At 69.0% G+C, this 56312-nt stretch carries 52 protein-coding genes; 23 read left to right on the top strand and 29 right to left on the bottom strand.

All coding sequences use genetic code 11. From position 1 onward, the window contains the following. The first annotated feature begins 219 nt into the window (after positions 1–219). The 4 genes from BLQ03_RS12755 (at position 220) to BLQ03_RS12740 (ending at position 2807) form a co-directional block, all read left to right on the top strand. On the top strand, positions 220–585 hold the full coding sequence (locus tag BLQ03_RS12755; RefSeq protein ID WP_090756709.1) for a hypothetical protein: 366 nt from the start codon (positions 220–222) through the stop codon (positions 583–585). 177 nt (positions 586–762) lie between these two features. Next, positions 763–1167 (top strand): ribosome silencing factor, encoded by a 405-nt coding sequence (gene rsfS, locus BLQ03_RS12750; RefSeq protein WP_090756707.1) that lies wholly within the window; start codon positions 763–765, stop codon positions 1165–1167. 7 nt (positions 1168–1174) lie between these two features. Next, the gene (gene rlmH / locus BLQ03_RS12745) at positions 1175–1651 is read left to right on the top strand and encodes a 23S rRNA (pseudouridine(1915)-N(3))-methyltransferase RlmH (protein ID WP_090756705.1); all 477 of its coding nucleotides are present in this window, start codon (positions 1175–1177) and stop codon (positions 1649–1651) included. A gap of 58 nt (positions 1652–1709) precedes the next feature. Beyond that, a complete protein-coding gene (locus tag BLQ03_RS12740; protein WP_090756702.1) occupies positions 1710–2807 on the top strand; it encodes a catalase family protein in 1098 nt (365 codons plus the stop codon). Between the two features lie 3 nt (positions 2808–2810). Here BLQ03_RS12740 and BLQ03_RS12735 read toward each other — a convergent pair whose 3' ends face one another. After that, on the bottom strand, positions 2811–3635 hold the full coding sequence (locus tag BLQ03_RS12735; RefSeq protein WP_090756700.1) for an LOG family protein: 825 nt from the start codon (positions 3633–3635) through the stop codon (positions 2811–2813). A 97-nt stretch (positions 3636–3732) separates the two neighbouring features. On the opposite strand from BLQ03_RS12735, the gene dapD reads away from it, so the two are divergent. From dapD to BLQ03_RS12710, 5 genes are all read left to right on the top strand, one after another. Beyond that, a complete protein-coding gene (gene dapD / locus BLQ03_RS12730; RefSeq protein ID WP_090756698.1) occupies positions 3733–4557 on the top strand; it encodes a 2,3,4,5-tetrahydropyridine-2,6-dicarboxylate N-succinyltransferase in 825 nt (274 codons plus the stop codon). A 344-nt stretch (positions 4558–4901) separates the two neighbouring features. Beyond that, entirely contained in the window at positions 4902–5807 is a 906-nt protein-coding gene (gene osmF, locus BLQ03_RS12725) for a glycine betaine ABC transporter substrate-binding protein OsmF (protein ID WP_217629731.1), read from the top strand. Between the two features lie 22 nt (positions 5808–5829). Continuing rightward, complete coding sequence (locus tag BLQ03_RS12720; RefSeq protein WP_090756696.1) at positions 5830–7005, top strand: ABC transporter permease; 1176 nt, start codon at positions 5830–5832, stop codon at positions 7003–7005. Beyond that, on the top strand, positions 7002–7928 hold the full coding sequence (locus BLQ03_RS12715; protein WP_090756694.1) for an ABC transporter ATP-binding protein: 927 nt from the start codon (positions 7002–7004) through the stop codon (positions 7926–7928). The genes BLQ03_RS12720 and BLQ03_RS12715 overlap by 4 nt, the downstream gene beginning before the upstream one ends. After that, positions 7925–8662, top strand: a complete 738-nt coding sequence (locus tag BLQ03_RS12710) for an ABC transporter permease (RefSeq protein ID WP_090756692.1) — start codon at positions 7925–7927, stop codon at positions 8660–8662. The genes BLQ03_RS12715 and BLQ03_RS12710 overlap by 4 nt, the downstream gene beginning before the upstream one ends. Before the next feature lie 52 nt (positions 8663–8714). Here the strand turns inward: BLQ03_RS12710 and BLQ03_RS12705 are convergent, their stop codons facing one another. Beyond that, on the bottom strand, positions 8715–10343 hold the full coding sequence (locus BLQ03_RS12705; RefSeq protein ID WP_090756690.1) for an acyl-CoA synthetase: 1629 nt from the start codon (positions 10341–10343) through the stop codon (positions 8715–8717). 334 nt (positions 10344–10677) lie between these two features. Between BLQ03_RS12705 and BLQ03_RS12700 the strand changes: the two genes are divergently transcribed. The 4 genes from BLQ03_RS12700 to BLQ03_RS12685 all read left to right on the top strand — a co-directional run bounded on the left by BLQ03_RS12700 (position 10678) and on the right by BLQ03_RS12685 (position 15295). Beyond that, the gene (locus tag BLQ03_RS12700; protein WP_090756687.1) at positions 10678–12177 is read left to right on the top strand and encodes a catalase; all 1500 of its coding nucleotides are present in this window, start codon (positions 10678–10680) and stop codon (positions 12175–12177) included. A 254-nt stretch (positions 12178–12431) separates the two neighbouring features. Further along, on the top strand, positions 12432–13031 hold the full coding sequence (locus tag BLQ03_RS12695) for a TRAP transporter small permease (RefSeq protein ID WP_175558864.1): 600 nt from the start codon (positions 12432–12434) through the stop codon (positions 13029–13031). Further along, positions 13028–14299 (top strand): TRAP transporter large permease, encoded by a 1272-nt coding sequence (locus BLQ03_RS12690; RefSeq protein WP_090756683.1) that lies wholly within the window; start codon positions 13028–13030, stop codon positions 14297–14299. The genes BLQ03_RS12695 and BLQ03_RS12690 overlap by 4 nt, the downstream gene beginning before the upstream one ends. A 24-nt stretch (positions 14300–14323) precedes the next feature. Continuing rightward, on the top strand, positions 14324–15295 hold the full coding sequence (locus tag BLQ03_RS12685; RefSeq protein ID WP_090756681.1) for a TRAP transporter substrate-binding protein: 972 nt from the start codon (positions 14324–14326) through the stop codon (positions 15293–15295). 7 nt (positions 15296–15302) lie between these two features. Here the strand turns inward: BLQ03_RS12685 and BLQ03_RS12680 are convergent, their stop codons facing one another. After that, entirely contained in the window at positions 15303–16142 is an 840-nt protein-coding gene (locus BLQ03_RS12680) for a hypothetical protein (RefSeq protein WP_090756680.1), read from the bottom strand. Positions 16143–16288: 146 nt separating this feature from the next. Between BLQ03_RS12680 and BLQ03_RS12675 the strand changes: the two genes are divergently transcribed. The 5 genes from BLQ03_RS12675 to BLQ03_RS12655 all read left to right on the top strand — a co-directional run bounded on the left by BLQ03_RS12675 (position 16289) and on the right by BLQ03_RS12655 (position 21671). Next, a complete protein-coding gene (locus BLQ03_RS12675) occupies positions 16289–17407 on the top strand; it encodes an NADH:flavin oxidoreductase/NADH oxidase (RefSeq protein WP_090756678.1) in 1119 nt (372 codons plus the stop codon). Between the two features lie 282 nt (positions 17408–17689). Beyond that, complete coding sequence (locus BLQ03_RS12670) at positions 17690–18736, top strand: methionine ABC transporter ATP-binding protein (protein WP_090756676.1); 1047 nt, start codon at positions 17690–17692, stop codon at positions 18734–18736. After that, complete coding sequence (locus tag BLQ03_RS12665) at positions 18726–19400, top strand: methionine ABC transporter permease (protein WP_090756674.1); 675 nt, start codon at positions 18726–18728, stop codon at positions 19398–19400. Before BLQ03_RS12670 ends, BLQ03_RS12665 begins: the two co-directional genes overlap by 11 nt. 16 nt (positions 19401–19416) lie before the next feature. Next, on the top strand, positions 19417–20187 hold the full coding sequence (locus BLQ03_RS12660; RefSeq protein ID WP_090756672.1) for a MetQ/NlpA family ABC transporter substrate-binding protein: 771 nt from the start codon (positions 19417–19419) through the stop codon (positions 20185–20187). 206 nt (positions 20188–20393) lie between these two features. Further along, positions 20394–21671: a solute carrier family 23 protein gene (locus tag BLQ03_RS12655; protein WP_090756669.1), complete on the top strand. Its 1278-nt coding sequence runs from the start codon at positions 20394–20396 to the stop codon at positions 21669–21671. A gap of 19 nt (positions 21672–21690) precedes the next feature. Here BLQ03_RS12655 and BLQ03_RS12650 read toward each other — a convergent pair whose 3' ends face one another. The 7 genes from BLQ03_RS12650 to BLQ03_RS12620 all read right to left on the bottom strand — a co-directional run bounded on the left by BLQ03_RS12650 (position 21691) and on the right by BLQ03_RS12620 (position 27370). After that, positions 21691–22170 (bottom strand): pyridoxamine 5'-phosphate oxidase family protein, encoded by a 480-nt coding sequence (locus BLQ03_RS12650; RefSeq protein WP_090756667.1) that lies wholly within the window; start codon positions 22168–22170, stop codon positions 21691–21693. Next, positions 22167–22535 carry a DUF4440 domain-containing protein gene (locus BLQ03_RS12645; protein WP_090756751.1) on the bottom strand — a complete coding sequence of 123 codons (369 nt, stop codon included), beginning with the start codon at positions 22533–22535 and terminating at the stop codon, positions 22167–22169. The genes BLQ03_RS12650 and BLQ03_RS12645 overlap by 4 nt, the downstream gene beginning before the upstream one ends. A 141-nt stretch (positions 22536–22676) precedes the next feature. Then, complete coding sequence (gene adh, locus BLQ03_RS12640; RefSeq protein ID WP_090756665.1) at positions 22677–24203, bottom strand: aldehyde dehydrogenase; 1527 nt, start codon at positions 24201–24203, stop codon at positions 22677–22679. Between the two features lie 76 nt (positions 24204–24279). Continuing rightward, positions 24280–25290 carry a GAF domain-containing protein gene (locus BLQ03_RS12635; protein ID WP_090756663.1) on the bottom strand — a complete coding sequence of 337 codons (1011 nt, stop codon included), beginning with the start codon at positions 25288–25290 and terminating at the stop codon, positions 24280–24282. A 66-nt stretch (positions 25291–25356) separates the two neighbouring features. Further along, the gene (locus BLQ03_RS12630) at positions 25357–26154 is read right to left on the bottom strand and encodes a metal ABC transporter permease (protein WP_090756661.1); all 798 of its coding nucleotides are present in this window, start codon (positions 26152–26154) and stop codon (positions 25357–25359) included. Then, positions 26154–26933: an ATP-binding cassette domain-containing protein gene (locus tag BLQ03_RS12625; protein WP_090756659.1), complete on the bottom strand. Its 780-nt coding sequence runs from the start codon at positions 26931–26933 to the stop codon at positions 26154–26156. The genes BLQ03_RS12630 and BLQ03_RS12625 overlap by 1 nt, the downstream gene beginning before the upstream one ends. Beyond that, positions 26915–27370: a transcriptional repressor gene (locus tag BLQ03_RS12620; RefSeq protein WP_245688891.1), complete on the bottom strand. Its 456-nt coding sequence runs from the start codon at positions 27368–27370 to the stop codon at positions 26915–26917. Before BLQ03_RS12620 ends, BLQ03_RS12625 begins: the two co-directional genes overlap by 19 nt. A 79-nt stretch (positions 27371–27449) precedes the next feature. Between BLQ03_RS12620 and BLQ03_RS12615 the strand changes: the two genes are divergently transcribed. Further along, the gene (locus BLQ03_RS12615; protein ID WP_342672022.1) at positions 27450–28391 is read left to right on the top strand and encodes a zinc ABC transporter substrate-binding protein; all 942 of its coding nucleotides are present in this window, start codon (positions 27450–27452) and stop codon (positions 28389–28391) included. Here BLQ03_RS12615 and ptsP read toward each other — a convergent pair. Next, complete coding sequence (gene ptsP, locus BLQ03_RS12610) at positions 28388–30625, bottom strand: phosphoenolpyruvate--protein phosphotransferase (RefSeq protein ID WP_090756750.1); 2238 nt, start codon at positions 30623–30625, stop codon at positions 28388–28390. The two genes, BLQ03_RS12615 and ptsP, sit on opposite strands and share 4 nt — an antisense overlap. Positions 30626–30679: 54 nt before the next feature. After that, positions 30680–31936, bottom strand: a complete 1257-nt coding sequence (locus BLQ03_RS12605; RefSeq protein WP_090756653.1) for an aspartate kinase — start codon at positions 31934–31936, stop codon at positions 30680–30682. Between the two features lie 465 nt (positions 31937–32401). On the opposite strand from BLQ03_RS12605, the gene BLQ03_RS12600 reads away from it, so the two are divergent. Next, positions 32402–35059 carry a Hint domain-containing protein gene (locus tag BLQ03_RS12600; RefSeq protein WP_281201007.1) on the top strand — a complete coding sequence of 886 codons (2658 nt, stop codon included), beginning with the start codon at positions 32402–32404 and terminating at the stop codon, positions 35057–35059. Positions 35060–35120: 61 nt separating this feature from the next. Here the strand turns inward: BLQ03_RS12600 and BLQ03_RS12595 are convergent, their stop codons facing one another. The 6 genes from BLQ03_RS12595 to BLQ03_RS12570 form a co-directional block, all read right to left on the bottom strand. Beyond that, on the bottom strand, positions 35121–35537 hold the full coding sequence (locus BLQ03_RS12595) for a DUF1178 family protein (RefSeq protein WP_090756649.1): 417 nt from the start codon (positions 35535–35537) through the stop codon (positions 35121–35123). 59 nt (positions 35538–35596) lie between these two features. Next, positions 35597–36802 carry a 3-deoxy-D-manno-octulosonic acid transferase gene (locus BLQ03_RS12590; protein ID WP_090756648.1) on the bottom strand — a complete coding sequence of 402 codons (1206 nt, stop codon included), beginning with the start codon at positions 36800–36802 and terminating at the stop codon, positions 35597–35599. Between the two features lie 31 nt (positions 36803–36833). Next, positions 36834–37598, bottom strand: coding sequence for an ABC transporter ATP-binding protein (locus tag BLQ03_RS12585; protein WP_090756646.1), 765 nt, complete (start codon positions 37596–37598; stop codon positions 36834–36836). Next, positions 37595–38632, bottom strand: coding sequence for a FecCD family ABC transporter permease (locus BLQ03_RS12580; protein WP_090756749.1), 1038 nt, complete (start codon positions 38630–38632; stop codon positions 37595–37597). Before BLQ03_RS12580 ends, BLQ03_RS12585 begins: the two co-directional genes overlap by 4 nt. After that, positions 38632–39726: an ABC transporter substrate-binding protein gene (locus tag BLQ03_RS12575; protein WP_090756643.1), complete on the bottom strand. Its 1095-nt coding sequence runs from the start codon at positions 39724–39726 to the stop codon at positions 38632–38634. The genes BLQ03_RS12580 and BLQ03_RS12575 overlap by 1 nt, the downstream gene beginning before the upstream one ends. Before the next feature lie 101 nt (positions 39727–39827). Beyond that, positions 39828–41273, bottom strand: a complete 1446-nt coding sequence (locus BLQ03_RS12570) for a YncE family protein (RefSeq protein ID WP_090756642.1) — start codon at positions 41271–41273, stop codon at positions 39828–39830. Positions 41274–41387: 114 nt separating this feature from the next. Here BLQ03_RS12570 and BLQ03_RS12565 point away from each other — a divergent pair, with 114 nt between their 5' ends. Next, positions 41388–42242, top strand: coding sequence for an alpha/beta hydrolase (locus tag BLQ03_RS12565; RefSeq protein WP_245688890.1), 855 nt, complete (start codon positions 41388–41390; stop codon positions 42240–42242). A gap of 51 nt (positions 42243–42293) precedes the next feature. Further along, positions 42294–42542: a hypothetical protein gene (locus tag BLQ03_RS12560; RefSeq protein WP_090756638.1), complete on the top strand. Its 249-nt coding sequence runs from the start codon at positions 42294–42296 to the stop codon at positions 42540–42542. On the opposite strand, the gene BLQ03_RS12555 is transcribed toward BLQ03_RS12560, so the two are convergent. Genes BLQ03_RS12555 through BLQ03_RS12545 form a run of 3 tightly spaced genes read right to left on the bottom strand, consistent with a single transcriptional unit; the run spans position 42484 to position 48324 of the window. Then, positions 42484–46458, bottom strand: a complete 3975-nt coding sequence (locus tag BLQ03_RS12555) for an amino acid adenylation domain-containing protein (RefSeq protein ID WP_245688888.1) — start codon at positions 46456–46458, stop codon at positions 42484–42486. The two genes, BLQ03_RS12560 and BLQ03_RS12555, sit on opposite strands and share 59 nt — an antisense overlap. Before the next feature lies 1 nt (position 46459). Further along, positions 46460–46705, bottom strand: a complete 246-nt coding sequence (locus tag BLQ03_RS12550; RefSeq protein WP_217629729.1) for a phosphopantetheine-binding protein — start codon at positions 46703–46705, stop codon at positions 46460–46462. Next, on the bottom strand, positions 46702–48324 hold the full coding sequence (locus BLQ03_RS12545; protein ID WP_090756636.1) for a (2,3-dihydroxybenzoyl)adenylate synthase: 1623 nt from the start codon (positions 48322–48324) through the stop codon (positions 46702–46704). Before BLQ03_RS12545 ends, BLQ03_RS12550 begins: the two co-directional genes overlap by 4 nt. A 141-nt stretch (positions 48325–48465) precedes the next feature. Here BLQ03_RS12545 and BLQ03_RS12540 point away from each other — a divergent pair, with 141 nt between their 5' ends. Further along, positions 48466–49077, top strand: coding sequence for a cytochrome b (locus tag BLQ03_RS12540; protein WP_090756635.1), 612 nt, complete (start codon positions 48466–48468; stop codon positions 49075–49077). A gap of 12 nt (positions 49078–49089) precedes the next feature. Here BLQ03_RS12540 and BLQ03_RS12535 read toward each other — a convergent pair whose 3' ends face one another. The 8 genes from BLQ03_RS12535 to BLQ03_RS12500 form a co-directional block, all read right to left on the bottom strand. Beyond that, on the bottom strand, positions 49090–50622 hold the full coding sequence (locus BLQ03_RS12535) for a UxaA family hydrolase (protein WP_090756633.1): 1533 nt from the start codon (positions 50620–50622) through the stop codon (positions 49090–49092). Positions 50623–50694: 72 nt separating this feature from the next. Continuing rightward, a complete protein-coding gene (locus BLQ03_RS12530; protein WP_281201006.1) occupies positions 50695–51504 on the bottom strand; it encodes an amino acid ABC transporter ATP-binding protein in 810 nt (269 codons plus the stop codon). Between the two features lie 4 nt (positions 51505–51508). Beyond that, positions 51509–52174: an amino acid ABC transporter permease gene (locus BLQ03_RS12525; RefSeq protein ID WP_090756631.1), complete on the bottom strand. Its 666-nt coding sequence runs from the start codon at positions 52172–52174 to the stop codon at positions 51509–51511. Next, positions 52174–52821, bottom strand: coding sequence for an amino acid ABC transporter permease (locus BLQ03_RS12520; protein ID WP_090756630.1), 648 nt, complete (start codon positions 52819–52821; stop codon positions 52174–52176). Before BLQ03_RS12520 ends, BLQ03_RS12525 begins: the two co-directional genes overlap by 1 nt. A gap of 53 nt (positions 52822–52874) precedes the next feature. After that, on the bottom strand, positions 52875–53687 hold the full coding sequence (locus BLQ03_RS12515; RefSeq protein WP_090756628.1) for a transporter substrate-binding domain-containing protein: 813 nt from the start codon (positions 53685–53687) through the stop codon (positions 52875–52877). 136 nt (positions 53688–53823) lie between these two features. After that, complete coding sequence (locus BLQ03_RS12510; protein WP_090756626.1) at positions 53824–54390, bottom strand: HutD/Ves family protein; 567 nt, start codon at positions 54388–54390, stop codon at positions 53824–53826. After that, on the bottom strand, positions 54387–56069 hold the full coding sequence (hutU, locus tag BLQ03_RS12505) for a urocanate hydratase (RefSeq protein ID WP_090756624.1): 1683 nt from the start codon (positions 56067–56069) through the stop codon (positions 54387–54389). Before hutU ends, BLQ03_RS12510 begins: the two co-directional genes overlap by 4 nt. 11 nt (positions 56070–56080) lie before the next feature. Then, on the bottom strand, positions 56081–56312 hold a 232-nt coding region (locus BLQ03_RS12500; protein WP_281201005.1), incomplete at its 5' end, for an acyl-CoA dehydrogenase family protein.

The raw sequence follows: 56312 nt of genomic DNA, 5'->3' as shown, positions 1-56312 counted from the left end.
AGCCCGCTTCACAGTCGCGCGGTCACCGTCCGGGTCAGGCCGTAGAACCGGCCGGGCAGACGGGCACGGTCATGGATGTCGAAAAAACGCATCATGTGCGGGAAGATATTCGTTCCTCCACCCCGGATCAAGCGACTTGGGACCCTTAACCGGACCTTAGGACCCTTGTGCAACCGTAAGCACACAGGTTCAGAGAGGTGGAACGGAATGATGTCGCGGATGCGGGTGTTTCTTCTGGCAGCGGCGGGCGTGGCGGCGCTGGCAGGCTGCTTTCCGACCGAGATCACGGGAACACGGCAGGACGGCAGCCGGATCGCGCTGATGTTCTATCCCGGCGGCAACCGGCTGAAGGACCTGGTGATCATCGACGGGCGCAACCACTTCGGGCAGGGACAATACCAGATGGACGACCCTCTGGCCGACGTGGGCTTCCGCTTCGAGGACGGGACCCGCGTGCAGGCCGAATGCACGCTGCAGGGGCAGGACATCATGGGCGATCCGGAGTGCCAGGAATACACCGTCTACCGCTCGGACTTCCCGCAGATTCCGGAAGGCACGCGCTTCCCGCGGCCCGAGATGTTCTAGCGCCCTGCGCGGCGGCCTGGGCGGGCTGGCGCGTCCCTGCGTCCTTCGCCATAAATCTGCACCCCCGAACATTGAGCGGAACGGATTCCGTGCTACATTAAGGACATCCCGGCGCCGGGGAAGATCGGCGCGCTGACCGGAGGAAGTCCCCTGTCCACCACCGTCCCGTCGGCCGAAGTGCCGGCCGCGACCACCGCGGAAAGCAGCGACCAGTTGCTTGCCCGCATCCTCGCCTCGCTCGATGACGACAAGGCCGAGGACATCGTCACCATCGACCTGCGCGGACGTTCCGCCATGGCCGACCACATGGTCATCGCCTCGGGCCGCAGCTCGCGCCAGGTGGCGTCCATCGCCCAGAAGCTGGTTGACCGCCTCAAGACCGAATGCGGCCGCTCCGCCCGGATCGAGGGCAAGGACACCGGCGACTGGGTGCTGATCGACACCGACGACGTCATCGTCCATGTCTTCCGCCCCGAGGTGCGCGAGTTCTACCAACTCGAGAAGATGTGGATGCCCGCCGACGCGCTGGCCAGCCTGCGGGGCGGCGCTGCCCCTGACGCCACCCAGTCGCTGACGCAGTAAGTCCGCAATGCTTCGGGTCCGCATCGCCGCGGTCGGGCGGCTGGCCGCGCGTGCGCCCGAAGCGGCGCTGATCCAGGACTATCTCGGCCGGTTCGCCCAGACCGGCCGCGCGCTTGGACTCGGTCCCGCCGAAGTGATCGAGGTCGAGGATCGCAAGGGCGGCGGCAAATCCGCCGAGGCAGCCCTTCTCTCCCGCCAGATCCCCGAGGGTGCCGCGATCATCGCCCTGGACGAACGCGGGCGGCTTCTGTCGTCGCCCGACTTCGCATCTGCCCTCGCCCGTTTCCGCGACGATGGACGCTCGGACGCCGTGTTCCTGATCGGGGGCGCGGACGGGCTGGACCCCGCCTTGCGCGACCGCGCCGACCTGACGCTGTCCTTCGGCGCGATGGTCTGGCCGCATATGCTGGCCCGCGTCATGCTGTCCGAACAGCTTTATCGCGCCGCGACGATCCTTGCGGGCTCGCCCTATCACCGGGTCTGACGGAACCTGCCCGCCCTGCCGGCGCTTCCCCCCGGCACACCAGGTCAGGAGCAAGCCCATGTCGCGCCTCGACGCGCCCGTCGCCTATTCGCCCGATGTCGAGACCGTCCAGCCCGACGAGGCCGAGACGACCCGCAGGATCGCCGAGCAGATGACCTACATCATCGACCGCACGCATGAGGCGGGCGGCCATGCCGTGCGGTCGGTCCATGCGAAAAGCCACGCGATCCTGACCGGCACCCTGTCCGTCCACGAAGGCCTGCCGCCCGAGCTGGCGCAGGGCGTCTTCGCCGCGCCGCGCGAATTTGACGCCCTGCTGCGGATCTCGACCATTCCCGGCGACGTGCTGCGCGACAGCGTGTCCCTGCCCCGCGGCATGGCCCTCAAGCTTTTCGGGGTCGAGGGTGAGCGCCTGCCCGGCAGCGAGGAGGACACCACCCAGGACCTCCTGATGGCGAGCAGCCCGAACTTCCAGGCCCCCGACACCAGGGCCTTCCTGCGCAGCCTCAAGCCGGTCGCGCTGACAACCGAGCGCGCCGAATGGGCCAAGGTCGCGCTGTCCACCATCCTGCGCCCGGTCGAACGCGCCATCGAGGCGGTCGGTCTGCACAGCGCCATGCTGAGCGCGCTGGGCGGCTACAAGCCCACGAACCCCCTGGGCGAAAGCTACTACACCCAGGTCCCGCTGCGATACGGCGACCATATCGCCAAGCTGCGGCTCGTCCCCGCCTCGGACAGCTTCACGGCGCTGGAGGGCGATCGGATCGACCTGGACGACCCCGACGCGATCCGCGCGGCGGTAATCGAGACGCTGGCCCGACAGGGCGGCAGCTGGACGCTCGAGGTGCAGCTTTGCCGCGATCTCGACCGGATGCCCATCGAGGATGCCTCGGTCGAGTGGAGCGAGGAGGAGTCCCCCTTCCAGCCCGTCGCCACCCTGAGCGTTCCCGCGCAGGAATCCTGGAGCGACGCGCGATCGGCCATCGTGGACGAAAGCATCGCCTTCCGTCCCTGGCGGGGGATCGAGGCGCACCGCCCCCTGGGCAACATCATGCGCGCCCGGCGGCAGGTTTATCCGATCTCGGCCGGCCACCGCAGCGAACTGACCGGCTGCCCGATCCACGAGCCGCGGACGGTGCCAAGGCTCGGCGGCTGAAGCTCAGCCCAGATCGAAGGCGTCGATGGCGGCAATCGCCTCCTCGGCGGTTTCGACAAAGGTGAAGAGGCCGAGGTCCTCGGGGCTGATAGTGCCCGCCTCGGCCAGCGCCTGCCAGTCGATGATGCGGTTCCAGAACTCGGTCCCGAACAGAAGGAAGGGGATGGGCTTCATCCGGCCGGTCTGGATCAGGGTCAGCGCCTCGAACATCTCGTCCAAGGTGCCGAAGCCGCCGGGAAAGATCGTGATCGCCCGCGCGCGCATCAGGAAATGCATCTTGCGGATGGCGAAATAGTGGAAGTTGAAGGCCAGGTCCGGCGTTACGTAGAGGTTCGGCGCCTGCTCGTGCGGCAGCACGATCCCCAGCCCGATGGACTGGCCGCCCGCCTCATGGGCACCCTTGTTCCCTGCCTCCATCACCCCCGGCCCGCCGCCGGTGCAGATCACCCATTCGCGCCCCTTGGTGGCGATCGAGCGCCTGGTGATCAGCGCAGCAAAGCGCTCGGCCTCGGCATAATAGGCCGACAGCCGCGCCAGCGTGGGCGTGCGCGCGCGGCTCGCGTGTTCCGGCGCAGGGATGCGGGCGCCGCCGAACATCACCACGGTCGAGGTCACGCCGCGCTCGTCCATGATCATCTCGGGCTTCAGCAGCTCCAGCTGCAGGCGGACCGGACGCAACTCCTCGCGCAGCAGGAATTCCGTGTCAGTGAAGGCCAGCCGGTAGGACGGCGAGCGCGTCTGGGGCGTCGAAGGGTCGTGCGCCGCGACGACCGCGTCCTGTTGGCTGTGGCGCAGGGTGTGGCTGCGTTCGTCGTCGGGGGGCGTCATCCAAACCTCAAAGCTGGCCACCGGCGTTGCACGGTGCTGACCCCCCGCTTATAGCCCCACGGCAAGGATTTCCACCCGACCGCCAGAAAGGGCCACCATGTCGAACGCCGCGCTTGAAACCGCCATCGAGGCTGCCTGGGACGCCCGCGACAGCATCACCCCCGCGACGAAGGGCGAAACCCGCGACGCCATCGAGGCGACGCTGGAGGCCCTGGACCGGGGCGAACTGCGCGTGGCCGAGAAGCGGGGGGCCGACTGGCACGTCAACCAGTGGGCCAAGAAGGCCGTGCTGCTGGGCTTCCGCCTGAAGGACATGGAACTGCATCCGGGCGGGCCGCAGGGCGGCACCTGGTGGGACAAGGTGGACGGCAAATTCAAGGACTGGGACGCGGCCCGCTGGCGTGAGGCGGGCTTCCGCGCGGTGCCGAACTGCGTCGTCCGCCGCTCGGCCTTCATCGCCAAGGGCGTGGTGCTGATGCCGTCCTTCGTGAACCTTGGCGCCTATGTGGACGAGGGCACGATGGTCGATACCTGGGCCACGGTCGGCTCCTGCGCACAGATCGGCAAGCGCGTCCACCTGTCGGGCGGCGTCGGCATCGGCGGCGTGCTCGAACCCATGCAGGCGGGCCCCACCATCATCGAGGACGACTGCTTCATCGGCGCCCGCAGTGAGGTCGTCGAGGGCGTGATCGTGCGCGAGGGCTCGGTCCTCGGCATGGGCGTCTTCATCGGCCAGTCCACCAAGATCGTGGACCGCGAGACGGGCGAGGTCATGTATGGCGAGGTTCCCGCGGGTTCGGTCGTCGTCGCGGGCTCGATGCCGTCCAGGAACGGCGTCCATCTCTACTGCGCGGTGATCGTCAAGCGGGTCGATGCCAAGACCCGGTCCAAGACCTCGATCAACGAGCTTCTGCGCGACTGATGGCTTGCCGGGGCCGATGGCGACGTCCAGCGGCCCCGGCCCCTCGTCCCGCGCATGTCGCCGGGCTGCAGGGCATCGGCATCTTGGGGGTGCGAAGGCGCCCTGTGGTCCACCGGGAGGCTCATCTCGGCAGCAAGACGGCATGCTTGCCACCCAGGCAGAAGACGCAGCGGACGGGCAAGGTCGCCGCCAAGCGCGATCTGAGGTCTCCCAGAGAACCCCACTTTCCCCGGAACGGCCCCGCCGGGACGCGCGTTCAACCGCGTCCCGGCACGCGGGCCTTTGCAGGCCAGGTCTTTGCCGCATAGGCTGCCCCAAGGGAGCCCCGACGAGGAGAACCGGAATTGCGCAAGATCACGACCATCGCCCTTGTCGTTCTGGCGGGCCTCGCCTCGCCCGCCGCGGCGCGCGACATCGTGGTGTCGTCCAAGATCGACACCGAGGGCGGGCTGCTGGGCAACGTCATCCTGCTGGCGCTGGAACATGCCGGGATGCCGGTGGAAAACCGCCTGCAGCTGGGCGGCACGCCCATCGTGCGGGACGCGATCGCCTCGGGGCAGATCGACATCTATCCCGAATACACCGGCAACGCCGCCTTCTTCCACAACGAGGCCGACAGCCCCGTCTGGAAGGACGCCGCGCAATCCTATGCACGCGCGGCGGAACTGGACCATGCGGGCAACCTGATCTGGCTGGACCCCGCGCCCGCCAACAACACCTGGGCCATTGCGGTCCGCCGCGACCTGGCCGAGCAGAACAACCTGCGGACCATGTCCGATTTCGGCGCCTGGGTCGCCGGGGGCGGGCAGGTGAAGCTCGCGGCCTCGACCGAGTTCGTGACCTCGCCCGCGGCGCTTCCGGCCTTCCAGACGACCTACGGTTTCCAGCTTTCGCCCGCGCAACTGGTGCAGTTGTCGGGCGGCGACACGGCCGCGACGATTGCGGCGGCGGCGCAGCAGACCTCGGGCGTGAACGCGGCCATGGTCTATGGCACCGACGGCGGCATCGAGCCTGCCGGGCTGGTGGTGATGGAAGACGACAAGGCCGTGCAGCCCTTCTACCAGCCTGCGCCGGTGGTCCGGGCCGAGGTGCTGGAGGAATATCCGAAGATCCCCGAGGTGCTGAACCCGATCTTCGCGGGCTTCGACCTGACCACGCTGCAGGAGCTGAACGCCCGCATCCAGGTGGGCGGCGAGCCCGCGGCGGCGGTGGCCGAGGACTACCTGACCCGCAAGGGCCTGATCGAGTGACCCCCTGCCCGCCCGGCAGCGGATGAACCCGGCCGTCGTCGGAACGCGGCCCGGCGTCAGCCGTCCGGGGCTTCTGTTCGCAGCCCTCGGGCTGGCGGGCCTTGCCCAGCCCTTTGTCCAGTTCCGCGCGAACCGCATCGTCGCCGGAGAGGGATTGAGTCTGCCCGACGCGCTCGGCCCTTGGGGCTGGGCCGTCGCGGCTGCACTGACCGGAGCGCTTGCCATGGCGATCCCAGTCCGCCGTCCGGCGCCCGCAGGGCTTGTGCTGGCCTTGGCTGGGCTTCTGGGCGTGATCCTGTTCGCCGGAGCAGCTGCGGGCGCGCTGGTGCCCGAGGGCGACCGCATTGCACGCGTCTCGCTGGGCGCGGGCTTCTGGCTGCTGCTTGCGGCCTTCGCGCTGGCTTTGGCTGATGCGCTGTCTCGGCTGGCGCTGCGGCCCGCTTGGCGCTGGGCGCTGCTGGCGGGGGCGGTTGTGGCAGGCGCGCTGATCCTTGGAACGGGGCTCATGGATGACCTCTCGGTGATGCGGGAATACGCCGCGCGGCGCGACACCTTCTGGCGCGAGGCGCAGCGCCACCTGATGCTGGCCTTCGGCTCGCTGGGCGCGGCGCTGGCGGTGGGGCTGCCGCTGGGCATCCTGGTCCACGAGGCACCGCGCCTGCGGGGGGCGGTGCTGGGCGTCCTGAATGTTGTCCAGACAATCCCGTCGCTGGCGCTGTTCGGGATCATGATCCCCCTGTTCGGCTGGATCGCGGCAAGTGTGCCGGGGGCGGCGGCGGCGGGGATCGCCGGGATCGGCGCCTTTCCGGCATTGGTGGCGCTGTTCCTGTATTCGCTGCTGCCGGTCGTCTCGAACCTGCTCGCCGGGCTGGCGGGCGTTCCGCCGGGGGTCCGCGAGGCCGCGGCGGGCCTTGGAATGACGCGTGCGCAGACCTTGGCGCAGGTGATGATCCCGCTGACCCTGCCGGTCCTGCTGGCTGCGGTGCGCATCGTGCTGGTCCAGAACATCGGCCTTGCCGTGATCGCGGGGCTGATCGGCGGCGGCGGCTTCGGCAGCTTCGTCTTTCAGGGGCTGAACCAGACCGCCATGGACCTCGTGCTGCTGGGCGCGCTGCCGACCATCGCGCTGGCGCTGGTGTCGGGCATCGCGCTGGACCTGGCTCTGGAGGGGATCGACCCGCGAAAGGTCCGCGCATGATCGAGATCGAGCACCTGACGAAACGCTACGGTGCCCTTGCCGCCGTGGATGACGTCAGCCTGACGGTCGAGCGGGGGCAGATCGCGGCGCTGGTCGGCACCTCGGGGTCGGGCAAGACGACGCTGTTGCGGATGATCAACCGGCTGGTGGAACCCACCTCGGGCCGCGTCCGGATCGACGGGACCGACACCGCGGCCCTGCCCCCGCATCTTCTGCGCCGCCGGATCGGCTATGCCATCCAGGGCCACGGGCTGTTCCCACATCGAACCGTCGCGCAGAACATCGCCACGGTGCCGCGCCTTCTGGGCTGGGACCGCGCCCGCATCGCCGCCCGCGTGGACGAACTGCTGGAGCTGTTCCAGCTTCCCCCCGCCGAGTTCCGCGACCGGATGCCCCACCAGCTTTCGGGCGGCCAGCAGCAGCGCGTGGGCGTGGCGCGCGCCCTGGCCGCGCGGCCGGATCTTCTGCTGATGGACGAGCCCTTCGGCGCGCTCGACCCCGTGATCCGCGCCCAGGCCCAGACCGACCTGCGCCGCATCCAGCGCGAGCTTGGCACCACGCTGGTCATCGTCACCCATGACATGGCCGAGGCCATCACGCTGGGCGACCGCATCGCCGTGATGGAACAGGGCCGCCTGCTGCAATACGCCCCCCCGCGCGAGATCCTGACCGCCCCCGCGACCCCCTTCGTGGCCCGCCTGATCGGCAGGGACGAACGGCCCTTCCACCTGCTCTCGCTGACCTGCGTGGCCGACCTGATCCAGCCGGGGGAAGCCGAGGGCCCGCCGCTCGCCCCTGGCGCCTCGCTGCGGGACGCATTGTCGCTGTGCCTGTGGACGGGCCGCGCCGCCCTGCCGGTGGAGGGCGGCGGCGTGGTGACGCTGGAGGCCCTGCGCCGGGCGGCCGAGGGGCGGTCGCCGTGACCGGGCGCCTTGCGCTGGGCCTTGCGGCGATCCTGCTGCTGGCCTTTCTCCTGTCGCCCGAAAGCTTCGCGCCCCTGCTGCGGCCTCTAACACGGAACGGCGCGCCGCCCGTCTATACGCAGACGAGCCTTCTGTCGCTGACGTTCTCGCACCTGGGGATGGTGGCAGGGGCGGTGCTGGCGGCGTCAGTGCTGGCGGTGGGCTTCGGGGTGCTGGTCACGCGGCCCTTCGGACGGGACTTCCTGCCCCTGGCGCGCACGGTGGCCTCGGTCGGGCAGACCTTTCCGCCCGTGGCGGTGCTGGCGCTGGCCGTGCCGGTGATGGGCTTCGGCACCGGTCCCACGCTGCTTGCACTGTTCCTTTACGGCCTTCTGCCGATCTTCGAGAATACGCTGGCAGGCCTGACCAACCTGCCCCCGCAGGTGATCGAGGCCGCGCGCGGCATGGGCATGACCCCCGCCCAGCGCCTGTGGCGGGTGGAACTGCCCTTGGCCCTGCCGGTGATCCTGTCGGGCGTGCGGCTGTCGGCCGTCATTGCGCTGTCCACCGCCACCATCGGATCCACCGTCGCCGCACGCACACTGGGCGAGGTCATCATCGCGGGCCTTTTGTCCTCGAACACCGCCTTTGTCGTCCAGGGCGGGATCGTCGTGGGCATCCTCGCCCTGCTGATCCACGCGGGCTTCCGCTGGATCGAGGGCCGGGCGGCGGGCTGGACCCGCGCCCGGTCCTGAGCGCCGGGTGGCTGAAAGCTAGCCACAGGCGCCCCGGCTCGGCTCTCCGCCCTCACATCTCCTTGGCGCGGGCGCGCAGCATGAACTTCTGGATCTTGCCGGTGGGCGTCTTGGGCAACTCGCCGAACACCACCTTCCGGGGGCATTTGTAATGCGCGAGGTTGTCGCGGCAGAAGGCGATGATCTCGGCCTCCTCGGCCGTGGTGCCGTCGCGCAGCTCGATAAAGGCGCAGGGCGTCTCGCCCCATTTCTCGTCGGGCTTCGCCACCACCGCCGCGACCATCACCGCCGGATGGCGATACAGCACGTCCTCGACCTCGATGGACGAGATGTTCTCGCCGCCCGAGATGATGATGTCCTTGGACCGGTCCTTCAGCTCCACATAGCCGTCCGGGTGCATCACGCCGAGGTCGCCCGAGGCGAACCAGCCGCCGCGGAAGGCCTTTTCGGTGGAACTGGGGTTCTTCAGGTAGCCCTTCATGACGTTGTTGCCGCGCATGAAGACCTCGCCCATGGTGGTGCCGTCCGCGGGGACCGGCTCCAGCGTCTCGGGGTCGGCCACCATCATCTCGGACAGCGCGATGTTGGGGACGCCCTGGCGCACCTTCAGCCGGGCGCGCTCGCCCTGGTTGCGGCTGTCCCACTCGCCCTTCCAGGCGCAGACCACCGAGGGGCCGTAGGTCTCGGTCAGGCCGTAGACATGCGTCACCTCGACGCCCATGTCCTCCATCGCCTCGATCACCTTTGCGGGGGGCGGGGCGCCGGCTGTCATCACCTTCACCTCGTGGTCGAAGTCCTTGAGGTGGTCCGGAGCGCTGGCCAGCATGTTCAGCACGATGGGGGCGCCGCAGAAATGCGTGACCTTCTCGTCCCGGATCAACTGGAAGATCGGCTCGGCCCGGACGGCGCGCAGGCAGACCGCAACGCCCGCATTGGCCGCGATGGTCCAGGGAAAGCACCAGCCGTTGCAGTGGAACATGGGCAGCGTCCACAGATAGCGCGCGTGATGCCCCATCCCCCAGGTGACGATGTTGGACAGCGCGTTCAGCGCCGCCCCCCGGTGGTGATAGACGACGCCCTTGGGATCGCCCGTCGTTCCCGAGGTATAGTTCAACGCGATCGCGTCCCATTCGTCATCGGGCATCACCCAGCCGAATCCCGGATCGCCCTCCGCCAGAAGCCCGTCATAAGTCAGCCGGCCGATGCGCTGGCCGCCTTCGAAGCTGGAATCGAGGACGTCCACGACCAGCAGGTCCGGCGCATGGGCGATGCGGACGGCGCGTTCCACGACATCCGAGAACTCGGGGTCCACGATCAGGACCTTGGCCTCGCCATGCTTGAGGATGAAGGCGATGCCCTCGGCATCCAGCCGCGTGTTGATCGCGTTCAGCACCGCGCCTGCCATGGGGACGCCGAAATGCGCCTCGAACATCTCGGGGATGTTGGCCGCGACCACCGCCACCGTGTCGCCCTTGCCGATGCCGCGGCCCGCCAGGGCGCTCGCCAGGCGGCGGGTGCGGTCATAGGTCTCGGCCCAGGTCCGGCGGACGCCGTTGTAGGACACGGCGGGGTAATCGGGGTAGATCGCCGCCGTCCGCTGGATGAACGACAGGGGCGACAGCGGGACATGGTTGGCCGGGCTCCGGTCCAGCGCGTAATCGAAGATCGTGTGTTCCACCATGTCATGCCCCCTTGCGCGGCCTTCGGCCTGCCTGCCCCGAGGCGCGTTGTCTGCCGCGCCCATTTCCGCGCGGGATTGAGCAGCCTGAACGCGGCGTAGGCAAGGGGCCACTTTGGCGTGAGTACCTGACAAATCCGGTCAGGGGTCTTGATCCTGCCCGCAAAAACGGCAAAAGAGTGCGATCCCCAGCGAGGCGTGGCCTGCTTCCGGAAGACGGCTGTCCATGCACTGCGGCCGCCGCCGCGGGTCCCGTCACGTTACGGGCGCGCAATCATTTTCAAGGCAGAGCGTACCCTGTAAGGGTGCGCGCCAACCAAGGAAGGAAAGGATAATCATGTCGGATCATTCCGATAAGCCGAAGTTCCCCTCGACCATGTCCACGGGCGCGCCCGCCGTCAGCGACCGCTTCAGCCTGAGCGTCGGCGCCGATGGCCCCATCGTGCTGAGCGACGTGCATTTCCTCGAGCAGATGGCCCATTTCAACCGGGAAAAGACCATCGAGCGCCAGCCCCACGCCAAGGGCTCGGGCGCCTTCGGCACCTTCGAGACGACCGAGGACGTGTCGCGCTTCACCAAGGCCGCGCTGTTCCAGAAGGGCGCGCAGACCGAGATGCTGGCCCGCTTTTCCACCGTCGCCGGCGAGCAGGGCAGCCCCGACACCTGGCGCGACGTCCGCGGCTTCTCGCTGAAGTTCTACACCTCCGAGGGCAACTATGACCTCGTCGGGAACAACACGCCGATCTTCTTCGTGCGCGACCCGATGAAGTTCCCGCATTTCATTCGCAGCCAGAAGCGCCTGCCCGACAGCGGTCTGCGCGACAACCACATGCAGTGGGACTTCTGGACGCTGAACCCGGAAAGCGCGCACCAGGTCACCTACCTGCTGGGCCCGCGCGGCCTGCCCCGCACCTGGCGGCACATGAACGGCTATGGCTCGCACACCTACATGTGGGTGAACGAGGACGGCGACCGCTTCTGGGTGAAGTACCACTTCCACACCAACCAGGGCATGAAGTTCTTCACGGACGAGGAAGCCTCGCTCATGTCCGGCCGTGATGCCGACTTCCACCGCCGCGACCTGTTCGACGCCATCGCCAAGGGCGACTTCCCGTCGTGGGAGATGTCGGTCCAGGTCATGCCCTATGAGGACGCCAAGACCTACCGCATCAACCCCTTCGACCTGACCAAGGTCTGGCCGCATGCGGATTACCCGCTGATCAAGGTCGGCCGGATGACGCTGAACCGGAACCCGGAAAACTTCCATGCCCAGATCGAGCAGGCCGCCTTCTCGCCGGGCAACACCGTTCCGGGCATCGGCCTGTCGCCCGACAAGATGCTGCAGGGCCGCGCCTTCGCCTATAACGACGCGCAGCGGAACCGCATCGGCGCGAACTTCCACCAGCTGCCGGTGAACCGGCCGAAGGTGCCGGTGAACACCTACATGTTCGGCGGCCCGATGGAGTACCTGCACACCGGCTCGGCCCCGGTCTATGCCCCGAACAGCGCGAACCGCCCCTGGTCGGACGAGCAGGGCCGCGTGGACAACGGCTGGCAGGCCGACGGCGACATGGTCCGCAGCGCCTACACGCTGCGCCCGGGCGACGACGACTTCAGCCAGCCCGGCACCATGGTGCGCGAGGTCTTCAGCGAGGCCGAGCGTGAGGCCCTGGTCAACACCGTCGCGGGCAGCCTGTCGGGCGGCGTGCGCGAGCCGGTCCTCAGCCGCGCCTTCGACTACTGGAAGTCGATCGACGCCGGCATCGGCGCGCGGATCGAGGAAAAGGTCCGCGCCGGCGCCGCGCCCCAGCCCGCCGAGGGCATGGGCGAAGGCTGAGCCTCCTTCATGACGCGGGCCCCCGGGTCCGCGTCCGATCACCGGCAGGCGCGAGGCATCCTCGCGCCTGTTCCCTTGAGCGGCTACTGCCTCCTGCCCTCCCGGCCGCCCGATCCCGAGGGCTGCGGCTTGAAGGCGCTGGAGACATCCGCCAAGACGCAACATGAGCGTCCTGCCGTTGCGCGCGGCAGAACTCGTACCCAGGCGATGCCCAGGCAAACCGATCCCCAGGCTTCCTGCTTAAGAGAGCACCTGTGAACGAGACGAACAGCCTTGCCGCCCCCGGCCTTCGGGCCGGCCCCGTACCCGCGACGACGCTCGCGCGGCTGGACCGGCGGCTTGCCCTGGTCGAGGAACAGGCGACGGCCTTCCTGATCGCCGCCATCTTCGCCATCCTGGCCGTGAACGTGGCCCTGCGGGCGCTGGGCGCGCCGCTGATCTGGGCCGACGAGGCTGCCGTCCTGCTGATGGCCTGCGCGGCCTTCCTGGGGGCGGCGGCGGCGCTGGCGCGGGGTCAGCACATGGCGGTGACGCTGCTGCCGGGCGCCCTGCCCGCCCCCCTGCGGGCGCCGCTTGCGATCTGCGTGGACTTGGTCGTTCTGGGCTTCTTCGTCACTCTCGCCTGGCTCTGCTGGCGCTGGTTCGACCCGGTGCGGGCCTTCGGAGCGCAATCGCTGCAGGCCTATTCGCTGGAAAGCTACAACTTCATCTACCAGGAGCGTACGCTGACGCTGGGCCTGTCCAAGCTGTGGTTCTGGATGGTCATGCCGGTCTTCGCGCTGCTGTCATGCGTCCATGCGCTGGCGGCGCTGAAACGTGACATCCGCCGCCTGCGAGAAGGGGACGCGCGATGACGGTGGGGCTGTCCTTCCTGGGCCTGCTGCTGGCGGGGCTGCCGATCTCGCTGGCGCTGGCGGCGGTGGCGCTGATCTACATCGCCGTCTCGGGCAACCTGGTGCTGCTGCAGTCCTATCCCCAGCAGATGTTCGGGGGGCTGGAAAACTACGGGATGCTCGCGCTGCCGCTGTTCATCCTGCTGGGCGAGTTCATGAACGCAGGCGGCATCGGGCGGCGGCTGATGGCGCTTGCGCTGGCGGCCTTGCCGCAGCTGCGCGGGGGGCTGGCCTATGTGAACCTGGGCGCGAACATGATGATGGCCTCGATCCTGGGGTCGACCGTGGCGCAGATCACCATCATGGCGCGGCTCGCAGTGCCCGAGATGGAGAAGGCAGGCTATCCTCGCGACGTCTCGGCCGCGATCACGGCCGCGGGCGGGCTGCTGGCGCCGATCATCCCGCCCTCGATGCTGTTCATCATCTACGGCGTGATCGCCCAGGTGCCGATCGGAGAGATGTTCGTGGCCGGCATCCTGCCCGGCGTCCTGATCTTCCTGGGCTTCTGCGGGCTGATCGGCTGGATGGCCCAGCGCCGGGATTTTCCGCGCACGCCCCGCATGACCCGGGCCGAACGCCTGCGCGCCGTCGTCGAGGCCCTGCCCGCCGCGCTGATCCCGCTGTCGATCATCGTCTCGATCCTGGGCGGCTTCGCGACGCCGACGGAATCGGCCGTCGTTGCCAGCCTGCTCGCGATCCTGATCGGGCTGTTTGTCTATCGCGAGATGACGGTCGCCGACATCTGGCCCGCGCTGGTCAGCGCCGGGCGGGGCGCGGCGGTGGTGCTGTTCCTGATCGCCTCCGCCCAGGTCTTCGCCTGGGTCATCACCTTCGCCAATGTCCCCGCCGCCGTCGCCGCCTGGCTCAGCGGGCTGACGGATTCTCCCGTCCTGTTCCTGCTGCTGCTGAACCTGCTGCTGCTGGGCGTCGGCATGGTCATGGACCCGATCCCCGCGATCATCCTGATCGTGCCGGTGTTCCTGCCGGTGGCGACGGGGGTCTATGGGCTCGACCCGATCCACTTCGGGATCGTGCTGTGCCTGAACCTCACGCTGGGGCTGGTGACGCCGCCGGTGGGCACGGGGCTGTTCACCGCATCCCTGCTGACTAGGGTCCGGGCCGAGCGCCTTGCCGCCCTGCTGGTCCCCTTCCTGGCCGTGGCCTTCCTTGTCATCCTTCTGATCATCGTCTGGCCCGAGATCACGCTGGCGCTGGCGCGCTGGCTGTGAGGGGCGCATCACCCGGAGCATTGCATGAAGATTTCCGTCCTTTTCGGGGCCGCCCTCGCGCTGCTGACCGGGGCTGCGCAGGCCGCCGATTACCGCATGTCGATGATCGTGCCTCCGTCCCACCAATGGGCGAAAAGCGCGACCGAGATGGCCGGGCGCATCAAGGACCGCACGGAAGGCCGGGTGAACATCCTGCTGTTCCCATCAGGCCAGCTGGGGCCAGAGGCGCAGATCCTGCAGCAGATGCAGACGGGGGCACTGGATTTCGCCTTTCTGACGATGGGCGAGTTGGCCAACCGCGACAACGATTTCGGCATCCTGGCCGCGCCCTACCTGGTGCCCGACATCCCCACGGCCGGGCGCCTTCTGGAAGGACAGACGACCGCCGCGCTGGACGAAAAGCTGCCCGCCTTCGGGCTGAAGGGCCTGGGCTGGGCGCTGTCAGGGATGCGGCAGGTCGTGCTGCGCGACAAGGTCGGGACGGCGGCGGAGCTTTCGGGCAAGAAGATCCGCACCCTGCCCTATGCGCCGGAACTGGCCCTCTGGACCGGGCTCAAGGCCGTACCGACGCCGATGCCGCTGCCTGCGGTTTATGACGCATTCGCCACCGGGCAGATCGACGGGATGCAGATCGACCTCGAAGGCACCTGGAACAGCAACTATTATGCCAACGCGGGCATGATCCTGAACTCGGACCACGGGATGTTCCCGATGCTGGCGGCGGCCTCGGGACGGAAATGGGCGCAGATTGCGCCCGGGGACCAGGCCATCATCGCCGAGGAATTCGCCGCCGAGACCGCCCATATCGTCGAGGCCTACGCGGGGCTGGAGCAGGAGTTCCTGGCCCATCTGCAGGGCACCGGCGTTCCCGTGGTCAAGGTGAACCGCGCCTGGTTCGGTCCCGCCATCGAGGCCTATCACGATCAGTGGAAGGCCAAGTCCCCCCTGTTCGAGGGGCTGCTGCAGGAGGCTGCCTCGCTGACCCCGCAGGATTGAGGCGGGTTCAGGCCTGCCGGCCCGGCCAGCCGCAGGGCCAGCGGCCGCGGTGCGGGTCGCCCCAGTCGGGCATGTCGAGCCAAGGATACCAGCAGATCCCCGCGACCGGCACACCCGAGCGTTCCACCTCGGCCCGGACATGGGCCAGCCAGCCCCAGCGATCGTGGATATGGGGAAAGCGCCGGTGCGCCGCGTGCAGCCCGTCGTGCCAGCCGGTTTCGGTGATCATCACGGGCAGTCGCCAGCGGTCGGCCACGACGCGCAGGACATGGTGCAGCGGCTCGATGGCGTGGTGGGGGTAGTAGTTGATGCCCACCATCTCGATCAGGCCGCTGGCGACCAGCTGATCGGTGGCGCGGAAGACCTCGGGATGCAGGTGATGGAAGGGGTCGCAGGTCGCGAAGCGCGGCCGGTCCGGCAGCATCGCCACCGTGGTCATCATCCGCAGCGCCGCCTTGACCGCGCGGGACCGGATGACGCCCGACACCCGGCGACCGACCGAGGGCTCGTTGACGGCGATGGCCCAGGAATTCGGCGGCAGCGCCATGGCGCAGGCCAGCGCGTGCTGCGCCGGACGCGGCGGCAGGTCGAAATGCGCGAAGTCCCAGATTACCGGAAAGCCGTCCGGCACGGCACGGACACGTTCCACGACGTCGTGGCGCCAGGACAGGCCGTCGCGCGCGCCCGCCGCGCCCTCGGCCACGGCGGTGGCATAATGGTGCTGCATCCGGCCGTCGGGCAGGTGGCCGGTCGAGTGAAGCAGGTCGTGGCCGTTCCAGTGCAGGCGGCCGCATTCGAAGCCGGCCAGCAGCGGCGACCCCGAGGCCTCCTGCGCGGCCCAGGTCATATGTGCGGGGGATCCATCCATGACGCGGGAACATAGTGCGAACTGATCGTGGAACAACTGCACCAGCCGCAGCCCTGCCATGCAGGCTTGCAGAAGGAACGATCCGGGCCCAACGCTGTTGCCAAAGCAAAGAAGGAAACCGCCGCATGACATCCCGCCTGTTCAGCCCCCTGACCGTGGGCAAGCTCAAGCTGTCCAACCGCATCGTGATCGCGCCGATGTGCACCTACTCGGCGCAGGACGGCTGCATGACCGACTGGCACCTGATCCATCTGGGCCACCTTGCCCTGTCCGGCGCGGGGCTGCTGACGATCGAGGCCACGGCGGTCGAGCCCGAGGGCCGCATCACCTATGGCGACGTGGGACTGTGGTCCGACGAGACCGAGCAGGCCATGGCGCGAACGCTGGAAAGCGTGCGGCGCTGGTCCGACATGCCCATCGCGATCCAGCTGGCCCATGCCGGGCGCAAGGCCTCGACCGACCTGCCGTGGAAAGGCGGCCGCCAGATCGCGCCCGATCACGCGAACGGCTGGCAGACCGTGTCGGCCAGCGCGGCGCCTTTTGCCGATGGCGAGAACCCGCCCACGGTGCTGGACCGCGCGGGGATCGAGCGGGTCCGCACCGCCTTCGCCGACGCCGCGCGCCGGGCAGGACGGCTGGACATCGAGGCTGTGCAGATCCACGCGGCCCATGGCTATCTGCTGCACCAGTTCCTGTCGCCCTTGTCGAACCGGCGCACGGACGAATACGGCGGCAGCCTCGAAAACCGGATGCGCCTGACGCTGGAAGTCTTCGACGCCGTCCGCGAGGCTTTCCCGGCGGACCGCCCCGTGTCGGTCCGCGTCTCGGGCACGGATTGGGTCGAGGGCGGCTGGGACATCGAGCAGACCGTCGCGCTGGCGCAGGCCTTGGAAGCGCGGGGCTGTGACGCGATCCATGTCTCCAGCGGCGGGCTGGACCCGCGCCAGCAGATCCCCGTCGGTCCGAACTACCAGGTGCCGCTGGCCCGCGCGGTCAAGCAGGCGGTGAAGATGCCGGTCGTCGCCGTTGGTCTCATCACCGACTACGAACAGGCCGAGGCCATCATCGGCACGGGCGACGCAGACATGATCGGTCTGGCCCGCACGATCCTTTACGATCCCCGCTGGCCCTGGCACGCGGCGGCCCATCTGGGGGCAAGGGTCCGTGCGCCCGAGCAGTACCTGCGTTCGCAGCCGCGCCAGTACCGCTCGCTGTTCGATCTGGAAGGCAGCGCGGAAAGTTGAGCATGTTCCCCCTGCCCCGGAACTCCGGGGCAGGATGACTTGTGGCAATGGCAGCCGGCCGGAGGTGTTGCGGAAAATCGTCCGCAGGAATGACAGGGCGGCTGATCCGGGCGGAAGGAACTTCTGCGCCTTGTGGCGATTGCGGAAAGTTCAGGGAATTTGCCGGCACGGCAGGCACGGCGTTCCGTCCTGCCTTCAGGGCATGGCGAACGGCGTCCTTTTCGCCCCTCGCCGCGCCTGCGGCCATTGAAGCCTGCGGTCAGTCCCGATACCTCACCGCCCATGGATACCACTCCGTCCCACGCCGCCATCACCTTCCGCGAGGTCAGCAAGACCTGGCCCCAGCGCGGGGGCGCGGTCGCCGCGCTGGACCGCGTCAGCCTGGACGTGCAGGCGGGCGGGATCACGGGCGTCATCGGCCGGTCCGGCGCGGGCAAGTCCACGCTGCTGCGGCTGGTCAACGGGCTGGAGCGCGCCTCGGCTGGCCGGGTCGAGGTGCTGGGCCGCGACGTGACCACCGCGCGCGGGCGCGAGTTGCGGAGCCTGCGCCGCGACGTCGGCATGATCTTCCAGCACTTCAACCTGCTCGCGAACCGCACCGTGCGCGGCAACGTGGCCCTGCCGCTGGAGATCGCGGGCGTCGCACGCCCCGAGATCGACCGCCGTGTTGCCCGCCTGATCGACCTCGTGGGCCTCGGCGCGCTGGCCGACCGCTATCCGGCCCAGTTGTCGGGCGGGCAGAAGCAGCGCGTGGGCATCGCGCGCGCGCTTGCCACCGAGCCCAAGGTCCTGCTGTCGGACGAGGCGACCAGCGCGCTCGACCCCGAGACGACGCAGGCGGTCCTTGCGCTGCTGCGCGACATCAACCGCGAGCTTGGCCTGACGATCCTGCTGATCACGCACGAGATGGCGGTGGTCCGCGACATCTGCCACCATGTCGCGGTGATGGAAGCGGGCCGCATCGTCGAGACCGGCGAAACCTACGACATCTTCGCCAATCCGCAGGACCCCGTCACCCGCAGCTTCCTGTCGGGCGTGACCGGGACGGTGCTGCCCGGCTTCATTGCCCGCCGGATCGTGCCCGGCGGCGATGGGCCTGCCATCCTGCGGATCACCTTCGCCGGCGACAGCGCCACCCATCCGGTGCTGTCGCGCCTTGGTGCGGAACTCGGCATCGACGCCAGCATCCTTGGCGGTTCCATCGAGGAGATCGACGGTCGCCCCTTCGGCAACCTGACCGTGCAGGTGCCCGCCGACGCGCTGCCCCGCGCGCAGGAATACCTGCACGCCCACGACCTGCGGACGGAGGTGCTGGGCCATGTCGGCTAACCTGATCCCCATCCTCTGGGAAGCGACGCTGCAGACGATCTACATGGTCGTCGTCTCGGGCCTGATCGGCACGGTTCTGGGCCTGCCGCTGGGCGTGTTCCTGGCGACCTCGAAGCGGGGCGAGCTTCTGTCCGCGCCCGCCGTCAACGCCGCGCTGGGGCTGGTGGTGAACGCGCTGCGGTCGATCCCCTTCATCATCCTCGTGGTGGCGATCATCCCTTTCACCCGCATGATCGCGGGCACGTCCATCGGCACCACGGCGGCCATCGTGCCCCTGACCCTGGCTGCCGCCCCCTTCATCGCCCGGATCGTGGAAACCGCGATCCGCGAGGTCGAGGGCGGGCTGATCGAGGCCGCCCGCGCCATGGGCGCCACCCCCGGCCAGATCATCACCAAGGTACTGCTGCCCGAGGCGCTGCCAGGGATCGTGCTGGGCCTGACGCTCGCCATCGTCAGCCTGATCGGCTATTCGGCCATGGTCGGCGCGGTCGGCGGCGAGGGGCTGGGCGATCTCGGCATCCGCTACGGCTACCAGCGCTTCATGCCGGACGTGATGCTGGCGGTGGTCGTCATCCTGATCGTTCTGGTGCAGGCGGTGCAGTCCTTCGGCGAATGGATCGCCCGCAGGCTGGACCACCGCGCCGCCAAGGACCGTGGACTTTAATCTCAAGGAGCAACCCATGCTGCGACTGATCGCTGCCGCGCTGGCGCTGAGCGCCGGAATGGCCGGTGCCGAGGACATCAAGGTCGGCGTCACCCCCGGCGAACACGCCGAGATCATGGAACAGATCGTTCCGCTGGCCGCCGCGAAAGGCCTGAACATCGACGTGGTCGAGTTCTCGGACTATGTCGTGCCGAACACGGCGCTGGCCGACGGCGACCTGAACGCCAACAGCTTCCAGCACGTGCCCTTCCTGGAAAACCAGATCAAGGACCGGGGCTTCGACCTGGTGGTCGTCGCCAAGACCATCACCACCCCGATGGGCGTCTATTCCAGCAAGCTAAAGTCTCTGGACGAACTGCCCGAGGGCGCCAATGTCGCCATCCCGAACGACCCGACCAACGGCGGCCGCGCGCTGCTGGTGCTGGCCGACGAGGGCGTCATCAAGGTGAACCCCGACGCCGGGCTGGTGCCCACGGTGCTGGACATCACCGAGAATCCCAAGAACCTGAAGTTCCGCGAGCTTGACGCGGCCCAGCTGCCCCGCGCGCTGGAAGACGCCGATGCCGCCGTCATCAACACGAACTTCGCACTGGCCGCCGGGATCAGCCCGCGCGAGGACTCTATCGCTATGGAAAAGGCCGACAGCCCCTATGCGAACGTGATCGCCGTCCGCAAGGGCGACGAGGAGCAGCCTTGGGTCAAGACGCTGGTCGAGGTCTATCACTCGCCCGAGATCAAGAACTACATCGAGACGAAATACGAAGGCGCGGTCATCCCCGCCTGGTGATTGCCCCACGGCCCGCCACCCCGGCGGGCCGTCTGCCTTCAAGGAGGGCATCCCTGCGATAGCCCCCTTCTCCTTTGGTCCGGTGGCCTTGCGCGGGCGCAGGTGCCGGTGCATGACGCCGCAGGCTCCCTGACCGTCCCGGTGCGCTGTAAACAGGCGCGAGGACGCAGGCGGGGACGGCGCCGCACCCAGGATGGACCAGAAGAATGAGCTATTTTCCCCGTTGGCCGGTGACGCGCAATGCGGTCGTCCTGCCGGATGAGCGACTGCCCTGGGGGACCGCGATCCCCATGGGGGTGCAGCACCTGGTGGCGATGTCCGGCTCGACCATACTCGCGCCGCTGCTGATGGGCTTCGACCCGAACCTCGCGATCCTGTTCTCCGGCATCGGGACGCTGATCTTCTTTCTCTGCACCGGGGGGCGGGTGCCGAGCTACCTCGGCTCGTCCTTCGCCTTCATCGCGGTGGTGATCGCGGCCAGCGGATATGCGGGCAGCGGGCCCAACCTCAACATCGGCCCGGCGTTGGGCGGGATCATCGCGGCAGGCGCGCTTTATACGCTGATCGGTCTCATGGTCATGGCGACCGGCACGGGCTGGATCGAGCGCCTGATGCCCCCGGCCGTGACCGGCGCCATCGGGGCGGCCATCGGCCTGAACCTCGCATCGGTGGGCGTGCAGGGCATCCAGGGGACGGGCGCGCATACGGGCGTCGCGCTGCTGACGCTGCTGTCGGTCGCGCTGTTTTCCACCTATGGGCGGCTTGCGCTGCGGCGCGTCTCGATCCTGCTGGGGATCGCGGTCGGCTATGGGGCGGTGCTGGTGCTGGGCAACGGCCTCGGGCTTCTGCCCGCCATCAACTTCACGGAACTGGCGTCCGCACCGTGGTTCGGAACCCCCGCCTTCCACAGCCCGACCTTCGAGGCCTCGGCCATGCTGCTGATCGCCCCGGTCGCGCTGATCCTGGTGGCCGAGAACCTGGGCCACATCAAGGCCATCGGCGGGATGACCGGGCAGAACATGGACCCCTATATCGGGCGCGGCTTCATCGGCGACGGCATCGCCACGATGGTGTCGGGCGCGGGCGGCGGCACGGGCGTCACGACCTATGTGGAAAACATGGGCGTCATGGCCGTGACCAAGGTGTTTTCCACGCTGGTCTTCGTCATCGCGGCCTTCATCGCCATTGCACTCGGCTTCTCGCCCAAGTTCGGGGCGCTGCTGCGCACGATCCCGGCACCGGTGCTGGGCGGCCTCGGGGTGGCGGTCTTCGGCCTGATCGCGGCGGCGATGATCCGGCTGTGGGTGGACAACAAGGTCGATTTCTCGGACCCGCGGAACCTGTTCACGGTCGGCGTGACGCTGATCTTCGGGTCGGGCGACTTCTCGTTCTCGGTCGGCGGCTTCGCCATCGGAGGGATCGGCACGGCCACGCTGGCGGCGCTGATCCTGTACCAGATCCTGGGGATCGGGCGGCGGGCCTGAGCGGCCCGCCCCCTGTGCATCAAAGCGACACGGTGGCCTTGTCGTCCTTGTAGTCCTGCTTGGGGTCCACCCCCAGCAGCGACTTGATCCCGGCGACAAGGCTCGACCCGTCCAGCCAGATCTCGGCCCGTTCCGCGTCAAAGCGCAGCAGCCGCAGCTTGGGATCGTCCTTGCCCTCCTCGTACCAGGCGGCGACCTGGGGATTCCAAAGCTTGTCGATCATGGCGCGGTCCTGCGACAGGCTGAGGCTGCCTTGGATCGAGGCGTAAAGCTCGCCCTTGTCGGCGAAGGTCGCGATGGCGCGGCGCCCTTGGGACAGCGCCTCGACGATATGGTTCTCGCTCGAGGTGAAGAACCACAGGGGCGAGCGCTCCTCGTCGATCTGGACAATCATCGGACGGGCGAAGCCGTCCTCGACCCCGTCTACGCCCAGCATCATCACGCGTTCTGCGGCGAGGGACTTCCAGAAGCGGGCCTCGATCTTGGCGTCGTCGGTCATCTTGCGTTCTCCTGCTGGGGATCAAGGGCGATCTGGGTGTGCTGGACGACGGTCCAGTCATCATGCGCCCGGCGGCGATAGACCGAGGTGCAGGCGGCCGAAAACCGCGTGTCGCCCTTGGCCACGGCCACGTGATAGGCGATGGCGATCAGCCCTTCCTGCGGTCGGCGCACGTCCTGCCGCGAAAAGGAAACCTGTTCCCAGGCGGGGGTGTGGCTGACCGCCTCGACGGCGTCATTGCCGGTGAACAGCCAGGGCTCCCGGCTCAGCGCCATCACGCAGTCGGGATCGACCCGCTCATGATAGCGTTCCTCGCTGGCGCGCCACAGGCTTTCCTCGAACTTCCATACGCGTTCGTCGTCCATCGCCATTTCTCCGGATGCACTGCTTCCAGACAACTGCGCCGGAGGCCGGGCGTTCCGTGACGATCGCGTCCTGCCGCACGCCAGGCGAAAGGGCCCGCCGCATCGCTGCGACGGGCCCGTGGTTTCACGAACTCAGGGTTCTCAGAAGAAGCCCAGCTTCGAGGGCGAGTAGCTGACCAGCATGTTCTTGGTCTGCTGGTAGTGGTCCAGCATCATCTTGTGCGTCTCGCGCCCGATGCCCGATTGCTTGTAGCCGCCGAAGGCCGCGTGGGCCGGATAGGCATGGTAGTTGTTCACCCACACGCGCCCCGCCTTGATGCCGCGGCCCATGCGATAGCAGGTGTTCGCGTCGCGGCTCCACACGCCCGCGCCGAGGCCGTAGAGCGTGTCGTTGGCGATCTCCAGCGCCTCGGCCTCGTCCTTGAAGGTCGTGACCGACACCACGGGTCCGAAGATCTCCTCCTGGAAGATCCGCATCTTGTTGTTGCCGGAGAAGATCGTCGGCTTGATGTAGTAGCCCGAGGAGAGTTCCCCCCCGAGGTCGGCCACGTCGCCCCCGGTCAGCACCTCGGCGCCCTCGCCCCGGCCGATGTCGAAGTACGAGCGGATCTTGTCGTGCTGCTCCTTCGACGCCTGCGCGCCGATCATGGTGTCGTTTGCGCGCGGGTCGCCCTGCTTGATCGCCTCGACGCGCTTCACGGCCTTTTCCATGAACCGCTCGTAGATCGATTCCTGGACCAGCGCGCGAGACGGGCAGGTGCAGACCTCGCCCTGGTTCAGCGCGAACATGGCGAAGCCTTCCAGCGCCTTGTCGAGGAAGTCGTCATCCTCGCGCGCGACATCGGCGAAGAAGACGTTGGGCGACTTGCCGCCCAGCTCCAGCGTCACCGGGATCAGGTTCTCGGCGGCGTATTGCATGATCAGCCGGCCGGTCGAGGTCTCGCCGGTGAAGGCGATCTTGGCGATCCGCTTGGACGAGGCCAGCGGCTTGCCGGCTTCCAGCCCGAAGCCGTTGACGACGTTCAGCACGCCCGGCGGCAGCAGGTCCGCGATCAGGTCCATCAGCACCATGATGCTGCCCGGGGTCTGTTCCGCGGGCTTCAGCACCACGCAGTTCCCGGCCGCCAGCGCGGGCGCCAGCTTCCACGAGGCCATCGTGATCGGGAAGTTCCACGGGATGATCTGGCCCACGACACCCAGCGGCTCGTGGAAGTGGTAGGCGACCGTGTTGTCGTCGATCTGGGACAGCGAGCCTTCCTGCGCGCGCAGCACGCCCGCGAAATAGCGGAAGTGGTCGATCGACAGCGGGATGTCGGCGGCCATCGTCTCGCGGATGGGCTTGCCGTTGTCCCAGGTCTCGGCGGTGGCGAGCAGTTCGAGGTTCGCCTCCATCCGGTCGGCGATGTTCAGCAGGACCCGCGAGCGTTCCTGCGGGCTGGTGCGGCCCCAGGCATCGGCGGCGGCATGGGCCGCGTCCAGCGCGAGGTTGATGTCGGTTTCGTCCGACCGCGCGATCTCGCTCATCTTCGCGCCGGTGATCGGCGTCGTGTTGTCGAAGTAGCGGCCCGCGTTCGGCGCAACCCACTTGCCGCCGATGAAGTTGTCATAGCGCGCCGCGAAGGGCATGGCGCTGACGCCCTTGAATTCATGCGTCTGGTCGTTGGGCATGGTGTCTCCTCCCCAGGAATTCCGCCCGGCTCCTCGTTTCCGGACGGCAACATCGTGCGAAGTCGGGCGAAGCCGGTCAACTCACGCGGCCGACATCGCCCCGCCCGACTGTCTCACTTCCGGGACGCGGCCCCTGAACTGGCGCGATCCCCAGCCGGCTCATCCGCCGGTAAAGCGTGGCCCGGCCCACGCCCAGGGCGCGGGCGGCAGCGGTCACGTTGCCGTCCGTGCGGGCCAGCGCCCGGATCACGGCGGCACGCTCGGCGCGGTCGAACCCGCCGGTCCCGGCCTCGCGGTCCAGCGACTCGGCCAGAAGGTCGGACAGCGGGCGCGGCTTCAAGGCGCCGGTCTTCGGCAGCCCCAGCGCGCGGCGCGCGGCGCGGGTCGCGCCGATCGCGAGGTCGTCGCGATCCACGGCGACCAGCGCCTCGACCCCCTCGCCTGCCACCACGATGCGGGCGCCGGGGAAGGCCGCGCGGAACCAGGCGGCCTCGATGGCGCGGGCGGACTGGCCCACCATGGCGGCGATTAGCGCGTTCATCCCTTCCGTTGCGTCGGCCCGCGCGCTGGACACGTCCAGTGCCGCGATGATCTGGCCCTCGGGACCATGGATCGGGGCGTCGATGCAGCTCATCCCCGTGTTGGCGGACAGGAAATGCTGATCGCGGTGGATGATGACCCCGCGCCCTTCCGCCAGGCAGGTGCCGACGCCGTTCGTGCCCTGCGCGGCCTCGGACCAGTCGGCGCCGGGCGCCAGCGCCCAGGCGTCGAAGACCGGCGCATCGGCGGCCGAGGCGCGGCGGTCCAGCAGGATGCCGTCCGCGTCCGTCAGCAGCACCGCGCAGCCCGATCCGCTGACGACGCGGTAAAGCTCGTCCACCGGCTGCGCCGCGACCGACAGGAACGGACCCATCGCCTCGCGCCGGGCAGCGAGTTCCGCCGCCGTCAGCCTGCGCGCGCGGATGGGTTGCGCCGGGTCCAGCCCATGCCGCAGCGCCGAGCGCCGCCAGCTTGCCGTCAGCGGCGTCAGGTCATTGGACGCGTGGGTCCGCTCGATCACGCGGTCGGCGTGATGGCGTGTCTCCATGATTCGACCTCTCCCTGCGTGCAGTATAGGCGCGCAAGAGAACGTAGCGTCACGGAAAAATCGGAATCAGGCGGGACGCCGCCGGACGGTCAGGCCCAGCGTCGTCACGGCGGCGAAGATCGCCACGGCCGCGCAGACGATGGTGGGGCCGGTGGGCGTGTCCAGCCGGAAGGCCGCGCCAAGGCCCAGCACCCCGGCGGCCGAGCCGATCAGGGCGGTCGCGGCGACCATCGCCTCGGGCGAGCGTGCCAGCGGCCGGGCGGCGGCGGCGGGGATGATCAGCATGGCGCTGACCAGCAGCGCGCCGACGATGCGGATGCCGGCCGCGACGACCAGGGCCAGCGCGATGTTCAGCACCCATTGCTCGGTCCGGGGACGGATGCCGTCGGCGACGGCCATCTCGGGCGACAGGGTGGACAGCAGCAGCGCGGACCAGCGCCAGGCGATCAGCGCCGCGACCAGCCCCGCCCCGCCCCAGATCAGGCCGAGGTCCAGTGCCGACACCGACAGGATGTCCCCGAACAGATAGGCGGAAAGGTCCGTCCGCACACCCTGCACGAAGCTGACCGCGACCATCCCGGCCGCCAGCGCCCCGTGCGACAGCACCCCCAGCATCGTGTCCACGGACTGCCGCCCCGCGAGCCCTGCCACGACTGCGGCCATCGCCAGTGCCACGACAATCACTGCCGGGAACAGTGGCAGGGCCAGGGCCAGCGACAGCGCCACCCCCAGCAGCGCCGCATGGGCCGTCGCATCGCCGTAATAGGCCATGCGCCGCCAGACGACGAAGCAGCCCAAGGGCGCGCAGGCCAGCGCAAGGCCGATCGCGCCCAAGGCCGCGCGCAGCATGAAGTCGTCCAGCATCAGGCGGCGTCCTCGTGGGTGTGGCCCGCGCAGGGCTGGCCGTCGTCATGGCTGTGGGTGTGGTGGTGGCGATAAAGCGCAAGCGCCCCGCCCGCGCCGCCGAACAACCCGAGGTAGGCCGGGGAGAGCGAGACGGTTTCGGGCGTGCCTTCGCAGCAGATATGGCCGTTCAGGCAGATGACGTGGTCCGAGGCGCGCATCACCACCTGCAGATCGTGGCTGACCATCAGCACGGCGCAGCCGGTGTCGCGGTTCACCTGCTCGATCCGCTCGTAGAACGAGGCGATGCCCGGCTGGTCGAGCCCGGCCGTGCCCTCGTCGAGGATCAGCAGGTCCGGGTCGTTCAGCAGCGCGCGGGCCAGAAGCGCCCGCTGCATCTGCCCGCCGGACAGCGCCGCAAGCGGCCGGGCTTGCAACCCCGCCAGCCCCGCCCGCTCCAGCGCGGCGGCGACCACGGCCGCATCGCGGCGGCGCGGCAGGTTCATGAAGCGCGCAAGGGTCATGGGCATGGTCGGGTCGATCGCCAGCCGCTGCGGCACGTAGCTGAGCCGCAGCCCCGGCGCCCGCGTGATCCGGCCCGCCGTGGGGGCGACCGCGCCAATGATCGTGCGCATCAGCGTGGTCTTGCCAGAACCGTTCGGCCCCACGACCGTCACGATCTCGCCCCGCCGGATCGACAGGTCGATACCCGACAGGATGGACTGACCGCCCAACGCGACCGACACGCCCGCAAGCGTCACCAGCGGTGCGCCCCCGCCCGTCACGCGGCAGCCCGGCATTCGGCGCAAAGCCCCTCGGCCTCGCGGACGGCGCTTTCGATCGAGAAGCCCGCGCCCTCGGCCGCGCGTCTGAGCTGCCCGCCCGCGGGCTCGGCCGGCGTCTCGATCACGCGCCGGCACTGGCGGCAGATCAGGAAGGCCGGCGCATGGCCGGGCGTGTCCTCGGTGCAGGCGACAAAGGCGTTCAATGTCTCGATCCGATGGGCGAAGCCCGCGCGGATCAGGAAGTCCAGCGCCCGATAGACGACCGGAGGCTGGCTGCCCAGGCCCTCGGCGCGCAGCCGGTCCAGAATCTCGTAGGCGCCAAGGGCGCGGTGGCCTTCCAGCAGGATCTGCAGGACGCGGCGGCGCACCGGTGTCATCTGCAGGCCATCCTCGGCGCAGGTCGCATCGACATGGGCCAGGGCCCTGGCGATGCAGTGGGCGTGGTCATGCATGGCCGCCCCTCTCATCGTTGACGCTTGATACGTTATATTATAACGATCCGGCTTGATCCAGAGCGGAGCCGAAGAATTGTTGCGATCCCTTCTTGCCGTGGCCTTGGCTTCCGTCGCCCTGCCCGCCTGGGCCGAGCCGCCCCGCGTCGTGACCGATATCGCCGCCGTCCATTCGCTGGTCTCGCGCGTGATGAAAGGCGTGGGCGAACCCGAGCTGCTGATCCCGGCGGGCGCCTCGCCGCATTTCTACGCGCTGAAGCCGTCGGATGCCGGCAAGCTGCGGGACGCGCAGATCGTCATCAAGATCGGGCCGCAGCTGTCGCCCTGGATGGACCGCCCGCTGACCTCGCTGGCGCAGGGGGCCAAGCGCCTGCACCTGCTGGAACAGCCGGGCACGATCACCCTGGCTGCACGCACCGGCGCGACCTTCGAGCCGCACCGGGACCACGGCGATCACCATCCCGGCACCGGCGAGGACGACCACGATCACGATCATGATCACGGCCATGCGGCGATCGATCCCCATGCCTGGCTTGATCCCGAGAACGGCAAGATCTGGCTGCCCCTGATCGCCAGGGCCCTGTCCGACCTCGACCCCGAACACGCGGCCGACTACAGCGCCAATGCCACGGCCGGGACGGCCGAGATCGACCGGGCGATGGCCGACACGCGCGCCGCGCTGGCCTCGGTGCAGGACCTGCACTTCATCGTCTTCCACGACGCCTACCAGTATTTCGAACACCGCTTCGGCCTGAACGCCGCGGGGGCCATCGCGCTCAGCCACGCCTCGCCGCCCGGGCCCGCCCGCATTTCCGAGCTGCGCGAGCGGGTCGAGGCGCTGGACGTCACCTGCGCGCTGACCGAGCCGCAGTTCGACCTCGACCTGGTGCGCACGGTCTTCGACGGCCATGACCTCAAGACGGCCGTCGTCGATCCGGCGGGCTCGGCGATTCCGCTGGGGCCGGACATGTATCCCGAACTGATCCGGTCCGTCGGCGCCGCGCTGACTTCCTGCAACTAGCCTTCGGCCAGGAAGCGGGTCACCGCGGGGCGCATGTTTGTCGTGCCGCCTGCGCGCTCGTTCTCGATCAGCGCGCGCAGGGCCCGCAGGTCGGTGCGGCGCAGCAACGCCTTGACCGGTCCGATCGAGGCCGGCCGCATCGACAGGGTCTTCAGCCCCAGCGCGGCCATCACGGCCGCCTCGACTGGCCGGCCCGCGTCCTCGCCGCAGAAGCTGAGCGGCACGTCCAGCGCGGCGCAGCGGTTCACGATCATCTCGACCAGGTTCAGGAAGGGCACCGACAGCGTGTCATAGCGCTTGCGGACCCGTTCGTTTTCCCGATCGGCGGCGAAGAAGAACTGCTTGAGATCGTTGCCGCCGATGGAAATGAAGTCGCATTGGCGGAAGAAGGCATCGGGCGCGAAGGCCAGCGACGGCGTTTCCAGCATGGCGCCGATGCGCAGGCTGGTCGGCGGGACATGGCCCATCGCGGCTTCGCGCTCCAGCTGCGCCAGCAGCATGGCGCGGCCTTCGTAATATTCGTCGCAATCGGCGATGAAGGGGAACATGACATGCAGGTCGCGCCCCTCGGCCGCGCGGATCAGGGCCTGGAGCTGCATCTGCAACACGCCGCGCTTTTCCAGCCCCACGCGGATCGCGCGCCAGCCCATCGCCGGGTTCGGCTCGTCGATGCGCTTCATGTAGGGCAGGACCTTGTCGGAACCGATGTCCAGCGTGCGGAAGGTCACGGGCTTGCCGCGCGCGTTGTCCATGACGCGGCGATACAGCGCGGCCAGTTCGCTGCGCTTGGGCACGCGGGTGCGGATCAGGAACTGCAGCTCGGTGCGGAAGAGCCCCACCCCCTCGGCGCCCGAGCCTTCGAGGCTGGGCAGGTCGGCCATCAGCCCCGCGTTCATCAGCAGCCGGACGGTGGTGCCGCAGGTCGCGGTGGCGGGCAGGTCGCGCAGGCCCGCGTAACGCTTCTGTGCCTCGGCCTGCATGGCGATCTTGTCGCGGAAGGCGGCGGCGACGGTATCCTCGGGGCGCAGGTGGACGACGCCCGTGTCGCCATCAACAAGGATCGGGTCGCCGTTCAGCGCCTCGTCCGTGATGCGCGCGGCATGGATCACCAGCGGGATCGACAGCGAGCGCGCGACGATCGCCGCATGGCTGCCGACCGAGCCTTCCTCCAGCACGACGCCGCGCAGGCCCCGCCCGTATTCCAGCAGTTCGGCCGGGCCGATGTTGCGGGCGACCAGGATCGGATTCGGGGGCATGGCAAGGCCGGTGTCCTGCCCCTGTCCCGTCAGGATGCGCAAAAGGCGGTTCGACAGATCGTCCAGATCGTGCAGTCGGTCGCGCAGATAGGGGTCGGCCGTGGCCTCCAGCTTGGCGCGGGCATGGGACTGTTCCTTTTCCACCGCGGCCTCAGCGGACAGCCCGAGATCGATGTCCTCCTCCATCCGGCGCAGCCAGCTGCGCGAGCGGGTGAACATCCGGTAGGTTTCCAGCACGCCTTCGCCGTCGCCCCCCGTGAGGTCGGCGGCCGTGACCATCTCGTCCACGGTCTGGCGCAGCATGGCGACCGCCTCGCCCAGGCGCGCGCGTTCCTTTTCGGGGTCGTCGGCCACGGGGTTGGTGATGACGACGCGCGGCTCGTGCAGCCAGACCTGTCCTTCGGCCGCGCCCTCCTGTCCCGTCACGCCGCGAAAGACGGCCGGCAGGCGATGCGCCGAAAGCTGGGCGTCGTTGCCCAGGAAGGCCCCAAGCTCGGCCATTTCGGCCAGCACCATCGCCACGACCTCAAGTCCGTAGATCTCGTCCTCGGAATACTGGCGCGCGTCGCGGGACTGCACGACCAGCACCCCCAGCTTTTCCCCGACCCTCTGGATCGGCACGCCCAGGAACGAAGGGAAGATCTCCTCGCCAGTTTCGGGCATGTAGCGGAAGCCGGGCTCGGACGGCGCGTTCGCCGTGTTGATCGCGCGCCCGGTGCGGGCCACGCGGCCGACCAGCCCCTCGCCCAGCCGCAGCCGGGTCTGGTGCACGGCCTGCCGGCGCAGCCCCTCGGTCGCGCAGAGCTCCAACGTGTCGGGATCGCGGAACAGGTAGATCGAGCAGACCTGCGTCCCCATCGAATCCGCGATGTGATGGGTGATGCTGTCCAGCCGCGCCTGTCCGTCGCCGGGGGCAGCCAGCGTGTCACGCAGCCGCTTCAGCAGCTTCCGCGATTCGCTGTCCGTCCGCTCGGGCATGGTCGGCGCGTTCCTTTCCGCGATCACGAGCGTGCCGTGACCGACGCGCGTCAATCAGGCCTTTTCCAGCTCGAAGGCATCATGCAGTGCCTGCACGGCCAGTTCCATATACTTGCGGTCGATCAGCACCGAAATCTTGATCTCGCTGGTTGAGATGACCTTGATGTTGACGTTCTCGTCGGCAAGTGCCCGGAACATGCGCGCGGCGACGCCTGCGTGCGACCGCATCCCGATCCCCACGACCGAAACCTTGGCCACGTCCGTGTCCACCGCCAGATCGTCATAGGCGATCTTGCCGTTGGCGCGGGCCTGTTCCATCGCCTTGCGGGCGCGTTCCACCTGGTTGACCGGAACCGAGAAGGTCATGTCGGTCACGGCGCCGGGGTGATCCTCGTAGTCGCGTTCCGAGATGTTCTGGACGATCATGTCCACGTTGACGCCCGCCTCGGCCAGCGGCTCGAAGATGGCGGCCGAGATGCCGGGACGGTCCTCGACCGTGACCAGCGTGATCTTGGCCTCGTCGCGCGAGTAGGCGACGCCGGAAACAACCTTGGATTCCATGATTTCATCCTCAGCACAGACCAGCGTGCCGCTGGTTTCGTCGGTATCCTCGAAGGACGACAGCACCCGCAGGCGCACGTTGAAGCGCATCGCCAGCTCGACCGAGCGCGTCTGCAGCACCTTGGCGCCCAGCGAGGCCAGTTCCAGCATCTCCTCGAAGGCGATGCGGTCGAGCTTGCGCGCCTTGTCGCTGATGCGCGGGTCGGTCGTGTAGACGCCGTCCACGTCGGTATAGATGTCGCAGCGCTCCGCCCCGAAGGCGGCGGCGAAGGCGACGGCGGTCGTGTCCGAGCCACCCCGGCCCAGCGTGGTGATCCGGCCGTCCGGCCCGATCCCCTGGAAGCCCGCGACGACCGCGACCTTCATGCCTTCGGCGAATTTCTGGTCGATGTTGGCGCGCGGGATCGACACGAACCGCGCCGCGCCGTGCTGGTCGGTGGTGTTGATCGGCACCTGCCAGCCCTGCCAGCTGCGCGCGGGCACGCCCATTTCCTGCAGCCGCAGCGCCATGAGCCCGGCGGTCACGTTCTCGCCCGAGGCGACGACCGCGTCGTATTCCCGCGCGTCATACAGGCGCGAGGTACCCTCGACCCAGCCCACGAGTTCGTTGGTCTTGCCCGACATGGCGCTGACGATGACGATGACGTCATAGCCCCGCTCGACCTCGCGCTGCACCTTTCGGGCAGCATTCGCGATGCGGTCGAGGTCGGCCACCGAGGTGCCGCCGAATTTCATCACCAGAAGCGGCATCCAGACAGCCCCCCAGTCAGCAGGATCGAACGGCAGGCTCTTAGGGCGGCACCCGCGCAAGGGCAAGGGCGGCAGTGGCACAACCCGCCGCGAGGTCACTCGCCATGGCAGGCCATACAACTTTGCAGGGAACCTTTTTCTTGCTAAGACACTTTAACGGGTTTGCAGCCCGACGATTCAGCCGCCTCGGCGGTTAGCAGTCTGTATGTTGTTGGTGTCCCGCGGATCGCCTGACGTTCCGCATCGGTTCGCGTTCCTGTTCGTCGCCTGCAGCCAAGATGCGGACGGAATGCGGCGACATGCGCCTTGCTCTGGAAATGCTGCCCCTGTCTCTCACCGGTGCCTCGCTCCGGCGGGAGAGGGTTTGCCCGATGTGGAGCATTCACCTCCGTCAGCCTTACCCCTCAGGAACAGAGCGAGACTGATATGGCAAGTGGAACTTATCCTTTCCTTTTCATCGGGAACATGAGGGATTTCGACAATCCTGACGGTCAACCGGTCGAGAACGCAGTTAGCACCCTGTCCGGAACCTCCTATGGCTCGGCAGGCTCTCCGCTTTATGCTCGAAGCACGCGCGTTACCCTGAACGACACCAACAACAACAACGTGCTGCCGCTTGATGGAACAACCGGGCGCGAACCGATCACCTATCGGCTGGGCGATCAGCAGATCACCAGCTTACCGGATTCCCTTACCGTAATTTCGAACTGCACCATAGTTCAGAGACTTCCGTCCGGCGAGCCGCAGACGACAAGCGGCGTCACCTTGCGGATCATGCAGGATAACACCGGAAACGTCTTCCTTCTGCCTGCGCTCAATGACACCGGCACGGAAGCAGCCCTGAACGACTATCCGGTCATCAGCATCTCCCTGTCCAGCAACAGCGCAAGCTACGACACGACAAGCACGGGCATTTCGTCGGTTCGCTCGACCTTGACCGCCTTTCAGGACGGTTATGTCGACGGCACAGACGGTGATGATACCATCAATGCCAGCTATGCTGGCGATACCGACGGTGACAGGGTCGACGGCAGCGATGCCATCTTGCCGGGTGCGGCACCCAACGACGACTTCATTCGCGCCGGTCTCGGCAATGACCTTGTCTGGGCAGGTGCCGGGGCCGACTCCGTCCGTGGCAACGACGGCAACGACACGTTGTATGGCTACACAAGCGCCACGGTCGACGATGGCGCGAACGACTCGCTGGATGGCGGCACGGGCAACGACCAGCTCTTCGGGGGCGGCGGTGATGATCTTCTGATCGGCGGCACCGGGCTGGACAGGCTGAATGGCGGCACGGGCGCCGACACCATCTATGGCGACGACACCCTTGGCACCGACACGCTGGGCGGGGCGGATTCGATCGACGCGGGCATTGGGAACGACTCGGTCGTCGCGGGCTTCGGCAACGATACCGTGATCGGGGGACTGGGGGCCGACACCATCCAGGGCGGCGCGGGCGATGACCGGATCTTCGGCGACGATGCCGCCGGCACCGACACGCAGGGCGGTGCGGACCTGATCGACGCGGGCATCGGCAACGACTCGGTCGTCGCAGGCGCGGGCAACGACACCGTGACCGGAGGTCTGGGGGCCGACACCGTCCAGGGCGGCGCAGGCGCGGACGTGATCTATGGCGACGATGCCACCGGGACCGACACGCAGGGCGGCGCGGACCTGATCGATGCAGGCACCGGCAACGACTCGGTCATTGGGGGTGCCGGCAACGACACCGTGACCGGGGGCCTCGGGGCCGATACCATCTTGGGCGGCGCGGGCGTGGACGTGATCTACGGCGACGATGCCGCCGGCACCGACACGCAGGGCGGCGCAGACCTGATCGATGCAGGCACCGACAACGACTCGGTCGTGGCGGGCGCGGGCAACGACACCGTGACCGGAGGTCTGGGGGCCGACACCGTCCAGGGCGGTGCAGGCGCGGACGTGATCTACGGCGACGACAGCCTCGGCACCGACACGCAGGGCGGTGCGGACCTGCTGTCAGGCGGCGAGGGCAATGACACGATCCTCGGCGGCTTCGGCAACGACACGCTGCAGGGCGACGCGGGCGACGACTCGCTGGTCGGCGGCGAGGGCAGCGACTCGCTCCTCGGGGGACTCGGCGCGGATACGCTGGTCGGGGGCAACGGCGACGACTTCCTGAACGGCGGCGAGGGCAACGACCTGCTGTTCGGCGGCGCGGGTCGCGACACCTTCGTCGCGGGTGCGGGCGACTCGATCGAGGACTTCAACACCGGCAGCGACCTGCTGAACCGCGATTTCGTCGATCTCTCGACCTATTACAACGCCGCCAACCTGACGCTGTGGAACCAGGCCAACCCCAGCCAGCAGTTCAACAACCCGCTGGCCTGGCTGCGCGCCGACCAGGCCGACGGGCGGCTGACCATGCTGGGCGGCCAGAACGGCCTGCCCACGCTGGACCTGGCGATCCGGAACAGCGGCACGGCAGTCGCGGGCGTGGCGCTGGATGCAACGAACACGGGCGTGCTGTGCTTCGGCGCCGACGCGCTGATCGAGACGGAAGCCGGCCCCGTTCCCGCGGGCGAGCTGTCCGTGGGCGACTTGGTGTGCACCCGCGACGCGGGCCTGCAGCCCCTCCGCTGGGTGGGCCGCCGCGTCCTGACCCGGGCCGAGTTCGAGGTCGCGCCTCATCTGCGCCCCATCCGCATCCGCGCGGGCGCGCTGGGGGCGGGCACCCCTTCGGCCGACCTGATCGTGTCGCCCCAGCACCGGGTCCTGGTCCGTTCCAAGATCGCGCAGAAGATGTTCGGCTCGAACGAGGTGCTGGTCGCCGCCAAGCAGCTTCTGCTGGTGGACGGCATCGACATCGCGCAGGACCTGGAAGGCGTGACCTATGTCCACTTCCTGTTCGACGACCACCAGGTGGTCTGGTCAAACGGCGCGGAAACCGAGTCGCTGCATCCCGGCCGGACCGCGCTGGACATGGCGGGCGAGGCCGCGCGCGAGGAAATCCTGGCGCTCTTCCCCGAACTACGGAACGGCAGCCTCACGCGCCCGTCGGTTCGCGTGCTGGCCTCGGGGCGGATGGGCCGCAAGCTGGCGATGCGCCACGCGCAGAACCGCAGGCCTCTGGTCGCCTGAGCCTGCCCTGCCGATGACAACGAAAAGACCGGCACCGCCGGTCTTTTTCCTGTGTCGGGCGTCAGCTCAGCTTGCGGGTGGCGCGGAACGGCAGGGGGGCCACGGGAATGCCGTCCTCGAGCAGCTGGCGGGCCTCGTCGGGGCGCGCCTCGCCGTGGATCAGGCGCTCGGGGATCTTGCCCTCGTGCATCGCCCGGGCCGTCGTCACGAAGCTTTCGCCGACGTAATCCGAGTTCTCCTCGACATGGCGGCGCAACTCGCGCAGCGCCTGTTCCAGCGCCGAGCCGGGATTGTCGAGCGGGCGCGCACTGTCGTCCCGCGGGATCGCGGGGGCCATGGGGGCCTTGGCGACCTCGTTGCTGCCGCAGATGGAACAGCTCACCTGCCCCTCGGCACTCAGCGTGTCGAAACCCGCGGCCGAGCGGAACCAGCCATCGAAGTCATGTCCCTTGTTGCAGCGCAGCGCGTAACGGATCATTCCGGTCATCCCTCCAGCGGGCTGGATATAAGCATTCCCCGGGCCGGGCGAAAGCCGGGTCACGCGGGCGTGGCCAGGGCCAGCAGGCGCGCCACCAGCGGGGCGGGATCGGGCGCGGCCCGGTCCAGCGCGGCGCGCGCCGCCTGTCCCATCTCCCGGCGCGCGGGCGGGTCGGCAAGGATCGCGCCGAGGGTTTCGGCCAGCGTTCCGGCCTCCACCCGCCGCGCCGCGCCCCCGGCATCAAGCGCCGCGTAGTCGGCCTGGAAGTTCGCGACATGGGACCCGTGCAGCAGGGCGCAGCGCCAGGCGGCGGGCTCCCACGGCGTATGGCCGCCCCTGTCCACCAGAGAGCCGCCGGTGAGGCAGGTGCCTGCCGCCGCATAGGCGTCGCCCAGGACGCCCAGGCGGTCGATCAGCAGGACAGGCGGTGCGCCTGCCTCGGCAAGGGCGCGGTTGCCCAGACGCTCCACAGAAAAGCCCTGCGCCGCGATCAGGCGCGCGACCTCGTCGGCGCGCCGGGGATGGCGGGGCGCGAGGATCAGCCTCAGGTCCGGAAAGCGCGCGCGCAGCGCGGCATGGGCGGCGAGGATCGGCGCCTCCTCGCCGTCGTGGGTCGAGGCAGCCAGCCAGATGCCATCGCGCGCCGGCGACTCCTCCGGCGGCCGGATCGCGGCGGGGCCGAGCAGCTTGAGGTTCAGCCTTGGCGCCAGTGCCCGTTCCGGCAGGCCCAGGGCGCGCAGATGCGCCTCGGTCCCCTCGTCCTGCGCCGAGAGCAGGTCGAGGCCGGCAAGGACCGGCGCGATCAGCCCCCGCGCCCTGCTCCAGCGAGCCGCCGAGCGCGCCGACATCCGTGCGCCGATCACCGCCTGCGCGATCCCACGGCGGCGCGCCTGCGCGGCGCGGTTGGGCCAGATCTCGTTCTCGACTGTCAGCATCAACGCGGGCCGTGCTGCGTCGAGGAAACGCCCCAAGGCCCCCGGAACGTCCAGCGGTGCAAGGCGGGCAGGCAGGCCCCAGCCCTGCGCCACGGCGCGGCCGGTTTCCGTGTTGGCCGTCACCAGCACCGGGCGCTCGGCGGCCAGCGCCGCGATCACCGAACGCGCCGAGTTCAGCTCGCCCACGCTCGCCCCGTGGACCCAGATGCCGCCCGGAATGGCCGGGGGTGGGTCGTCCAGCACCATCCGCTGCCGCAGCGCCGCGCCCGCCAACGGCGAGGCCGCGCGCAGGGCCGCGTCGGCAAGCGTGGTGGCGGCGCGGTAGATCATCGGGACTCCCTCGGGGCGCGGGCGATGCCTTTCACACCGTCTCGCCGTCGATCAGCACCATGAGACGACCGCGAGAGCAACGCTCGACGCGCGCCTCGACGCCATAAACCTCGGCCAGCATGGCGGGGGTGACGACCTCGGCGGGGGTGCCGAAGCTGTGCAGGCGCCCCTTGTGCAGGACGGCAATCCGGTCGGCCCATTGCGCGGCGAGCGCCAGGTCATGCAGCACCGCCAGCACCACCCGCCCCTCGGCGGCGACGCGGCGGACCTCGGACAGCAGGCGGACCTGCCGGGCCATGTCGAGCGCGCTGGTCGGTTCGTCCAGCAGCAGCAGCGCCGGGTCGCGGACCAGCGCCTGCGCCAGCCCCACCATCTGCCGCTGCCCGCCTGACAGGCGGTCCAGCGGCTCCAGAGCCAGCGCGCCGATGCCCAGCCGCTCCAGCACCGCCATCGCGGCATGGTCCGCGCCTGCGCCCTCTCCGCTGGCGGACCGCGCAGCGATCACGCTTTCCAGCACCGACAGCGCCGCACCGGAAGGTAGCGTCTGCGGCATGAAGCCCAAGGTCTGCGCCCGATCGCCTGACGACAGCGCCGCAAGGTCGCGGTCCCCGAAGATCACCCGGCCCCGCGTCGGCAGAAGCCCGGCGATCCCCTTCAGCAGCGTCGATTTCCCAGCCGCGTTGGGACCGGCCAGCACGGCGATCTCGCCTGGCATCAGCGGCGGCAGGTCCAGCCCCTCGACGACCCTGCGGCGGCCGTAGGAAACGATAAGTCCCTCGATCCGCAGCCCCTTCACCGCCCGCGCCTCCGCAGGATCAGCGAGAAGAAGATCGGCAGTCCGATCAGCGAGGTGACAAGCCCGACCGGCAGCAGGACCCCCGGCACGACGGTCTTGGACACCAGCGAGGCGAGCGACATGACCACCGCCCCCGTCAGCAGGCTGCCGGGCAGGAAGAAGCGGTGATCCTCGCCTAAAAGCATCCGGGCGATATGCGGCCCGGCGAGGCCCACGAAGCCGATCACGCCCACCATCGACACGGCGGATGCCGCGAGCAGGCTGACCCGCAGCAGCGACCAGCGCCGCAGCCGGACAACATCCACACCGAAGCTGCGCGCCTGTTCCTCGCCCAGCCGCAGGGCGGTCAGCTGCCAGGCGGCCTTCAGCGAAAACGGCGCGGTGACGGCCAGCACCACGGCCAGCACGGTGACGCCGGGCCAGCTTGCCGCCGCCAGGCTGCCCATCGTCCAGAAGACCAGCTGCTGCAGCGCGTCCGCCGAGGCCACGAACTGCAGCAGCGACAGAAAGGCCCCCGCCGTGAAGTTCAGCGCGATGCCGCAGAGGATCAGCACCTCGGGGCCTCCACCCCTCAGCCGCCCCATCAGTTGCAGCAGCGCCAGCGCGCCAAGGGCGAAAAGGAAGGCGTTGGCCGACACGCTCCAGACTGCGGGCAGGCCGGGCAGGCTGAGGCCCAGCACGATCGCCGTCGCAGCCCCCAGCGCCGCCGAGGCCGACACGCCCAAGGTGAAGGGTTCGGCCAGCGGGTTTTCCAGAACCGTCTGCATCTCGGCCCCGGCAAGGGCCAGAGCGGCGCCGACCAGCAGCGCCATGAGGGCGACCGGCAGGCGGACCTGCCAGACGATCACATCGGCGGAACGCGCGACCTCGCCCCAGCCGGTCAGCGCCCCCAGCGTCTCGGCCAGCGGCAGCCCGGCCGGGCCGGTCATCAGGTCGGCCACCACCGCCAGCAGGGCGACGGCCAGCATCGCCGCGACCAAGAGGACGCGGCGGCGGTTGAGCGCGTGATAGCGGTGAAGGCTTGCGGTCTGCATCAGGGCTGCGGCGCGACCCACCAGGTGCCGGGCACCGTCACGGGCGAGAAGCGCGCGTCTATTTCGGCCAGCGTGGCGGCAGGGTCCACGTCCGTGAAAAGCTCGGGGTGGAAGGATTGGGCAAGGTACTCGATCAGCGCGATGTGGCTGGGCGTGTCGTTGAACAGGTGCCAGACGCCCGCCGCGCGGCCCTCCTCGACCGCGCGCAGCGAGGAGAAGCCGGGCGCCGCGATCAGCCTGGCGAAGCTGTCCCCCGCGGCGTCCTCTGCCACGCCGGTTCCCAGCACGAGCCCGCCGCGCGCGGCCATGTGGGCGCCGCCGGTGGCAATGTAGTAATCCGGGTCCGCGCCGATCAGGAATTCGAGGCTGACGTTGCCCAGAACGCCCTGTACCGCCTCGGCCCCGATATTGCGGCCGCCCGCCGTCTCGATGAACTGGGCGAAGACGCCCTGCCCCACGGTCGAGCAGCAGCCCTGCGGCGCGGCATGGACGTGGAAGAAGACGCGCGGGCGCTGGATCGAGGGATCCTCCAGCCGCTCGCGGATGCGCGACAGGCGGGTTTCATAGAACTGGGCGAATTCCTCGGCCTTCGCTTCGCCGCCCGTCAGTGCCCCGAGAATGCGCAGCGAGGGAATCGAGTTCTCCAGCGGCTTCGAGAAGAAATCGACATAGGCCACCGGGATGCCCGCGGCCTCGACCTGCTCGCGCGCGCGTTCCATGCCGGGGTCGCCCGCGTCCATCAGCGACAGGACCAGCAGGTCCGGGTCCAGCGCGATGATGCTTTCGACGGAAATGTCGCGGTTGCCCGAGCCCACGGGCCGGATCGCGTCGATCATGGGGAAGCGCTCGCGATAGGCGGCCAGCGTCGGCTCGTCCAGCGCCTTGTCCTGCCGCCAGCCGACGACCTTCGAAACCGGATCGTCATGCAGCAGGCCCAGCACCGCCATGTGCCGCCCCTCGCCCAGGACGATGCGCCCGGCGGGCGCGTCCAGCGTCACCTCGCGGCCGAGGATGTCGGTCGCCGTCACCTCGGCCCAGGCGGGCGCGGTGATCAGGCTGGCCAGCAGGGCCAGTAAGCGGAACAGGGCAGGCATCGCGACCTCCTTCGGTGCCCCATGGATGCAGGGCGTCCTGAATGGGTGCGGGCGGAGGCCCCTATCGGCCCCCGCCCGGTTTCCTGTCAAGCCACCCGGCCTCAGTCGCCCTTGGGCGAGATCTTCCAGATGCGGTCGCCCGCGTCGTCATCCTCGCCGCGCGACTTGTTCACCGCCCAGACATTGCCCTTGCCGTCGGCGCGCAGCTGGTTCGGATAGGTGCCCGCGTCGATGTTGGCGACGACCTCGCCATCGGTGCCCACGACCGTGATCGTGCCCGCGCCCCGGTTGGCGACGAAAGCGTGGCGGCTCACCGGCTCGAAGGCCACGTTCAGCGCGCCCGCGCCGGTGTCCACGTCGTGCAGGACCTCGCCGGTCTCGGCCTTCACGATCAGCAGGTTGTCGGTGTCCTGCGAGGCGACGAAGGCCAGCCCCTCCTGCGGGTCATAGGCCACGCCCGAGGCGCGCACAGCACCCGGCAGCGGATGCACCTTCACCTCGCCCGAGGCGAGATCGACCACCGCCAGCTCGTCCGTGGTCATGGACACCGTCACCAGCGTCCCGCTTTCGGGATCGACGTCCAGCGCCATGACCGAGAAATCCTCGCCGCGCTGGGCCGACTGGATCACGATGGGCTCCAGCTTCTCCAGCGTCTTGCTGTCGAAGACCTCGATGTTGCCGGTCATCGTGGCCGAGGCATAGACGCGGTCCCGCGCCTCGTCCACGACCACGTCGCGGGCATGGTTCACGGTGCCGGGGTCGAACTGCTTCACCAGCGACAGGTCGTCCTGCCTGTAGACGGCGAGGGTGTCCTGGCGGGTGTTCGTCACCCAGACATTGCCGTTCTCGTCATCGACGGCCACGCCATAGGTGGCGAACAGCGCCGGGCGCGTATCGTTGGGATCCTGCCCTGCGGCGGGGGACGCGGCGCGCTTGGGCATCGGCGCCTCGGGCGGGGTCGCCTGCGCCTCGATCTCCAGCGTTTCCGGATCGATCCGCACCAGGGCCGAGTCCCGCACGGGCGGGCGGCCCACGGCCGAGGTCACGTAGACTGCATCCGAGCCGGGCGACCAGATCACCTGGTAAAGACCGCGCGTGACCTTGGCGTCCTTGATTTCGAACTTCTCGGCGCCCGAAACCGGCACCTCGGGCGAGACCTTGAGCGTCACGACCTCGGCCGCCGCCGGGTTCTCGGCGATGACGACGACGGGATGCAACCCGGTCGCCGCGTCCGCGTCCACCGTCAGGTCGAAGCTGAACTTGCCCTCGGCATCGACGGTGATCGGCGCGCCCTCGTTCAGGACACTTGTGCCGCGCATCAGGGTGATGGTCTGGCCGGGAACCAGCCCCTGCCCCTCGATCCGCGCCGCCCCGCCCTTCAGCAGCGGCATCCCCTGCTCGGCCCCGCTCGCGCGGATAGTGCCGGTGAATTCGTCGGCGGCGGGGGTAAAGATGCTTTCCGCCAGCACGGGCCCGGCGGCCACCGCCAGCGCAAGCACCGAGATGCCGCAGAAGGTACGAAGGGAAGGCAGGGGAAGGCTTGCCATGAAGATCTCCGTGGTTGATCCGAAATGGCTGAACCGGCAGACCGATCTGGCTGGATGCGGCGCATGAGTATAATCCTGAGCGGTGCTGTCAACTAACTCTGCTGCGGGGCGACGATGGAGAAGATCACAGGCATGGGCGCGACCGGACGCGTGGGCCCGGACCATGCGCGGGCCGAGGCGCGACTGGCCATCTTCGAGACCGAGCATCCCACGCACGTCCTGTCGCAGAAGACGGTGGCGACCGGTCCGGGGCACCGGCTGTTCATCGCGGCGCCGCGCGGGACGCCCCCGGCGCAAGGCTGGCCGGTGCTGTACCTGCTGGACGGCAACGCGGCCTTCGACTTTCTGACACCCGCGCATCTGGCGGCCGCCGAAGGGCTTGCGCTGGTAGGCGTCGGCTATGACACCGACCGCCAGTTTGCGCGCGAACAGCGGACCTTCGACTTCACCGCCCCCGACGGCCCCGGCGACGGCATCCGTCCCGATCCTGTCCACGAGGGCCGCATGGCGGGTGGCGCGGCGCAGTTCCTCGACCGCCTGACCGGCGCACTGCGCAAGGCAGCCGAGGACGGGCTGCGCGTCGATCCGTCGCGCCGGACTCTCTGGGGGCACAGCTTCGGTGGGCTCTTCACGCTTTATGCGGCTCTGACCCGCCCGGACAGCTTCGCCCGCTTCGCCGCGATCAGCCCCTCGATCTGGTGGGACGAGGCGTTGATCCACCGTATTGCGGCCAGAGCCGACCCGGCGGTCACGCCGCCCCTGCTGGTGGCGCTGGGGGACCGCGAGAAGCGCTCGGGCTCGGACGGGCCGCCGCCGAACGGGCCTGCGCCCGCGACGATGGCCTTCGTCGAAAGCCTGCGCTGGCATCCGGGGCTCGATCCGCAGGTCCATGTCCTGCCCAGCCTGAAGCATATCGAGACGATCGCGGGTTCCCTGCCGCTGGCGATCCGCTTCGCGGCCGGAGCTTAACCCGATCTCAACGTTTTGCTGCGATCACGGCCGAAGCAGGAGGTCGTGAACATGACAAGATACGCTTTCGTGATCGCCGGAATGCTCTTCGCGCTGATCGGCGCGGTGCAGGTCTGGGAAGGGATACCGGGATATTACAGCTCGCGCGGGATTGGCGATCTGCAGGCCGATGCGAACGAGATCCTGCTGGGCATTGCCTGGCTGATCGGCGGGCTGGCCTGCGGGGTCTTCGCGCTGGCCTTCACTCCGCCGCCGCCTGCGGCAAGGCCCGCTGTTCCGCCCGATCCATGGCAGCCTTGAGCATCGGCGCGATCAGGACCACCGCCTCGGGCGAGATCATCCGGGGGTGCAGGAAAGGCACCTCCAGCGCCTCGACCTCGCCATGGGGGCGCCAGAGCTCGGCCGTCAGGTGGCGGTCGCCGTGTCCCAGCCCCGCGCGGACATGGGTCAGCCTGCCGGGATGGGGGCGGTGATGATGGCGGCGGACAAGGCCCGAGGTATCGGTCACGACCCGCACCACGCTGTCCAGCACCTGTTCTGGCAGCGCGCCCAGCGGGGTGTCCCCGGCCTTGAGGAAACCGACAACCTTCTCGCGCGTGTCCAGTTCGGTGTGCGCTTCGGGATCGTGCCCTGCGATTGCCAGCAGGGCGCGCAGGGCGGATACCGGATCGGGGTCCGGCTCGGCCCGCCAGACATCGGCCGGGTAGCTGTCCAGCGCGGCGACCATGCCGACATCGAGGCCAATGTCGGCCAGGGCGGACGCCAGTTCCTGCGCAATCACGCCGCCGACGGACCAGCCCGCGAGATGCACCGGTCCTTCCGGCACCAGTCCGGCGATGCGGCGCGCGTAATCGGCGGCCAGCGCGGAAAGGCTTTCCGGCAGCGGCTGGTCCGGGTCCAGCCCCGGATGCTGGATCGCCCAGACGCGGCGCGCGGGCGCGAGGGCATGGGCAAGGCGGCGATAGCCCCAGCCAAGGCCGCCCGCCGGGTGGACCAGGAATAGGGGAGACTGCGCGGGATCGCCCTCGGCCAGCAGGAGCAGGGGCGAAAGGCCGCCGGTCGTGGCCCCGCCCTCGATCACGCGGGCCAGCGCCGCGATCACCGGATGCTCGAAGATCGCGCCGAGGCCGGGGTCGCGGCCGGTTTCCTCTTCGATCCGCAGGGACAGGCGGACGGCCGACAGCGAGTCGCCGCCCAGCGCGAAAAAATCGGCCTCGGCCGGCGGCGGCTCGGGCAGCGTGAGGATCTCGGCGTAAAGGCTGGCGAGCAGCGTTTCGGCCGCAGTTTCCGCCGCCCGGCCCGCCGCCGCGAAGACAGGCGCAGGCAGCGACTTGCGGTCAAGCTTGCCGTTCGACGTCACCGGCAGCGCGTCCAGCACCACCCATGCCTGCGGCACCATGTAGGCCGGCAAGCGGGCCTCCAGATGCGCGGCGACCGCTTGTTCCGACCATCTCCCCTGCGGCACCACATAGGCCACGAGGCGCTTGTCGCCCCCCTCCTCGCGCGCCAGCACCACCGCTTCGCGCGCCAGGCCCGAGCCCATGATCGCGGCCTCGATCTCTCCCAGTTCGATCCGCAACCCGCGGATCTTCACCTGGTGGTCCGAGCGGCCGAGATAGATCACCGCCCCGTCGTGGCGCAGCCGCGCAAGGTCACCCGTGGCATAAAGCCTCTGCCCGTCCGGGCCAGTGACGAAGCGTTCCGCCGTCAAGTCGTCGCGGCCAAGATAGCCGCGCGCCAGTTGCACGCCGCCCAGATACAGGTTCCCCGGCAGCCCCGGCGGCACCGGCCGCCCCCGGACGTCCAGCACCGCCAGCCGGGTGTTCCAGACCGGCCAGCCGATCGGAAGCGGGTTCGAGGCATCGTCAGGCGCGGCGGGCCAGTAGCTGACATCCACCGCAGCCTCGGTCGGGCCGTAGAGATTGTGCAGCTCGGCCGAGACGCGGGCATGGAAGCGGTCGCGCAGTTCCGCCGTCAGCTCCTCGCCCGAGCAGAAGACGCGGGCCATGCGGATGCCCCCTGAGGCGGGCGCGGCGAGGAAGGCCGACAGCATGGATGGGACGAAATGCGCCGTGGTGATCCCGTGGCTGCGGATTTCCCCTGCCAGCAGCGTGGGGTCGCGGTGGGCGCCGGGCGGGGCCATGACCAGCGTGGCGCCGGAGATGCAGGGCAGGAAGAACTCCCACACCGAGACGTCGAAGGTGGCCGGGGTCTTCTGCAGGATGCGGTCCCGCGGGGTGAAGCCGTAATGGTCGCGCATCCAGAGCAGGCGGTTGACGATGGCCCGATGCTCGATGACGACGCCCTTCGGCTCGCCGGTCGAGCCCGAGGTGTAGATGACATAGGCCATATTGCCCGGCTGCGGCGGCGTGGCGGGCGCGGTGCCCTCCTGCGGCCAGTCGGAGGTCAGAAGGCATTGCGGCATGCGGGGCCGGGCCGCGTTCTGAACTGCCGACCTTACGGCTGAAGTCAGTCCGGCGGACTGCTTGCCGGATGCAGGCGAGTCCGCAATATCGTCAGTCTGCCCGAAATCCGGGAAACGGCCCGCCAGTTCCGGCGAGGTCAGCAACACAACCGGCGCTGCACGGTCGAGGATGCGGGCCAGACGCTCCGGCGGATGATCCGGGTCGAGCGGCAGATAGGCCGCGCCTGCGCGCAGGATCGCCACCAGGGCAATCGACAGTTCCAGCGAGCGGTCGAGCGCGACGGCCACGATCGTCTCGGGACCGGCGCCCAGTTCGGCCAGCCGTCCGGCCAGCACGGCGCTGCGGCGGTCAAGGTCTGCGTAGCTCAGGGTCACGTCGCCGAAGACCAGCGCGGGGGCTTCGGGGGTCGCCTCCATCTGCGCCTCGATCAGCGCAGTCAGCGTGGTGTCGGGGACCGAGTGGACGGCCGCGGCGGTCAGGGCCTTGGCACTTGCGATCTCGTCGGCGGTGGCTGTCGGAACCGGGGCAAGCCGACCCTGCGCCAGCGCGGCCGACAGGAAGGCAGGCAGGCGCGCGGCATGGCCTGCCACGTCCTCGGGCGAGTAGAGGCCGGGGTTCGCGTCCACCTCGAACAGCATCCCCGAGATAGGGTCGCCCCGAAAGGTCAGCGTCAGGTCGTCCACCGCGCCTGCGCCGAGGATATGCAGCCCGACCTCCAGCCCCGCGAAGCCGGGCGGCCGGTCGAATGGCTGGACGTTGATCAGCGGGCCATAGAGCCTGCGCGCCCCGCCGATCAGGCCGAGGTCGCGGCGCAGCTGCTCGCTGCGGTAGAGGCCATGCCTGCGGGCCTCGCGCATCTCGGCGGCAAGGGGGGCGATCCAGTCCGCAAGGAGGGCGTCCTCGTCGGGGCGGATGCGCTGTGGCAGGACGTTCATCGCCATGCAGGGAACGCGGGCGATGGGGCGGCCCATGCGGACCATGAAGGGCAGGCCCGCGACGACCTCTCCGCCCGTCCAGCGGGACAGGTAGGCGCCGGTCAGCGCGGTCAGGACGTCGGTCCAGTTCAGGCGCTGCGCGTCGGACCATTCGGCCAGAACCGCCAGCAGGTCGGAGGGCAACCAGCGGCTTTCGCGCAGGAAGGTGGCGCCGCTGACGGCGCGGCCGGGCGCGGGGCCGGTGACTTCGGGCATTCCCTGCATCGCCGCGCGCCACCAGGCGGCGTCCTCGGCGCGCTTGGGCGAGGCACGGTAGGCTGCGTCCGCTTCATCAGCGCGCGAAAGCGGTGGGAAGGGCACGGGCACGGAGGTGCCGTTCACCAGCGCCGAGTAATGATCTCCGATCCGGTTCGTCACCAGCACCATGCCGTAGCCGTCGAGGGCGAGGTGGTGGATGCGTTCGTAAAGCAGGTGCCGGTCCGGCCCGAGGCGATAGAGCGAAAAGGCGGCGACCGGCTCGGCCGCGAGGTCCAAGGGGCGGGCGCTGTCCTCGGCCATGCGGCACAGCGCTTCCGCTTCCGGGTCCGCATGGTCGGACAGGTCGGCCCACTCAAGTTCGGGCGGCTCGCCCAGAACCTGCATCGCGCCGCCCGCGACGGGGCGGAAGCGCAGGCGCAGCGCCTCGCTTTCGGCGATGGTGCGGGCGACGGCCTCGCGCAGCGCGGCTTCGTCCAGCGGCCCGTGCAGGTCCAGGTACTGGCCGGTGTTCAGGATCGGGTTGGAGGGGTCCAGCGCCTGGAAATACCACAGACCTTCCTGCGCCTCGGTCAGCGGCGTCCCGCCCATGGCCCGCATCTCAGCCCGCCTGCTGGGCTTCGATGGCCTGCCACCATTCGCCAAGTGTGCCATGTTCCGCGAAAAGCCCGAAGTCGGCCTTGAGCCCCGCCTCTTCCCAGCCAAGCACCAGCTTCATCAGCCGCAGCGAGTCGAGGCCGAGATCCGGCAGGTTGTCGTCGTCCTGCACCTCTTCGGGCTGCATGTGCAGCATCTTCGCGATGTCCGCGCGCATGAGTTCCCTGGTGATCGGGGCCTTGGTGATCATGCGTTTTCCTCTGCCAGGTAGCGCGCCCGCAGTTCCGCCCGCAGCACGTTGCGGCTGACCTTGCCCACTGCGGTGGTCTTGAATTCGGGCACGAAGACGATCTGGTCGGGCACCTTGAACTCGGCGATGCCGCGGGCACGGACGAAGGCCTTGATCTCGGGCGCACGCGGGCACGGTTCGCGCGGGATGACGAAGGCGCAGATACGTTCGCCCAGGTGCGGGTCGGGGATGGACACCACCGTCGCGTCATAGACCTGCGGATGGGCGAGCAGATGGTCCTCGACCTCCTCGGCCGAGATCTTCTCGCCCGCGCGGTTGATATGGTCGCCCGCGCGGCCCTGCACGGACAGGTAGCCGCCGGGCAGGCGCTTGACGATGTCGCCGGTGCGGTAGAAGCCATCCGGGGTGAAGCTGCGGGCGTTCGCGGACGGTTCGTTGTGATAGGCGCGGATCGTGTAGGGGCCGCGGGTCAGCAGGTGGCCGGGGGTGCCATCGGGCACGGGATTGCCCGCGTCGTCCAGCACCAGCACCTCGTCGTCGGGGCTGATGGGTCGCCCCTGGGTGTTGACAATGATCTCCTCGGGGTCGTCGAGCCGGGTGTAGTTCACCAGCCCCTCGGCCATGCCGAAGACCTGCTGCAGCGTGCAGCCGAGCGTCCCGCGCACCCTGGCTGCCGCCTCGGGCATGAACTTGGCTCCGCCGACCTGCAGGACCTGCAGGCTGGAAAGGTCGTGGCGGGTCTTCGGCGCGGCCTCCATCCACAGCAGCGCGAGCGGGGGCACGACGCCGGTGATCGTGACGCCCTCGCGCCCGATCAGCGAGAAGGCCGTCTCGGGGTTCGGGTTCGGGCACATGACCACCCGGCCGCCTGCGTAAAGCGTGCCGAAGACGCCCGGCGAGCTCATGGGGAAGTTATGCGCCGCCGGCAAAGCGCAGAGATAGACCGAGTCCGGACCAAGGCCGCAGATCTCGGCACTGGCGCGGAAGCTGTAGATATAGTCGTCATGCGTGCGGGGGATCAGCTTCGACAGCCCCGTCGAGCCGCCCGAAATCTGCAGGAAGGCGACCTTTGACGGGTCCACCTTCGGGAAGGTGACGGGAGGCGGGTGGCCCTCGAAGGGGCCGGTTTCGCCCGCGACGATAACGTGCCGAAGTTGCGGCACCTCGGCCTGCACCTCGGCGGCAAGGGCGGCGTAGTCGAAGCCCTCGAACCGCCCGGTGACGACCAACGCGCGGGCGCCGGCGCGGCGGGCGAAGTGGATCAGTTCGGTGCGGCGATGCGCGGGCAGCGCATAGACGGGGATCAGCCCGGCCAGGAACAGGCCGAAGACCGAGGGCAGGAAACCCGCGACGTTCGGTAGCTGGACGATCACCCGGTCACCCGGCTGCAGGCCCAGCGACAGGTAGCCGCCCGCCGCGGATTCGGCCCGCGCCAGCAGGTCGGCATAGCTGAGGTTCGTCTCGCCCGCCGTGACGGCGATGCGGTCGGGATGCTCGGCGGCGCGGGCGCGCAGGACATCCCCGAAACTCTCGCCGCGCCAATGGCCCCTGGCGCGGTAACGCGCGGCAAAGTCGTCCGGCCACGGCTGGCGGGGAATGTCAGTCGAGAAGTCGTCCATCGGGAGCCTCTGGCCTGCGGCGCATCCGCAGGAGGCGGCTTAGTCCCGGCAACGAATTTAGTCAACTTTCCGCCAGCCCTTTGGACCTGCGCCACAATTCGCGGTAGGGTTCCCTAGAAACCGATAATTGCAGGAGTACAGATGACCGACACGCGACAGGTGATCCAGACACCCGTGCGGGGCCAGGCTGCCGGGTCCCTGCCCTTCCGCGACACGCATGCGGTCTATGGCCGGATGAGCCGCGTCCTTCACTGGACCATCGCGGTGCTGGTCCTTTACCAGTTCGTCGGCATGGGCCTGCGCCTGCTCTTCGACAAGCAGCCCTGGCTTTCGCCCTTTGTCGCCTATCATCAGCCGGTGGGCACGATCCTGTTCCTGCTGATCGTGGTCCGTGCCCTGTGGGCGCTGTCGAACCGGAACAACCGCCCCGCCCATGGCCACCATTTCTGGGGCCGCGCGGCCTCGCTGGGCCATGCGGTGCTGTATGTCGTCATGCTGGCGGTGCCCACGATCGCGCTGATCCGGGCTTATGGCAACAACCGGGACTTCGCGCCCTTCGGCTTCACGATCTTCCCCGCGCAGGAGCCGCCGATCGGCTGGATGGTCAACCTGGGCGGCCTGCTGCACGGGGAACTGGGCTGGCTGCTGTCGATCCTGATCGCGGGGCACATCGTCATGGTCGGCGTCCACGAAGCCATGTGGCGCGACGGCACGCTGGCGCGGATGCTGGGGCGCAAGGGCCGGGCGGGCTGACCGCCCAGCCCCTCAGGTGATCGCGCCGACCTGCCAGGGCACGAACTCGTTGTCGCCATAGTCGAACTGCTCGGACACCGTCTTCTCGCCCGAGGCGACGGCGAGGATCAGGTCGAAGATGCGCTGTCCCGCGGCCTCGATGGTGTCGGTGCCGCGGGCGATGTCGCCGCAGTTGATGTCCATGTCCTCGCGCATGTGTTCAAACATGGCGGTGTTGGTGGCGATCTTGATGGTGGGCGCGGGCTTCCAGCCGGACACCGAGCCGCGCCCGGTGGTGAAGCAGACGACATTGCAGCCGCCCGCCACCTGCCCCGTCACGGCGGCCGGGTCGTAGCCGGGCGTGTCCATGAAGGTGAAGCCCTGCGCCGTCACGGGTTCGGCATATTCATAGACCGCGTTCAGCGGCATGGACCCGCCCTTGGCAACCGCCCCCAAGGACTTTTCCAGGATCGTCGTCAGCCCGCCTTCCTTGTTCCCGAAGGAGGGGTTGTTGTTCAGTTCCGCCCCGTTGCGCGAGGTGTAGTCGCGCCACCAGTCGATCCGGTCCAGCAGCTTCTGCGCGACCTCGGGCGATTTCGCGCGCCGCGTCAGCAGGTGCTCGGCGCCGTAGATCTCGGGCGTTTCCGACAGGACGGTGGTCGCGCCGTGCCGCACCAGCAGGTCCGAGGCGTAGCCCAGCGCCGGGTTCGCGGTGATTCCCGAATAGCCGTCCGAGCCGCCGCATTCGAGCGCAACCTTGAGGTGGCGCAGCGACTGCGGGCTGCGCCGGGCCGCATTCACCTGCGGCAGCATCTGGCGGATCATGTCGCAGGCGGCCTCGATGGTCTTCCGCGTGCCGCCCAGCTGCTGGATCGTCATGGTGCGGAAGCGGTCGCTTTCCTCCAGCTTGTAATGCTCCATGATGGGGCGGATCTGGTTCACCTCGCAGCCCAGCCCGATCATCAGGATGCCACCGAAGTTCGGATGCGTGGCATAGCCCTTGATGACGCGGGTCAGGTATTCGTAGCCCTCGCCCTTGGTGCCGATGGCGCAGCCGCTGCCGTGGGTCAGCGCGACCACGCCGTCCACGTTGTCGAAGCCCTGAAGCCCGCCCTGCCGGTTGAAGTGCTCGGCGATGTAGCGCGACACGGTGGCCGAGCAGTTCACGGTCGAGATCACGCCGATGTAGTTGCGCGTCCCCACCCCGCCGAAACCCCGGTCATAGCCCATGAAGCTCGCCCGCTCGGCCTCGGGCAGAAGGCCGGGATCACGGTTTTCCACGCAGAAGGCATGGTCGGGGTGGCTTTCGACCATCGCGAGGTTCTGCAGGTGGACGTGCTCGCCCGGCGCGATGGGGCGCGAGGCCAGGCCGATCACCTGCCCGAACTTGCGCACCTCCTCGCCCTCGGCAATGGCGCGGAGCGCGATCTTGTGGCCGCGCGGGATCGGCTCGACCGCGACGGGGCCGCCGGGGCCCGTGGCCTCGCCCGCCTTCAGGCTGCGAAGGGCGACGGCCACGCTGTCGGCGGGGTTCAGGAGGATGGCGGGGTTTTCGTCAGGCGACATGGTGGGTCCGGGGCTTGGCTGCGGCGGCGAAGCGGACCATGCCGCAGCCCCCGCCGTCAAGGCCGACCCCGATCACAGCTCGAGCGAGTTCCGCTCGAGGTAGCCCTGCAGGAAGGCCGCAAGCCGCCGGTCGCCGGGGTTCTGGAAGATCTCGGCGGGCGAGCCCTGGGCCACCAGTTCGCCCCGTTCCATGAAGACCACCCGATCCGCGACATGGGCGGCGAAGCCCATCTCGTGCGTGACGACCACCATCGTCATGCCCTCGGCCGCAAGCTGCTTCATCACGCCCAGCACCTCGCCCACGAGTTCCGGGTCCAGCGCCGAGGTCGGCTCGTCGAACAGCATGATGCGCGGCTGCATGGCGACGGCGCGGGCGATGGCCACGCGCTGCTGCTGGCCGCCCGACAGGCGGCTGGGGTGGTTCCCGGTCTTGTCGCCCAGACCCACCTTGGCCAGCGCCTCGGACGCGATCTCGTGCGCGCGGGCGCGGGGGATTCCCTTTACCCGCTCCAGTCCCTCGGCCACGTTCTGCAGGGCGGTCATGTGCGGCCACAGGTTGAACTGCTGGAACACCATGCCGATGTCGCGGCGCATTTCGCGCAGGGCGCGCCCGCCCATCCGCCTGCCGCCGACGGTCTCGTAGCCGATCAGCCGATCGTCGATCCAGATGCCACCGCGGTCGTATTCCTCGAGGAAGTTGATGCAGCGCAGCAGCGTGGACTTGCCCGAGCCCGAGGGCCCGATCAGGCAGGTCACCTTGCCCGGCGGGATCACCAGGCTGATGTCCTTGAGCGCCTGGAACTCGCCGTAGAACTTGCAGACGTTCTCCAGCCGGGCCGAGGCGGGGTTGACCGTTCCGGTCAGCGAAGGGGCAAGGGTCACGGCTTCAGCTCCGGTCCAGCAGGTAATGGGTGGCGCGGCGTTCCAGCCGACGCCCGATGCGCGAGATCGTCTCGACGAAGACCCAGAAGAACAGCGCCAGCACCAGGGTCGATTCCGCGAAGGCGAAGGTTTCGGCCATCATGGTCTGGGTTTCGAACATGATCTCGGGGACGGTGATCATCGACAGGATCACGGTTTCCTTGGTCAGGATGATCGAGAAGTTGACCAGCGCGGGCAGCGCCGAGACCAGCATCACGGGGATCATGATCCGCCGCAGGATGGTCGCGGGGGCAAAGCCCATGGCACGGGCGGCCTCGATCTGGCCCACGGGAACGGCGTTCAGGCCCGCGCGGAAGATTTCCGCGAAATAGGGGCTGCCGTAGATCGTCAGGCCCAGAAGCCCCGCGGGCATGGCGTCCAGCCGCAGCCCCAGCATGGGCGCGCCGTAATACAGGACAAACAGCTGCACGAGGAAGGGCGTGCCGCGGATGAACTCGACATAGGCGCGCAGGATCCATTGGACCGGACGGGCGGACACGCCGCGCTGGACCAGCGCCAGCACGAAGCCCAGCGCCATGGCGCAGGCCGTGCCCACGATCCAGCAGAAGATCGTGACGCTGAGGCCCCGCAGCAGCGCCGGGCCGTATTCGCGGAAAAGGTCGAACTCCATCACCAGGCGAGCCTCCGTTCCAGGTTGCGGCCGAGGGCTGCAATGACGAGGTTGATCGCCAGATACAGGAAGGCGGCGGTCAGGTAGATTTCCAGCGGGCGGTAGGTGGCCGAGGCGATGGCCTGGCTCATCCGGGTGATTTCCACGATGCCCACGACCGTCACCAGCGAGGACGCCTTGACCAGAAGGATCAGCTCGTTGACCAGCGCGGGCATCGAGATCTTCAGCGCCTGCGGCAGAAGGATCCGGGTCCAGATATCGCGGGGCGCAAGGCCCACGGCCATCGCGGCCTCGGCCTGCCCCCGGGGAATGGCGTTCAGCGCGCCGCGCAGGATCTCGCTGATATAGGCGGCGGCGCAGAGGCCCACGGTGAAGATGGCGGCGGCGAGCGCCGGGACGTTCACGCCCACCAGCGGCAGAAGGTAGAAGGCCAGCAGCAGCTGGATCAGCAGGGGCACGCCGCGGAAGAAGCTGACATAAACCCCCGCGAAGGCGCGCGCGGCCGAGGCGCGCGACACGGCGGCCACGCAGATCAGGGCACCGAAGATCAGCCCCAGAAAGCAGCCCGCGCCCGAGATCAGCAGCGTGTAGCGGGCCGAGGCGGCCAGCACGGGCAGGTTGTCGATGATCGTCTGGAACGAGAACATTCAGCGCCCTTCGGGAGATGCGGGCGGGCCGTGCACGGGCCCGCCCACGGGGATCACATCGCAGGCATTTCCTTGGGCAGCGCCGTCGCGGTGCCGAACCATTTTTCCTGCATCGCGGCCAGACGTCCGTCGTCCTGGATCTTGACCAGGGCGGCGTTCATGGCCTCGATCAGCGCCTCCGAGCCCTCCTTGCGGGTCACCCACGCGAAGTACTTGGGCTCGCCGAAGGGCGGCTGGATGGTCTCGAAGACGTCGGGGCGGGTCTTGGCCAGATAGGCGAGGTTAGGGGCCGAGCCCGCGACCGCGTCCAGGCGGCCGGCGGCCAGGTCGGCATAGGCTTCATCCGGCGAGCCGTAGCCGCGGATGGTGAAGCCGCCCAGCGTCTCGGAATAGGCCTCGAGCTGCTTTTCCTGCGCGGTGCCCTTCTGGATGCCGACGGTCTTGCCCTTGATGTCCGCAGGAGCGGTCAGGTCGCCGCCCTTGCGCTGCACCAGCGCCACGGTCGCGTCGCTGATCGGCAGGGTGAAGGCGTAACGCTCCATCCGCTCGGGCGTGATGGTGACGGGCGCATTCACGAAGTCGAACTTGCTGACCTCGAGGCCCGGCAGGATCGAGGCCCAGGGCAGGTCCTGGTATTCGGCGGCAACGCCCAGTTCCTTGGCGACCTCGTCGAACAGCTCCTTGTTGAAGCCGGCATACTGGCCGTTTTCCAGCATGTCGAAGGGGGCATAATGCATCTCGGTCGCGGTGGTGATCTTGCCCGCCGCCTTGATATCCTCCAGCATGTCGGCCAGCGCGCCGGTCGCGGTCAGCGCCAGCGCCGTCGCCCCGAACAGGGCTGCGCGCAGGGTGGTGCGAAGTGTCATCTTTCTCTCCTGTCGTGGCCTTGGGTGATCCGTGCGGCTCGGCCTTGTCCGGACGGTTTGTCGTGGCGCGCGTTACCGTGACGGTGATGCGGGCCGGATCGCAAGTCACAAGATGCCGCGCCGGAACGGGTCCTTGTCATGACCGGGCGTCCTGCCTGTTTTCCGGGCAGTCGAGGACCACCGCAAGGGGCCTGCCCCGATCCACCCTGCCCTGCATCGTTCCTGCGCCCTCGGCCAGCAGCGCGTCGCCGGGCGCAAGGTCGAAGCCCGCGGCCGACACGGCGCCCCGGGCGACCAGCGCGACCGTTCCGTCCGGCAGGCCGTCGCCCGGCGAAAGCTCGACCATCCGGTGCGAGAAGGCCCCGCGCCGGGTCATGATGTTGAGATCCAGCACCGGGCCTGCGTCAAGGCCCGCATGGACCGGCGCCTCGCCCGGGAAGGACAGGGGCGGGCCGTCCGCCGTCACGGCGACCTCGGCGCCGCCGAAGAACAGGCGCATCGGCCCGCCCTGCAGCACAGCCAGCGTGCGGTCGATGCCGGGGAAGGCCGAGAAGGGGCCGTCCGCCGCCACCTCGGCCATCGACAGCCGCGCGTCGAAGCCGGACAGGTCCGCGCCGTCCGGCCAGACGGCCAGTTCATGCGTGACGCCCCCGCCGTTCTTCCAGCGGGTGGCCCTGCCCTCGCCTCGACGCACAAGCCTCACTTGAGGATGCCCGGCAGGTTCAGCCCATGCTCGCGCGCGCAGTCCAGCGCGATGTCATAGCCCGCGTCGGCGTGGCGCATGACGCCCGTGGCCGGGTCGTTCCACAGCACGCGCTCGATCCGGCGGTCGGCGTCGGCGGTGCCGTCGCAGCAGATCACCATGCCGGAATGCTGGCTGAAGCCCATGCCGACGCCGCCGCCGTGGTGCAGCGACACCCAGGTCGCACCCGAGGCGGTGTTCAGCAGCGCATTGAGCAGAGGCCAGTCCGACACGGCGTCCGATCCGTCCTTCATCGCCTCGGTCTCGCGGTTGGGCGAGGCGACCGAGCCCGAGTCGAGGTGGTCGCGGCCGATCACCACGGGCGCCTTCAGTTCGCCGTTCCGCACCATCTCGTTGATGGCAAGGCCCGCGCGGTGACGGTCGCCGAGGCCGATCCACATGATGCGCGCGGGCAGGCCCTGGAAGGCAATGCGCTCGCGCGCCATGTCCAGCCAGCGGTGCAGGTGCTCGTTCTCGGGGAACAGCTCCTTCATCTTCGCGTCGGTCTTGTAGATGTCCTCGGGGTCGCCCGACAGCGCCGCCCAGCGGAAGGGACCGACGCCGCGGCAGAAGAGCGGGCGGATATAGGCGGGCACGAAGCCGGGAAAGGCGAAGGCGTTTTCCAGCCCCTCCTCCAGCGCGACCTGGCGGATGTTGTTGCCGTAGTCGAGCGTGGGCACGCCCGCGTTCCAGAAATCGACCATGGCCGCGACGTGGTCCTTCATGGACGCGCGGGCGGCGACCTCGACGGCCTTGGGGCCGGTTTCCTGCTTGGCGCGCCATTCCGCGACGGTCCAGCCTTTCGGCAGGTAGCCGTGCAGGGGATCATGGGCCGAGGTCTGGTCGGTCACGATGTCGGGCCGGGGTCCGCCCGCCTTCATGCGGCGGACGAGTTCCGGGAAGACCTCGGCGGCGTTGCCGATCAGGGCCACGGACCTGGCCTCGCCCCTGGCGGTCCAGTCCGCGATCATGGCCAGCGCCTCGTCCAGCGAATGAGCCTTGGCGTCGCAATAGCGGGTGCGGATGCGGAAGTCGGCGCGGGTCTCGTCGCATTCGACGGCCAGGCAGCAGGCCCCGGCCATCACGGCGGCCAGCGGCTGTGCGCCGCCCATCCCGCCCAGGCCCGCCGTCAGGATCCACTTGCCCTTGAGATCGCCGCCGTAGTGCTGGCGGCCGGCCTCGGCGAAGGTCTCGTAGGTGCCCTGAACGATGCCCTGCGTGCCGATGTAGATCCACGAGCCCGCGGTCATCTGGCCGTACATGGCCAAGCCCTTCTTGTCGAGCTCGTTGAAATGGTCCCAGTTCGCCCAGTGCGGCACCAGGTTCGAGTTGGCGATCAGCACCCGCGGCGCGTCCTTGTGGGTGCGGAAGACGCCCACGGGCTTGCCGGACTGGACCAGCAGCGTCTCGTCCTCGTTCAGCTTGCGCAAGGACTCGACGATCCGGTCGAAGTCGTCCCAGGTCCGCGCCGCCCGGCCGATGCCGCCATAGACGACCAGCTCGTGCGGATTCTCGGCCACGTCGGGATGCAGGTTGTTCATCAGCATCCGCAGCGGCGCCTCGGTCAGCCAGCTTTTCGCGGAAATCTTGGTGCCGGTCGGGGGGAAGACGTCGCGGATGTTGTGACGGGGGTTGTTCATGTCCGGTCCTTTCAGGAAAGCAGCTGGCCCGCGATGATGTTGCGCTGGATCTCGGACGAGCCCTCGTAGATCCGCATGATCCGCAGGTCGCGGGCGTATCGCTCCAGCGGGAAGTCTTTCGTGTAGCCGTAGCCGCCGTGGATCTGGATCGCGGCATCGGCGATGCGCCCCGCAGCCTCGCTCGCGAACAGCTTGGCGCGGCTGGCGGCGGCGGTGAAGCGCTGGCCCGCGTGGCGCTGGCGG

Origin of the sequence: Paracoccus chinensis (genome assembly GCF_900102885.1) — a bacterium.
In the GTDB taxonomy this organism is placed as follows: domain Bacteria; phylum Pseudomonadota; class Alphaproteobacteria; order Rhodobacterales; family Rhodobacteraceae; genus Paracoccus; species Paracoccus chinensis.
The sequence above is the reverse complement of the archived record's forward strand: the minus strand, read 5'-3'. Positions and strand labels throughout refer to the sequence as shown.

Coding starts and splice junctions, on each gene's coding strand:
- BLQ03_RS12755 (WP_090756709.1), top strand. CDS start 220: ATGCGGGTGTTTCTTCTGGCAGCGGCGGGCGTGGCGGCGCTGGCAGGC.
- rlmH (WP_090756705.1), top strand. CDS start 1,175: ATGCTTCGGGTCCGCATCGCCGCGGTCGGGCGGCTGGCCGCGCGTGCG.
- BLQ03_RS12740 (WP_090756702.1), top strand. CDS start 1,710: ATGTCGCGCCTCGACGCGCCCGTCGCCTATTCGCCCGATGTCGAGACC.
- BLQ03_RS12735 (WP_090756700.1), bottom strand. CDS start 3,635: ATGACGCCCCCCGACGACGAACGCAGCCACACCCTGCGCCACAGCCAA.
- dapD (WP_090756698.1), top strand. CDS start 3,733: ATGTCGAACGCCGCGCTTGAAACCGCCATCGAGGCTGCCTGGGACGCC.
- BLQ03_RS12720 (WP_090756696.1), top strand. CDS start 5,830: ATGAACCCGGCCGTCGTCGGAACGCGGCCCGGCGTCAGCCGTCCGGGG.
- BLQ03_RS12715 (WP_090756694.1), top strand. CDS start 7,002: ATGATCGAGATCGAGCACCTGACGAAACGCTACGGTGCCCTTGCCGCC.
- BLQ03_RS12705 (WP_090756690.1), bottom strand. CDS start 10,343: ATGGTGGAACACACGATCTTCGATTACGCGCTGGACCGGAGCCCGGCC.
- BLQ03_RS12700 (WP_090756687.1), top strand. CDS start 10,678: ATGTCGGATCATTCCGATAAGCCGAAGTTCCCCTCGACCATGTCCACG.
- BLQ03_RS12690 (WP_090756683.1), top strand. CDS start 13,028: ATGACGGTGGGGCTGTCCTTCCTGGGCCTGCTGCTGGCGGGGCTGCCG.
- BLQ03_RS12685 (WP_090756681.1), top strand. CDS start 14,324: ATGAAGATTTCCGTCCTTTTCGGGGCCGCCCTCGCGCTGCTGACCGGG.
- BLQ03_RS12680 (WP_090756680.1), bottom strand. CDS start 16,142: ATGACCTGGGCCGCGCAGGAGGCCTCGGGGTCGCCGCTGCTGGCCGGC.
- BLQ03_RS12675 (WP_090756678.1), top strand. CDS start 16,289: ATGACATCCCGCCTGTTCAGCCCCCTGACCGTGGGCAAGCTCAAGCTG.
- BLQ03_RS12670 (WP_090756676.1), top strand. CDS start 17,690: ATGGATACCACTCCGTCCCACGCCGCCATCACCTTCCGCGAGGTCAGC.
- BLQ03_RS12665 (WP_090756674.1), top strand. CDS start 18,726: ATGTCGGCTAACCTGATCCCCATCCTCTGGGAAGCGACGCTGCAGACG.
- BLQ03_RS12660 (WP_090756672.1), top strand. CDS start 19,417: ATGCTGCGACTGATCGCTGCCGCGCTGGCGCTGAGCGCCGGAATGGCC.
- BLQ03_RS12655 (WP_090756669.1), top strand. CDS start 20,394: ATGAGCTATTTTCCCCGTTGGCCGGTGACGCGCAATGCGGTCGTCCTG.
- BLQ03_RS12650 (WP_090756667.1), bottom strand. CDS start 22,170: ATGACCGACGACGCCAAGATCGAGGCCCGCTTCTGGAAGTCCCTCGCC.
- BLQ03_RS12645 (WP_090756751.1), bottom strand. CDS start 22,535: ATGGACGACGAACGCGTATGGAAGTTCGAGGAAAGCCTGTGGCGCGCC.
- adh (WP_090756665.1), bottom strand. CDS start 24,203: ATGCCCAACGACCAGACGCATGAATTCAAGGGCGTCAGCGCCATGCCC.
- BLQ03_RS12635 (WP_090756663.1), bottom strand. CDS start 25,290: ATGGAGACACGCCATCACGCCGACCGCGTGATCGAGCGGACCCACGCG.
- BLQ03_RS12630 (WP_090756661.1), bottom strand. CDS start 26,154: ATGCTGGACGACTTCATGCTGCGCGCGGCCTTGGGCGCGATCGGCCTT.
- BLQ03_RS12625 (WP_090756659.1), bottom strand. CDS start 26,933: ATGCCGGGCTGCCGCGTGACGGGCGGGGGCGCACCGCTGGTGACGCTT.
- BLQ03_RS12620 (WP_245688891.1), bottom strand. CDS start 27,370: ATGCATGACCACGCCCACTGCATCGCCAGGGCCCTGGCCCATGTCGAT.
- ptsP (WP_090756750.1), bottom strand. CDS start 30,625: ATGCCCGAGCGGACGGACAGCGAATCGCGGAAGCTGCTGAAGCGGCTG.
- BLQ03_RS12605 (WP_090756653.1), bottom strand. CDS start 31,936: ATGCCGCTTCTGGTGATGAAATTCGGCGGCACCTCGGTGGCCGACCTC.
- BLQ03_RS12600 (WP_281201007.1), top strand. CDS start 32,402: ATGAGGGATTTCGACAATCCTGACGGTCAACCGGTCGAGAACGCAGTT.
- BLQ03_RS12595 (WP_090756649.1), bottom strand. CDS start 35,537: ATGATCCGTTACGCGCTGCGCTGCAACAAGGGACATGACTTCGATGGC.
- BLQ03_RS12590 (WP_090756648.1), bottom strand. CDS start 36,802: ATGATCTACCGCGCCGCCACCACGCTTGCCGACGCGGCCCTGCGCGCG.
- BLQ03_RS12580 (WP_090756749.1), bottom strand. CDS start 38,632: ATGCAGACCGCAAGCCTTCACCGCTATCACGCGCTCAACCGCCGCCGC.
- BLQ03_RS12575 (WP_090756643.1), bottom strand. CDS start 39,726: ATGCCTGCCCTGTTCCGCTTACTGGCCCTGCTGGCCAGCCTGATCACC.
- BLQ03_RS12570 (WP_090756642.1), bottom strand. CDS start 41,273: ATGGCAAGCCTTCCCCTGCCTTCCCTTCGTACCTTCTGCGGCATCTCG.
- BLQ03_RS12565 (WP_245688890.1), top strand. CDS start 41,388: ATGGAGAAGATCACAGGCATGGGCGCGACCGGACGCGTGGGCCCGGAC.
- BLQ03_RS12560 (WP_090756638.1), top strand. CDS start 42,294: ATGACAAGATACGCTTTCGTGATCGCCGGAATGCTCTTCGCGCTGATC.
- BLQ03_RS12555 (WP_245688888.1), bottom strand. CDS start 46,458: ATGCGGGCCATGGGCGGGACGCCGCTGACCGAGGCGCAGGAAGGTCTG.
- BLQ03_RS12550 (WP_217629729.1), bottom strand. CDS start 46,705: ATGATCACCAAGGCCCCGATCACCAGGGAACTCATGCGCGCGGACATC.
- BLQ03_RS12545 (WP_090756636.1), bottom strand. CDS start 48,324: ATGGACGACTTCTCGACTGACATTCCCCGCCAGCCGTGGCCGGACGAC.
- BLQ03_RS12540 (WP_090756635.1), top strand. CDS start 48,466: ATGACCGACACGCGACAGGTGATCCAGACACCCGTGCGGGGCCAGGCT.
- BLQ03_RS12535 (WP_090756633.1), bottom strand. CDS start 50,622: ATGTCGCCTGACGAAAACCCCGCCATCCTCCTGAACCCCGCCGACAGC.
- BLQ03_RS12525 (WP_090756631.1), bottom strand. CDS start 52,174: ATGGAGTTCGACCTTTTCCGCGAATACGGCCCGGCGCTGCTGCGGGGC.
- BLQ03_RS12520 (WP_090756630.1), bottom strand. CDS start 52,821: ATGTTCTCGTTCCAGACGATCATCGACAACCTGCCCGTGCTGGCCGCC.
- BLQ03_RS12515 (WP_090756628.1), bottom strand. CDS start 53,687: ATGACACTTCGCACCACCCTGCGCGCAGCCCTGTTCGGGGCGACGGCG.
- hutU (WP_090756624.1), bottom strand. CDS start 56,069: ATGAACAACCCCCGTCACAACATCCGCGACGTCTTCCCCCCGACCGGC.